Below are 57,671 nucleotides of genomic sequence, written 5' to 3' on the forward strand. Positions count from 1 at the left end.
GCCCGCCTCCAGATCATCGCCGTCGACGAGACCGCCCGCACCGAGGCCCAGCGCGAGCTGCGCCAGGTCGAGGCCAAGGTCTCCGAGCTCAGCGACCGACGGCTCGCCAGTGAGGACCGGCTCTCGCGCTCCGAAATCCGCGCCCCGATCGCCGGGCTCGTCAACGAGTTGACCGTCTTCACCGTCGGCGGTGTCATCACCCCGGCCGCGCGCCTCGCCACCATCGTGCCGGGCGAGGCCAAGCTCACCGTCGAGGTCAGGATCGCGCCGACGGATATCGACCAGGTCAGGCCGGGCCAGCCCGCCCGCCTGCGCTTCTCCGCCTTCGCCAAGAACGCGACCCCGGAGCTGCCGGGCACCGTCAGCCATCTCTCCCCGGCGACCACCCGCGACCCCACCACCGGCGCCAATTTCTACACCGGCGAGATCCAGATCGACGGCGATCTCGTCGCCGCCCTCGGCGACCGCAAGCTCCAGCCCGGAATGCCGGTCGAGGTCTTCATCACCACCGAGGAACGCACCGCGCTCTCGTTCCTGACGAAACCCTTCGCAGACCACGCCAACAGGATCTTCAAGGAACGCTGAAACAGAGCCCTACGGGGGGAGGGGCTGTGCCCGCCCCTCTTGGAGCACTCATTGCCGCAAGGCCGCCTCGATCCCGGCGGCAATGGCAAACAGGGTGCGATCGCCGCCGGTCTCGCCGGTCAGCATCAATCCGACCGGAGCCTCGCCAAGCTTATGGCAGGGCAGGCTGATCGCGCAGCGATCAAGGAAGTTGCCGAGGCTCGGGTTGCGCAACAGCAGCCCGTTCAGCCGGAAATACTCGGGATCCTCCGTCAGATCGTCCAGGCGCGGCGCCATGATCGGGCAGGTCGGCATCAGCAGCGCGTCGTAGCCTGCGGTAAGCGCATCCATTGCCGCGATGATCTCGCGCCGGGCCAGGACGAGATCGAGATAATCGGCGGCCAGCGCCTGTGCGCCGGTCGCGATCCGGCTGCTGACGCGGGGGTCGTAAAGCTCGCCCTTCGTTTCGAGCAGCGCGCGGTGCCAGGCGAAAGCCTCGGGCGCCGCGAAGCCGAACTTGCTGTTGGCCTTGCCAATTGCCCCGAGCGGCGCGAAATCAACATCGCTGATCAGCGCGCCAAGCGCGCTCAGGCGGCTGACTGCGCGGTCGAAAGCGGCGGACACGGTTGCGTCCATGCCATCCCTGACGATCTGGGTCGGGATGGCAAGGCGCAGACCCGCAATAGGGCGTGGCAGCGGCGGCGCAAGAGAGTCGGCCGCCAGGACGCCGTCAACAATGGCGCAACAGGCCACGCTGGCGCCGAGCGGCCCCAATGAATCAAGGCTGCTCGACAACGGGACGACGCCATCGAGCGGCACCCGTCGCGCTGTCGGCTTGTAGCCGACAATGCCGCAGAGCGCGGCCGGAATCCGGCATGAGCCGCCCGTGTCACTGCCGAGTGCAACCGGTGCCATGCCATCGGCAACCGCCACGCCGGAGCCCGACGAGCTGCCACCCGGAATGCGGCGTGAGGCGCGATCCCAGGGACTGAGCGGCGTTCCATAATGTGGATTGGCACCGATTCCCGAATAGGCGAATTCGGTCATGTTGGTCCGGCCGATCGGGATGAACCCGGCCGAAATCATGCGTGCGATCGTCGGCGCATGAGCCTTCGCCGGCGCGCAATCGGCCAGTGCACGTGAGCCAGCCATGCTCCGTTCGCCGGCAACGTCGAAGAGGTCCTTCACGGCGAAGGGAATGCCGGCGAATGGGCCGGCCGCACGGCCGACCCGCCGCAAGCCGTCATGGGCATCAGCCGACGCCCGGGCGCTGACTGCCGAGACCGAGATGAAGGCGCGTCGACCTTCGCCCGCCGGATCTGAAATCCGTTCGAGGCATTCCTCCACCAGCGCACGGGCGGTGATCGTTCCACCGGCCAGAGCTTCAGCACAATCCTGCAACGTGCGCATGGTCATCGATTCCCCGAAGCAGCCATCATGTCAGGCTGTATCCGGGCTGACGGTCGAAATCCATTCCTGGCGACCATGGCTCTGCCATGCATTTCGAGGCGCGCGGTCCCGCATCAATCAAGCCTGCTCCAAGACAATGAGCCAGTGTCCCGAACGGTTGGAATATCGGCAAGCGGAGAGGTCGCTAATCTACTTTGGCACGTTGCCATAAGAGGCTGTCGTGAATGACCTATTTGATTTATCGATCGACTGATTTCCTGATCGGCTGGCCATTCGGCAAGCAAGGCCGCGCCCGGATCAGGGGATCGAGGATCATATAGTTTGGTTCCATAATATGTCTTATGCGAATCAAGGCGGCGCTCTTTGGAGCACCGATCGAGCCCTCCTTCGGATCCGAGACTGACGGAGCTCATGCTGACGGCGACAAACGCTTGAGCCGTCACATCGCGGTGTACACTGCCCTGCTGCTGGCATGGACGGACGATTGGCCGCTGCAACCCCGATGCGCTGCCGAGAGATGTTCTCGTGGCCCGGCCGGTCCTGACAGCACCAGTGTGGTGCAGGAACGAGTGGTGGATCCGGCCACCATCCGCCTCATGCGCATGGATGCTCGGGAATCCGAAAGCCCGATCGGTCTCCCTGAACCATCATTGTGGGCTGCTTCAGCGAAGGCCGCGCCTCGGATGGTATTTCCAGGTTTGCAGCGCCTCGAGAAACGCCTGGAACTTCGACAGGCGGGCGAACTCATTGCGCGCGGGCTGCGCGTTCTAGTGGCTCGAAGGCAGGACCGCGATGCCGTGACTGCGCGAGATGCAGCCGCTCACAACTTGAAAGTCAGTGGTGAGATTATTCCCGTAAAGACCTAGTTTGGTTTGCTTTTTATCTTAGCGAAGCGCGCTCGGCTGTGTCGGGTGAGCTTGGGCGAGCGCTCTTTCGATTTCATACGAGTGACCGAAGGATTCTTGCAGCGAGGATCGCTCCTGCGGTCGCAAGGTTCAGCCTGCGCGCTATATTCCGTCACGCCGTGGCGCCCTGTTCTGCCGCGCCCTATCTGTTGCTCAGGACGCAAGCTCATGCCCAATCTGGCCATGATGCGTGGCTAGGCTCTAGAATGCTGGAAGCACCTTAAGTGGAGCTGCGGACATGAGGCGTGACGATCATCAGAGCTGGATGTGGTCGGAAGCGATCGCGATGCTGACGCGGGCCGAGCATCTGCACCGACAGTTCTTCCAGCCACGCCAGGCGGCCCAACAGGTGTCCTGGGTCCCACCGGTCGACGTACTCGAGCTCGAGACTGAGGTCCTGATCCTGGTCGCCTTGCCGGGAGTGTGCACCGACCAGGTCGAAATCGCCATCGAAGACGGCGAACTCGTCGTGGTGGGGCGCCGCACCCTGCCCTCGGAACTCCGCACCGCGACTATCCATCGGCTTGAGATTCCCCAGGGCCATTTCGAGCGCCGCGTCCGCCTGCCCCAAGGACGCTACGCGGCCGTGACGCGCAGCGACGCGAATGGCTGCCTGGTGCTCAGCCTGCAGAAATCGATTTGAGGTCGAGAGCCGTTCGCGAACAGGTGCCTGGGAGGGATTCATGCCGAGCGAGGATCGAGAGCAGGAAACCGAACAGCCGGCGGCATCGGTCGCTCATCCCGCGGCGCCTTCGACCGTGCCTTCCGATGCCCTGATCATCGTTCCGGTCCGCGACATGGTTCTCTTCCCCGGAACGGTATTCCCGATCACGATCGGACGAGAGCGTTCGGTCCTTGCGGCCCAGCAGGCGCTTCGCGAAGAGCGACCGGTCGGCATTCTGATGCAGCGCGACTCCGAGATCGAGAATCCGGCGCCTGCGGACCTGCACCGGGTGGGAACGGTCGCCAATGTCCTTCGCTATATCAACGCGCCGGACGGCAGCCATCACCTTGTCCTGCAAGGGGAGCAACGCTTCAGCCTGGTCGAGTTTGTGGTCGAGAACCCCTTCTTCGCGGCGCGTGTGTTGCGGATCGAGCAGCCCGATCTCCTCACACCGAAGATCGAGGCTCATACACTCCATCTGCGTCAACAGGCGCTCGAGGCGCTGCAACTCCTCCCGCAGGTGCCGCAGGAACTGCTTGCGGCCGTTCAATCGGCCGTTTCGCCCACGGCCCTGGCCGATCTCGTCGCCGCCTATCTGGATATCACGGTCGACGAGAAGCAGGAGCTCCTCGAGACCATCGACATCACCAAGCGCATGGACAGGATCTCGCATTTCCTGGCCCGGCGGATCGAAGTTTTGCGGCTGACCCAGGAAATCGGCCGCCAGACCAAGGAATCGCTCGATGCGCGCCAACGCGAAGCGATCCTGCGCGAGCAGATGGCAGCGATCCAGCGCCAACTGGGTGAGACGGACGGCAGAGGGCCGGAGGTCGCCGAGCTCACCGAAGCGATCGCGAGGGGCGGGATGACGCCGGAAGCGGAAGAGGTCGCGCGCAAGGAATTGCGCCGCTACGAGCGCATGCCGGAGGCCGCGGCCGAGGCGGGCATGGTTCGCACCTATCTCGACTGGCTGATCGAGCTGCCCTGGGCCCTCCCCGAGGAGAAACCGATCGACCTGGCTGCCGCCCGCCAGATTCTCGACGAGGATCATTTCGGGCTCGACAAGATCAAGCGCCGCATCATCGAATACCTCGCAGTGCGGAAGCTCGCGCCGGGAGGCAAGGCGCCGATCCTGTGTTTCGTCGGCCCGCCCGGTGTCGGCAAGACCTCGCTCGGTCAGTCGATCGCGCGAGCCATGGGGCGCCCCTTTTCGCGTGTGAGCCTGGGCGGCGTCCATGACGAGGCCGAAATCCGGGGCCATCGCCGAACCTATATCGGCGCCCTGCCCGGCAACATCATCCAGGCGATCCGCAAGGCCAAGGCGCGCAATTGCGTGATGATGCTCGACGAGATCGACAAGATGGGCCGGGGCATCCAGGGCGATCCCTCCGCCGCCATGCTGGAAGTGCTGGACCCGGAGCAGAACGCGACCTTCCGTGATAACTATCTCGGCGTCCCGTTCGATCTCTCCCGCGTCGTGTTCCTCACCACCGCCAACATGCTCGACACGATCCCCGGGCCGCTGCTCGATCGCATGGAGATCATCAGCCTCTCCGGATACACCGAAAGCGAAAAGCTTCAGATCGCGCGGCGTTATCTTCTGCGCCGACAGTTCGAGGCCAACGGTCTCGCGCCTGGGCAGGTCGAGATCGACGACGTATCGCTGCGGCGGATCATCCATGACTATACCCGCGAAGCCGGAGTGCGCGGCCTCGAACGCGAGATCGGCCGCGCACTGCGCCACGCGGCGGTACAGATCGCCGAAGGCAGCGCCACGCAGGTTCGCATCGGGGCCGATGATCTGGCGATGATCCTCGGTCCGCCCCGTTTCGAGAACGAGGTCGCCATGCGCACAAGCGTACCCGGCGTTGCCACCGGGCTGGCCTGGACGCCGGTTGGTGGCGACATCCTCTTCATCGAGGCGACCCGCATTCCCGGAAGGGGCAACCTGATCCTGACCGGCCAGCTTGGCGACGTGATGCGCGAAAGCGCCCAGGCCGCCCTCAGTGTGGTCAAGAACCGTGCTTCATCACTAGGCATCGACCCCGCCATGTTCGCCGAGAGCGATATCCATATTCACGTCCCCGCCGGCGCTACGCCCAAGGATGGGCCAAGCGCCGGGGTTGCCATGTTCACCGCGCTGGTTTCGCTCCTGACCCGCCGTACTGTGCGAAGCGACACTGCCATGACGGGAGAGATCAGCTTGCGCGGGCTGGTTCTGCCGGTTGGCGGCATCAAGGAGAAGGTCGTCGCGGCAGCAGCAGCCGGGCTCACCCGCGTCATGCTGCCAGCCCGCAACCGCCGCGATTTCGAGGACATCCCGGAGGATGCCCGCAAGAGGCTCGAATTCATCTGGCTGGAAAAGGTCGATGACGCGATGACGGCCGCGCTCGAGGACAAGCCGGCGGATCAGGCTGCTGCGGCTGAGTGAGGACGTCATCGGGCCACGCCACGGCCCTCCCCTCAATTTCGTGGCGCCATTTCCTGTTCTACCCTGGGTCGCTTAACCCAGCGTAAGGATCGCGGCAGGCAGTATCCTCCCGCCCGATTGGACGGCTGAGGCACGGACGATGTCATTCGGAAGGAAGCAGCAACAAGACCCCGCTGTGCAGGAGGCCGGCAGCGCGGTTGCGACGCGGGCTGGGCGCGTCGCCAATGCCTTGCTCATTCTTGTCCTGGTGCTGCCGATTGTGACCGCAGCGAGCATCTTCGTATCCGTGAATTTTCATCTCTGGCGCGCGACCCCGTCATTCGATCCCCTGCTGACAAAAATCGAATCGGCGCAACGCGCGAGCGGCGTCGTCTCCGGTGACGATGCCGAGGCGCTGAAACGGCTCTTCCAGCGCCTCGAGGGCATGACCGCGCAATCTGCCGAGGCCAGGAATACGGACATGGTGCATGTCGTCTTCCACGCCGTCAGTGCGGCCGAAACGACCGCAGTGACCTCTGAGGCGCAGGCCAAGCTCCCCGGCAAATCGGACCCGCAGGCCATTGCCCTGGACCTGTCCAACATTGGCGCGTCTGCCGTCGTCCTCATCGCCGACAGGCCGGCTCTATTGCAGATCAGCGGGGCACTCCCGAGCCAGCGGGCGAAGATTGGCGTCGAAGGACCGTTTGCGTTTGATCTCGCCGGAGCCAGGGATGGACTGCTCGCAGGGTTTCGCGTCGGTGCCTTTGGGGCCGGGGACGTGGCAAGCCCGGGAGACTATTCCCGTTTCCCAACGGATAGACCCCGGCAGCGACTGGTCTGCGCGGCGCTGGACAGATGGCAGCGCTATTTCGGCATCCCCAGAGAGAATTTGCGCGTCTGGTCGACCACGAACGCACGCCGGATCGAGATCGGCCAACGAAGCGTGAAGGCGGATACTCGCATTGATCCGGACGGGTACGGCGCAACCAGCGTCTGCCCACGATAGGACGCCGGCATCTGCCCGATAAGACAACACGAGTATAGCGGGATCGAGACCATGTCGTTCGGTAAGAGGAAGCCTCCGACCACCGATGCAAAAGGCGGTGGCGCTGAGGCAAGTTCTCGCGGTCCCCAGGGCGGGAGCGGCGGTCCTGGCATAGGCGTGGCCGACATTGCAATCGGCGTGGTCGCCATTCTCGTGAGCTTTTCTGGCGCCTATTTCTTGCTGGGGCGCAGCTCCAGCCCCCCACCCCCGACTGCTCCGGCCGTTGTTGCGGGCTTCGGTTCCGATCCCGTTGCGGTTGCGCGGTCCTACAACAAGCAAGGACCGGTGCCGTTCATCGTCGGCCAGTCCTGGATGATGACGTTTGAGATGCAGCAAACTGCCGATGGCTTCAGTGCGATCGACAGCGAACTGCACGAACGCTGCATGAAGCCCACGAGCAGAGATGCCGCAGCCTACGCGGAAAAACGCGGGCAGACATTCCTGGGACCAGAGAAAGGAGCGGAGTTCCTGGCGTGCACGATGCGCATCTACAAGAACCGATTTTGCGACGACCAATACCGCAACCGCTTGGTCGCACGGCTAAGCGAATTCGTTCGCGCGCGGCGGGAACACATTTCCATGGTAAAGAATGTCCGCGAAAGCGAGATGGGTCGAATGATCGTCGCTGTCGATAGTGCCGACAGAGGCCGCGGCAATGACGTTACCTCGGGCTATCAACCGTCTGCCTTCGTGCCGGAGCCGCTCGCCGAACAGATCCGCCTCTTGTCGCGAGCCGGGTTCGTCACTCAGAAGGATTTCACTGGCCTGTTCAACTCCACCCCGGCTGAATTGAAATCCTATCTCCAATCCGACGGTAAAGCGCCTTGCGGGTAGCCCGAACCCGCAGGCACGGCGCGACATCTCAGGGCGATGGCAACGCTCTTGCAGGCTGGTTGGAGCACCGCAGCGATGTCCCAGGCCCCAACGCCATGCTTCCACGCGGCAGATTTCTCCTCGACATGATTCGTTTTGCGGCAACCCGGTCCCTTACGTAGGACAGCCGACGATCCGTGTCGCAAATGGAGGCGCGGTTCCCGGACCGGCAGATTGACGCAGTCGCCCGACAACGCGACCGCGAGGCTATCCGAACATTTGTAGGAATCGGACGATAATCGAGCAATGCGACCAATATTTAGGCAGGACTTCGTTCTTAGTGCTCCAGGTTGTAGATATTATCAGTCGTTACTCGCTGTCATACGTAGCGTCATCAATCGATTTGTTAATATATCTGCATATGGTTGATATCATTCGATCGGGGTCGGTGCAAAATATCGGTCGATACTCCAAATATGCGATGGATATAATCTACAAGACGACGAAATGGTGCCGCGGCGGCATACGCGCCCGGCCGCCAGTTTCCGGAAAGTCATCTTGACGCCGTCGGTCCAGAGTTTCACTATTCCAAAGAGAACAAGGGCGAATATGTCGCCTTCTGGGAGGTCCGGATGCTTCAAGAGCTATCGCGCCGCCAGTTTTTGAGAGGCGCAGGAACGGGACTGGCTGGAACAGCCATAGCTGCGCTGGGGTTCGGGGAGTCGGAGCAGGCGCTGGCTCAGGCCGTGCGCCCCTTCAAGCTGGCGCAAACCACCGAGACGCGAAATACCTGTCCCTATTGCTCTGTCGCCTGCGGCGTCATCATGTACGGCCTGGGCGATAGATCGAAAAATGCCCATTCGGCGATCATCCATATCGAGGGCGATCCGGATCATCCGACGAACCGCGGTACCCTCTGTCCCAAGGGCTCGGCCCTGCTCGATTTCGTCCATGCCGAGACGCGCACGAAATTCCCGCAATATCGCGGCCCCGGCCAACGTGACTTCAAGCGCATCAGCTGGGCGGAGGCGCTCGACCGCATAGCGCGGCTGATGAAGGACGACCGCGACAAGAATTTCATCGCCACCAATCAGGATGGTGTGACGGTCAATCGCTGGCTGTCCACCGGGTTCCTGGCGGCCTCGGCGACGACCAACGAAACCGCCTTCATGACCTACAAGGTGGTGCGAAGCACCGGGATGCTGGCGTTCGACAACCAGGCGCGCGTTTGACACGGACCGACGGTGGCCAGTCTGGCCCCAACATTCGGTCGCGGTGCGATGACGAACTCCTGGACGGACATCAAGAATACCGATCTCGTCGTCATCATGGGCGGCAATGCCGCCGAGGCGCATCCTTGCGGCTTCAAATGGGTCACTGAAGCGAAAGCCCAGCGGGGTGCGAAGCTGATCGTCGTCGATCCACGTTTCACGCGCTCGGCATCCGTCGCTGATTTCTATGCGCCGATCCGGCAGGGCACGGATATCGCCTTCCTCCTGGGGGTGATGAAGTACTGCATCGATAACGACAAGATCCAGCACGACTATGTGCGCGCCTTCACCAACGCGCCGTACCTCGTGAAGGAAGGCTTTGGTTATCAGGAGGGTCTGTTCACCGGTTACGACGAAGCCAAGCGCGATTACGACCGCTCAAGCTGGGAATACGAGCTCGGTCCGGACGGCTACGTGCAGATCGACGAGACGCTGCAGCATCCGCGAAGCGTCTACCAGCTCCTGAAGACCCACATCGCGGCCTACACGCCGGAGATGGTTGAACGCATCTGCGGCACGCCGAAGGACAAGTTCCTGACGATCTGCAAGATGATCTCGGAGACGTCGGCGCGCGACAAGGTCATGACGTCGATGTATGCGCTCGGCTGGACCCAGCACTCCAAGGGCTCGCAGAACATCCGCTCGATGGCGATGCTGCAGCTGCTGCTCGGCAATATCGGCATGCGTGGCGGCGGCATGAATGCGCTGCGCGGCCATTCCAACATCCRGGGCCTGACCGATATCGGCCTGATGTCGAACCTGATCCCCGGCTATCTGACCCTGCCGACGGACAAGGAGGTCGATTTCACGACCTATATGAGCACGCGCGGCTTCAAGCCGCTGCGCCCCAACCAGATGAGCTACTGGCAGAACTACAAGAAGTTCATGGTGAGCTTCCTGAAGTCGATGTGGGGCAATGCGGCGACGCCGGAGAACGATTTCGCCTATCAATGGCTGCCGAAGCTCGACGTGCCGGGCTACGACGTGCTGCGCACCTTCGAACTGATGAACCAGGGGAAGGTGAACGGTTATTTCTGCCAGGGCTTCAATCCGCTGCTGTCCTTCCCTAATCGGGGCAAGGTCACGGCTTCGCTCTCCAAGCTGAAATTCCTCGTCGTGATGGACCCGTTGCAGACGGAGACATCGCGTTTCTGGAAGGACGAGGGCGTCTTCAACGACGTCAAGCCCGAGGCCATCCAGACCGAGGTGTTCGAGCTGCCGACGACCTGCTTCGCAGAAGATGAGGGCTCGCTCGTCAACTCCGGCCGCTGGCTGCAATGGCACTGGCCGGGAGCCGAACCTCCCGGCGAGGCCAAGAGCGACACCTGGATCATGGGGCAGCTCCATCTCCGCTTGCGGGCGCTCTACCAGAAGGAAGGCGGCGCCTTCCCTGATCCGATCCTCAACCTGCACTGGCCCTATCGGATACCGGACGATCCGATGCCGGACGAGCTGGCGAAGGAGATGAACGGCTACGTCGTCTCGACCGTCACCGACCCGGTCGATCCGAGCAAGATCGTGCTGGAGAAGGGCAAGTTGGTCGATACGTTCGGGCAGCTGCGCGATGACGGATCGACGGCCTGCGGCTGCTGGATCTATTCGGGCTCCTGGACCGAGCGGGGCAACATGATGGCCCGCCGGGATACGAGCGACCCCGGCAATACCGGCGCCTATGCCAACTGGGCGTTCGCCTGGCCGGCCAACAGGCGCATCCTCTACAACCGCGCCTCCGCCGATATCGACGGAAAGCCGTGGGATCCCAAGCGCAGGCTGATCGAGTGGAATGGCAGCACTTGGACCGGGTTCGACGTGCCGGACATCGCGCCGGCCGCCAAGCCGCGGGATGTCGGCCCCTTCATCATGAACCCTGAGGGCACCGCGCGGCTGTTCTCGCGGGGCATGATGAAAGACGGCCCCTTCCCGGCCCATTACGAGCCGTTCGAAAGCCCGGTCACCAATGTCATGGCGCCCAAGATCCGCGGCAACCCCGCCGCTCGCATCTTCAAGGACGATCTGGCGGCGCTCGGCACTTCGGACAAGTTCCCTTATGCGGCAACATCCTACCGCCTGACCGAGCACTTCCACTTCTGGACCAAGCATGTCTGGGTCAATGCGGTGCTGCAGCCGGAGTTCTTCGTCGAGATCAGCGAACAACTGGCCGCGGAGAAGAACATCCAGCCTGGCAGCTGGGTGAAGGTCTCGTCCAACCGTGGTTCCGTGCATGCGAAGGCCGTTGTGACCAAGCGCATCAAGCCGATGATTTGCGACGGCAAGACGGTCCATATCGTCGGCATCCCGCTCCATTGGGGCTTCACCGGTGCGGCAAGGAAGGGTTTCGGCCCCAACAGCCTCACTCCGTTCGTCGGCGACGCCAACATCGAGACGCCCGAGTTCAAGGCGTTCCTGGTGAATGTCGAGCCGAGCAACGGGCCGGTCACGAGCTGAGGAGGCGGCGATGGCAGGATTGCAGAGTCAGGACTTCTCCCGCATCTCGGCCACGACCTTCAGGCCGCCGGATGTTCGGCATGATTTCGAGGTCGCGAAGCTTATCGACGTCTCGAAATGCATCGGCTGCAAGGCATGCCAGGCGGCATGCCTTGAATGGAACAACCTGCGCGAGGAGGTCGGCTTCAACATCGGCGTCTATGACAACCCGCACGATCTGACGCCGAATACCTGGACGCTGATGCGTTTCACGGAATGGGAAAATGCGGAGAGCGGCAATCTGGAATGGCTGATCCGCAAGGATGGTTGCATGCATTGCGCCGATCCGGGCTGCCTCAAGGCCTGCCCCGCCCCCGGCGCCATCGTTCAGTACAATAACGGTATCGTCGACTTCGTCTCGGAGAACTGCATTGGCTGCGGCTATTGCGTGAAGGGTTGCCCCTTCAACATCCCGCGCATCAGCCAGACCGATCACAAGGCCTATAAGTGCACGCTCTGTTCCGACCGGGTCTCGGTTGGCCAGGCGCCGGCCTGCGCCAAGGCCTGCCCGACCGGCGCGATCGTCTTCGGCACCAAGGCCGCGATGCTGAACTATGCCGAGGGGCGGATCACCGACCTGAAGTCGCGCGGCTTCAAGAATGCCGGCATCTACGATCCGCCGGGCGTCGGCGGCACGCATGTGATGTACGTGCTGCACCATGCCGACAGGCCGCAGCTCTATGCCAACCTTCCGCAGAACCCCAGGATCAGCCAGGTCGTTGAGCTCTGGAAGGGACTGACCAAATATACCGGCATGGCTGTTGTGGGTTTCGCCGCCATGTTCGCCTTCGTCCATGCGACCGTCGCAAGACGCAACGATGTCAGCCGTGCGGAAGATCGCGAGGCCGAGCATCTGATCGACGAGGAGGCAGCCCGTGGCCGTGAGGCGTGAGGAGGAGCGCACGACCGTCGACCGCTACCCCGGCCGCGTGCGCGTCAATCACTGGGTGACGGCGATCTCCCTGATCCTGCTTGCGCTCAGCGGGGCCGCCCTGTTTCACCCGTCGCTGTTCTTCCTGTCGAGCTTCTTCGGTGGAGGCTCGAATACACGGATGCTGCATCCCTGGATCGGCGTGGTGCTGCTGCTGAGCTTTGCCATCCTGTTCGTCCAGATGGTCCGCTACAATTTCTGGACCCGTGTCGATACAGAATGGATGCGCCATATCGGCGATGTGATGGCCGGTCGCGAGGAGAATCTCCCCGAAATCGGCAAGTATAACGGAGCGCAAAAGCTCGTCTTCTGGCTGATGACGCTGATGATCCTCGTCCTGTTCGGGACAGGTCTGATGATCTGGTACGAGTATTTCGGAACCAGCTTCACCATCGAACAGCAGCGCTTCGCCCATATCGTGCATGCACTCGCGGCAATCGCGATGCTGCTGGTCGTCATCGTCCATATCTATGCCGGATTCTATGTGCGCGGCACGATCAACGCGATGACGGAGGGCAAGGTGACGGGTGGCTGGGCCTTCCGGCATCATCGGCTCTGGCTCCGGCGCGAGGCCCGCAAGGGCGTCATCGACGAGCGGCAGGTGCCCCCGCGCCGTCATGGCATAGGTCCGGCGGAATAGAATTTCGCGGGGCAGCTTCGGCTGCTCCGCCTCGACGTGGCCCGTGGGGTTCGTGAGGTTGATACTTGATGAGTGACAGCCAGGATTTTGCGACCTTTGAAGATGTCGGCATCGCCGAACGCGACAAGCCCCCCTTCGTCCGGCTTCCAGACCCACGCTTGATGTTCGGGCTGCGCGCCATGCGCTTCGCAGCCCTGGGACCGGGGCACCAACTCCAGCCCTATCTGACCTTCCTTGCGGCGCTCTCAACCGCCCAGGAGCAGTTGGCGGGCGTGATCGCTCCGCCCTCGATGCCCTCCCTCGCCGAACAACGGAGCCGAGCGGCCAACGCGATGCCTCTGCTGCCGCGTACGGAGTTGGCCTTGGACGAGGCGACGTCCACTTGTTTCGGAGGGCTTCTCGTTCTGCTCGAAGACGTCATCATGCCGGAGCTTGCTCGCGCCGCGTTGAACCGGGCGAAGGAAGCGGACAGCGCCGCCCGCGGTACCATGTTCGCAGCCGTGCTCGACGACGCCGTGCCTGCAGAGACTGCCGCCGAACACATCTTCGCGGCTGCGGCCCTGCAAGTCGTTGGGGCTCTACGCGCTGCGCTGCTCGACGCCACCCTGCCCCAGCCCGTCGCCGACGGCGTCTGCCCGTGCTGCGGCGGCCCGCCTGTCGCCAGCGCGGTCATGGCCACGGCGAACATCGAAGGTGTTCGCTATGTCCAGTGCTCGCTTTGCGCAACGCAGTGGAACCATGTCCGGGTGAAATGCGTCTCCTGCGGCTCGACCAAGGGCATCGCCTATCAGGCCATCGAAGGGATCGCTGACACGATCAAGGCAGAGACCTGCGACGAGTGCCGGACCTACCTGAAGATCCTGAACCAACGGAAGGATGCGGAGTTGGAGCCAGTGGCCGACGATGTCGCGAGCCTCGGCCTCGACCTTCTGGTCTCGGAAGCAGGATGGCGCCGTGCTGGCGTAAACCCTTTCCTGCTCGGCTACTGATCATGCGTCTCCCGGAGGGAGCCTGATGAACCGACCCGAACGCTTCCGCCCGCCATCGGTGGATGAGGTGCTACGCAGTCCGCATTGCGAGCTCGCCCTTGCACGCCACGGCCGACCGGCGACCACACAGGCTGTCCGTCAGGTTCTGGAGCGGATGCGGCAAACTGAACCGCCCCACCCTGCCCCCGTCAAGGCGATCGCCGAGCGCGCGTTGGCTTGCCTGGAGGATCAGGAGCGGCCGTCGCAACGACCGGTCATCAACCTCACCGGCACGGTGCTGCACACCAATCTCGGCCGCGCCCTGCTGGCGGAGGAGGCGATCGACGCCGTCATCACGGCGATGCGCTCCCCGACCAACCTCGAATACGACATCGAGGCCGGCAAGCGCGGCGAGCGCGACGCGCATGTCCGCGACCTCGTCCGCGAACTGACGGGGGCCGAGGACGCGCTGCTCGTCAACAACAACGCCTCGGCCGTGCTGCTCGTGCTCAACACCTTCGCCCGGGACCGCGAGGCCATCGTCTCGCGCGGCGAACTGATCGAGATCGGCGGCGCCTTCCGCATGCCCGACATCATGGCGCGTGCCGGCGCGATCCTGCGCGAGGTCGGCACGACCAACCGGACGCATCTGCGCGATTATGCCGAGGCAATCGGCTCCGCGACGGGGCTGATCATGAAGGTCCATACATCGAATTACATGGTGCAGGGTTTCACCGCTGCCGTTGAGCCCGCAGAGCTTGCGGCGCTGGCGCATCAGCATGACCTCCCCTTTTTCGATGATCTCGGCTCCGGCACCCTGATCGACCTCGCGCGCTGGGGGCTGCGCCATGAGAAGACGGTGCAGGATGCACTGAAGGGCGGCGCGGACCTCGTCACCTTCTCGGGCGACAAGCTGCTCGGCGGGCCGCAGGCCGGCTTCATCGCTGGTCGCAAGGAACTGGTGGCCCAGCTCGCGAAGAACCCGCTCAAGCGCGCCCTGCGCCTCGACAAGCTGCGCCTTGCTGCGCTTGAAGCCACGTTGAAGCTCTACCGCAACCCCGACCGGTTGGCCGACAGGCTGCCGACGCTGCGCTTGTTCACGCGCCCTGTAGCCGCACTGCGCATCCTGGCCGAGCGCGTGCAGCCGCACGTCGCCGACGTTCTTGGCTCCGGCTGGATCGTCGAAATCGCCGATTGCTCCAGCCAGATCGGCTCAGGCGCGCTGCCGCTCGAAACGCTGCCGAGCGCCGGGATCACGATGAAGCCATCCGGCAAGGCCTCCGGCGCGGCGCTGGACAAACTCGCCGCCGCCTTTCGCGCCCTGCCCCTGCCCGTGATCGGGCGCATCGCTCAAGGCGCGCTGGTCTTCGACCTGCGCTGCCTGGAGGACGAGGACGCCTTCATCGGCCAATTGCGCTTGTTGAATCCCGAGGCCGGCGATGCCCTTGCTTGACCGCCTCCTCCGTCGCGACCGGTCGCCGCCGGCCGACACCACTACGGCGATGGCTGCCGCCGCGGCGGCGGTCGAGCGTGGAGATTACGGTGCGGCGCTGGCCATCTGGGGTCCGCTCGCTCATGCCGGCCTGGCGCGCGCCCAGAACAATATCGGCGCCTGCTTCGCCGAGGGACTGGGCGTCGAGCCCGATCCGGCGCTCGCGCTGCGCTGGCTCTCGCTCTCGGCCGAAAGCGGCGATGCGGTCGGCCAGCGCAATCTCGCTGCTCTGCATTTCAAGGGCGACGGCGTCGCGCAAAGCGACGCCGAGGCGTCCCGGCTCTACCGGCTCGCGGCCGAACAGGGTGATGCGCCGGCGCAGGACATGCTCTCCTGGATGCTCCTTGAGAGCGGCAGTGCGGCCGACCTGCCCGACGCCCTGCGCTGGGCGGAAGCCGCGGCCGGGGCCGGGATCGCTGCCAGCATGACCCGGCTCGGGATGATGCATCACGAGGCGCTCGGCGTAGAGCGGAATCCGGTGCTGGCGGCGCAGTGGTGGCAGCGCGGCGCCGAAGCCGGCGACGCCGACGCGAAGGCCATGCTCGGCGCCGCGACACTGCTCGGCCAAGGCGTCACGAAAGATGCTGCCCGCGCTCTCTGCCTCCTGCTGGACGCCGAGCGCTGCGGCAGCCTGCTCGCCGCCCCCTTCATCAAGGCAGCGCGCGCGGCCGTCGCGCCCGAAGAGGCCGCGCCGTGATCATCGGCACGGCGGGCCATATCGATCATGGCAAGACCTCGCTGGTGAAACGCCTCACCGGCGTCGATACCGATCGTCTCAAGGAGGAGAAGGAGCGTGGCATCACCATCACGCTCGGCTTTGCCTTTTGGCCGCAGCGGGATGGCCGGATCGTCGGGTTCATCGATGTGCCTGGTCACGAGAAATTCGTGCACACGATGCTGGCCGGCGCCTCCGGCATCGATCTGCTGCTGCTCGTCGTGGCGGCCGATGACGGGGTGATGCCGCAGACGCGCGAGCATGTCGACATCGCCCGCTTGCTCGGCATTGGCCAAGCCGTCGTCGCGATCACCAAATCCGACCTCGTCGAAGCGGCGCGCCTCGCCGCGTTGCACAGCGAGATCGGTATGCTGCTTGCTGATACGCCATTCCCTGACGCACCGATCCTGCCGGTCTCGACCGTGACCGGGTCGGGTATCGCCGAGCTTGCCGCGCGGCTGAGCGAACGAGCCCAATCCTCGCATATGCGCCGTGGCGATGGCGCCTTCCGCCTGGCCGTGGATCGCTGCTTCACACTCTCCGGCGCCGGCACGGTCGTTACCGGTACGGTCCTCTCGGGAGCAGTCGCGGTCGGCGACAGCATCATTGTCTCCCCTTCAGGCATCCCGGCACGCGTGCGCTCGATCCACGCCCAGAACCTCCCCACTGAGCGAGGTACGGCCGGCGATCGCTGTGCTCTCAATCTCGCGGGGTCGGAGATATCAAAGGACGCGATCCATCGTGGCGATATGATTGTCGCTTCGCATCTGCATGCTCCGGCCACGCGGATCGACGCCGAACTCACAATCGTCGCATCCGAGAAGAGGCCGCTGGCGATGTGGCAACCGGTGCGGCTGCACCATGCGGCGACCGAGGTGGGCGCCCGCATCGTCCTGCTTGGCGGCGAGATCGCGCCCGGCGCGACGGCGCTGGTACAGCTCGTGCTCGACAGCCCGATTGCGGCCGCCACGCTTGATCGCTTCGTGCTGCGCGACACCAGCGCCTCACGGACGATCGGCGGTGGCCGCTTCCTCGACTTGCGCGCGCCGGAGCGTCGGCGCCGAAGCCCGGAGAGGCAGGCCCAGCTGTTCGCCCTAGCCGAGACCGACGATGCGGAGGCGCTGGCAAGGCTGCTCGACGAGCCACCCTATCATGCCGAGCTGGAGGCCTTCGCGCGTGACCGCGCGCTCGGGCCCGGGCAGTCCGAGGCACTGGCGGTCAGGCTCGGCCTTGTGCCAATCGGTGCTTCGGTCATGCTCCCGCAGAGCTGGAAGAACCTCTCCGGCTCGGTGATCGAGATATTGAAAGCCTATCACGCCGACCACCCCGACCAGCCGGGAATGGGGCTGGAAAGGCTGCGATTGGCCGTGACGCCGCGCTTGCCTGCCGCCGTCTTCCGCACGGCGCTGACCCGGCTGGCGCATGCCGGTGAACTCGTCGTCATCGGTTCCTGGATCAGGCGGCCCGAGCACGAAGTCAGGCTGACGCCGCAGGATGAGGCGCTCTGGGCACGCGTCGCGCCGTTGATTGGCAGCGGCGAGCGCTTCCGCCCGCCCCGCGTACGCGACGTCGCCCAGATCCTGGGTTGCCATGAGGAGGATATCCGCCGCCTGTTCCGCCTTGCCGGGCGTCGCGGCGACGTCCATGAGCTCGCACTTGACCACTTCTTCCTGCGCGATACGGTCTCCGAAATGGTCGGCGTCGCGGCAGACCTCGCGGCACGCGACCCGGCCGGGTTCAACGCCGCACAGTTTCGCGACAGGCTCGATAACGGCCGCAAGGTCGCGATCCAGATTCTTGAATTCTTCGATCGCCATGGCGTCACCATCCGCCGCGGCGATCTCAGGCGCATCAACCGTCAGCGGCTCGACCTGTTCGGTCCGCTGACGGTTGATGCGTCGAATGGAGGAGAAGCGTCCCCGGTGGGGCGTCCGGACTTCAAATCCGGGAGGGGCCGTCAGACGGTCTCTGGTGGGTTCGACTCCCATTCTCTTCCGCCAGCTCACTGAGGCGCCATGACCGAAGACACAGACGCGCCGGACCTCAACCTGATCGCGGTCTTCGAGGAAGCGGCTGAAGCTGCCCGGCGGGCCGAGGACGCGTATCGTCGCGAGGCGGCCACGCGGATCGAGGTGCTCGCCCGGGAACGCGCCAACGCCTTCCGCAGGCTCAACCTGATGCGCCGCTCGACCAAAGCCATCGCCGAGGCAGAGGATCCCGACAAGGCGACTGCGCGCGCCAGGTTCATCGTCGCCAGTGGGCTCGGCTGGGACGAGATCGGTCCGCGGCAGGCGCTCGTCCTCGACAGGCTGATGCCGGTCTTCGAGGCGATACAGGACGAGATGAGCGCAAGCGAGGGGCCGCCCGGTCGGGGTTCGCAGGCCGCCCTGCTCGCCTTCGAGGACTGGTACCGGGAGGAAACCGGAACTGAGTTCTATGCTCTGTTCGAGCGCTATATGCCGGAGACCCCGCGTGTCGACTTCTAAAGGGCTGAGTACCGATTTCGACGCCTGGCTCGCCAAAGCGTTCCGAAAGGGTCCGTTCACGGCGTTGATCGTGCTGGTCCGCATTGCCGAGCCGAAGGTCGAGCCTCTGCGCTCCACCTATGTCCATGTCATCGGCGACGAGATCGACTGGGGCGACATCATCCTGATGTTTCGCAGCGCCGGCGTGAGCTGGGATGCCGTCGCGTTTTTTCCGACCCGCGCAGAGAAGGGCGGCCCACTCGACGACGCGCTCGCCCGCACGCGTTTGCGCTCGCTGGAAGACGGATTGGAGCGCGACCGGCTGGTCCTGAACCACGGCGAGCTTTTCGACGTTTGGGGGCGCCGGATGCGGGTCGATGAAACCTAGGGAAACGGCCCGAATTGCGGTTTGCGGGAAGGCCGATGCAAACGCGGAAGGTCAGATCATCGGAGCGGATGCGAGATCCGGTCCGATGATCTAGCTGACGATCACCCGCGCAGGGCCGGCCTCGACTGTTCCGACGATGCGGGCGGAGGGATATCCAGCCGCCTTCACCATGGACAGAATCTCGTCTGCCCTCCCTGCTGCACAGGAGACCAGGAGGCCGCCCGAGGTCTGCGGATCGGTGAGCAAATGGCGCTGCCAGTCCGGCAGTCCGGCCGGTAGCGCGACGCCCTCGCCATAGCTCGCCCAGTTGCGGTGCGAAGCACCGGTCACGCGCCCGTCGCGTGCCAGTTGCTCGGCCTGCGAGAGGAAGGGCAATTCAGCCAAGCGGAGCCGCAAGGTCGCGCCCGAGCCGCGCGCCATCTCCAGCCCGTGCCCGAGAATGCCGAAGCCGGTGACGTCGGTGATCGCATGGACGTCGCCATCCCCTGCTAGTTCGGCGCCGACGCGGTTGAGCAGGGTGGTCGAGGCGATCATCTCGTCATAGGCGGCCTTTGGCAGCAACTCCTTCTTGAAGGCCGCCGAATAGATCCCCACGCCCAATGCCTTGGTCAGGATCAGCGCATCGCCCGGCCGCGCACCGCTGTTCCTGCGCAGGTTCGGCAGCTTCAACAGGCCGATCACTGCAAGTCCGTAGATCGGCTCGGGTGCATCGATGGAGTGCCCGCCCGCGACCGGAATGCCGGCCTGGGCGCAGATCGAGGCGCCGCCCTTCAGGATCTCGCGCGTCGTCTCGATCGGCAGCTTGTCGAGGGGCATGCCGAGGATTGCCAAGGCCATGATCGGCTTGCCGCCCATGGCATAGACATCCGAGATCGCATTGGTCGCCGCGATCCGGCCGAAATCATGCGGATCGTCGACCATCGGCATGAAGAAATCCGTCGTCGCGACGACGCAGGTCTCATCGTCGATCTGCCAGACCGCCGCATCGTCGCCAGTCTCCGTGCCGACGAGAAGCTGACGGTAAGGCCCTGCCGCAGGGTGGTCCGCAAGCAGTTGCTGCAGGACCGACGGCGCCAGCTTGCAGCCACAGCCGCCGCCATGTGCCAGGCTGGTCAGGCGGGGGGGAGCGGGAGTGTCAAGGTCGATCGTGTCGCTCATGGTCCAGTCTCCAGAAGAGCAGCGCCCCATCCGCCTCGCCGACTAAGCCGTGATCTCGGCCGACTTGATCGTGTACTTGAACGTGTCGGCATCGAGACAGTCGAGCAACGCGCCAGCGATTTCGGCCTGCGGATACATCAGGAATGCCACCTTGTGGCGCGAGCCCGGCAATTCCAGGTCATGAGCCATGTTGTAGCCGAGCCAGTTGCCCTCCCAGGCGCCGAACAGCGTCTTTCGCGCGGCCACCACCTTGGGCGTGTCGATTGCATTGTTCCCTGGCGGCTCCTCCAGGACGACCTTGCGCACATCGGCGGGATCGGTTGCGACCCAACCATAGCCATCGAGCCAGACCTCGGCTCGGCAATGCTGCGCCTTGGTGATGGTCGCGGAACCGGCACCGAGGCTGGCATAGCCGAGCTTCGAAGGCGCGACGCGAATACCGTAGATGTCGCGGGCCGGGATGCCCGCGGCACGTACCAGCGCGACATAGAGTGCGTTCAGATCGGCGCATTTGCCGCCAAGATTGCCGGTGCGCAGCATCGAGGCGACGTCGCCGGTACCGCAACCGCGTGTCCTGGCGTCACGGAACGTGTTCACGACAACCCATTCGTAGATCGCTCGCGCCTTGTCGAGGTCGCTCGCCTTACCGGCAATCGCCTTATCGGCAGTCTCCTTGACGATGCCGTCGGTGGGCATCAGCTCGGTCGCCTCGAGATAAAGCCTGCGCTCGGCCGCGCTCAGAATTGGCGCCTGGGATCTTGCGCCGAGATCTTCGGCCCGGTCGCGCAGCGAAAAACTGCTGCGAACCTCGATAGCGGGCGCTGCCTCACCGTCCTTGAAGACAACATGCAGCAACTGCGCGCCATATTTGGGATCACTGACGACCTCCGCCGAGGCAGCGTTACTCTGCCAGGCGTTTTTACCCAACCTGATCCATTCGCCCTCCTGCACTGATGGCAGCGGAATCCAGGCCTGTGCCCCGCCCTTCGCCGGCAATTCGAGCCGGGTCAGCACCTCGAAATTGCGCCAGGCACCGGGCGAAGGCGCAAAGACGGCGTCCTGGGCGAGGACGTGGTGCGGAGCCACAAACCCCGCAGCTGCGACCACGGCACCGGTTTTCAGCATGTCACGACGCGTAATCATCGGATCTCCTCCCTGCTCTGGCTTCCATCGATCGTCTGTTCCGCCGGCGTCCCGTTCTTGCGCTGCGACAGTCGCGTCAGCACGCGGATGACGGCCGGGCCCGTCCAATCGAGCGGCTCTTCGGCCTTGAAGGCCGGGCTCAGGTCGCGATCGAGCACGAAGCTCGTCGGCAATCCCTCAACATGCCAGGCCTTCATCGCGCTGCGGTCGCGGTCCAGCAGGATGGGGAATGAAACCGGGCGCTCGCGGAAGAAGGTCCTGACCCGGGCGTCGACCTCGCCGACATCGACGGCGAGGATCGTGAGCTGGACCGGCTGCTGAGCCGCGAGTGCGTTCAGCGAGGCCATCTCCTCGATGCAGGGGGCGCACCATGTCGCGAAGAAATGGACGATCACGGGACCGCCGGGCAGCTCCGCCAGATCGATACGAGCGCCGTCGAGGCGGTCGAGAACGAGTGTTGGGGTGGTTTCGGCAAACCAAGGCTTGAGCTCTTCGGCCAAGCTCGACGTGCTGGCGAGCACCAGCGACGAGGCGATCAACAGCACCCGCCAGGAGCGCCCTTGTCCGGCATTCAGTCGATGAGCGCCCCGAAACTCGGGAGCCGTGACCGTAACCACGCCTCATCTTGTCCCAGATGCTCCAGCAAGGTCAATTTCGACTTTCGCCGCGGCACATGATGAGTGCGCACCCAGGGTCTGTCCGGATTGGAAGGCGCCCGTGCCACGAGAGCTCCGGCTTCGCTGTCACATACAGACCAGCGCTCGCTGCGCTTCATTGGGGCGCCAAGCCCACCCGCGCTTCTCCGTCTTGTTCGGACGAAGCGCGCCATGCCTCCTCAGCGGCGCTCGCAACGACAGTGGGTCTGTGCCATTTTTCGCAGGCGACGGTCCGATCTCCGGTCGGCGCAGCAGGACGATCGATATGGAGAGCCACCTCCGGGTAGAATCGACGGTCTGGCGAAATGGCGGCCTTGCTCCGAGCAGCCGCGCCGTGCCGGAAGAATCTGCGATCGCGATCACCTATAACGGATCATCTTACGCCGTGATGATGGCGACACCCGATGATCTCGAGGATTTCGCGATCGGGTTCAGCCTGACCGAAGGTATCATCACCTCGCTGGATGAAATCCACTCGCTTGCGATCATCGAGCAGGAGATCGGCATCGAGTTGCAAATCTGGCTCGCTGATGCGCCTGCGGAGAAGCTCCAGCATCGCCGTCGCTATCTGGCAGGACCGACCGGCTGCGGCTTGTGCGGCATCGAGCAGCTCTCCGAGGCGATACGGCCTCTGGATTCGGTTCCGCTCGGCCTGAATTTCTCTCCTGAGGAGATCATGATGGCGGTTCAATCGATCTCGGGCCAGCAAACGCTGAATCGTCAGACGCACGCAGTGCATGCTGCCGCTCTCTGGGAGCGCCACCAAGGCCTTGCTGTCCTGCGCGAAGACGTGGGCAGGCACAATGCCCTCGACAAGCTGGTCGGGGCACTCGCCCGCCAGAAGTGCGAGGCCGAGACGGGCATCGGTGTCCTCACCAGCCGCATCTCGGTCGAGATGGTTCAGAAAGCTGCCATAACTCGACTACCAATTCTCGCTGCCGTCTCCGCTCCCTCGGCGCTGGCCATACGGACGGCAGCCGATGCCGGAATGACGCTGATCGGGATCGCACGCGGCGACGGCTTCGAGATATTCACCCATCCCGCTCGCATATCGCGGACCTAAAGCATTGGCCCGAAATGTAGATTGCGGCTTTCGGGAAAGGCGATGCAAACACAAGGTTAGATCATCGGACCAGACACGATGTCCGGTCCGATGATGTGGTGCGCTTGTTGCCGGGGACGTGACGCAAGCGGTTCGTCCTCGATCATGGAATTCGCGCCGGTGCTTCAGAGCGCGAGGCGTGACCTCGCCTGTTCGGCCTGTGCCTTCGCCATTGCAATCAGCGGTGACCGGCGCGCGAGGACATCTTGGACATTCGTCTTGTCCGCACGCTCAGGCGCGCCTGAATCGAAGGGCGGTTGCGGGTCGTATTCAAGGACGAGCTGGATGCGGCGTGCGGTTTCCTCACCCACGAGCGCAGCAGCGAGCGTCAATCCGAAATCCAGTCCGGCCGTCACACCTCCGCCAGTCATCCGGTTGCGATCGATCACGACGCGATCAGTCTGGAGCTTTGCGCCCATCAAAGGCAGTAGATCCCGGACATACCAGTGCGAGGTCGCTCGATAGCCCTTCAACAGTCCCGCGGCTCCGAGCAGCAGAGAGCCGGTGCAGACGCTTGTGACATAACGAGCTTGCGCGCCGCGTTCGGCGAGGAAACCCAGCACCTCGCTATCCCCCATCAGGGTGACACTGCCCTTCAACCCGCCGGGGACGAACAGGGCGTCGAGATCGCGGGGGCATTCGGAGAATGTCGTTGTTGGCGTGACCGGCAGTTTCACATCGCTGGTGACGGCTGCCCTGCCCTTCCAGACCAGATGAGTTTCAGCCTGCAGAAGCGAGAACACCGTCAGCGGACCGACGAGATCGAGCAGGACCATATCCGGGTGGACAAGCATCGCGACGCGCATCGGCGCGGAACCCGTTGCCGCAGGTTGTGCCTCGGCCGCGCGCACATGTCCGAACAAGCCCGAGAGCGCCCCTGTCGCGGCCAGTGCTGTCAGGTCCCGGCGCGTCATGTCAGTCGTCATGGCTTGATCTCCACGGTCTCACCGAGGCGGATCATCTCGAAATCGGAGACCAGGATTTCGAGTTCGATGGTCCACCGACCACCGATGGGAATGACGAGGCTGTCGACATGCCAGGCGCCGTCGCTCGACCGGACGGCCTGACGCTCGATCGGTTCGACCCCGGCCGACGGGTTCGACATCACGCAGCGAACTTCCTTGACCGTGAGCGGTCCAAACTCCCCGTCGAGCAGTGAAATCGAAATGGAGGCTGGCCCCGCACGTCCAGGCGAGATGCGGATGTCCGCCATCGCCTTGGCCGTGTGAATGTGGACCGATGCAGGCGGCGCGGCCGCATCGAGAAGTGCCCGCGGCGGCGGCGTGAAGCGCCAGGTCGCAACGGTGCCAAGGACAAGGAACACCAGCAAGGTTTCGGCCGCGATCATGCGCCGCATCGTCTTGGCGGCGATGCCCGTTCGAGACAGGACAAGGGGCGTGAGGCGGTAGCGGTTGATGGCGGCCAGGCCCAGCAGGATTGCAACCCAGGCGAGCTTGATCAGCAGAACCCAGCCATAGCCGGTCGAGATCAGTGCGCCTGGCTGTTCGAGCTGAACCACCGCCAGGATGCCACCGCTGAGCAGGGTCAAGCCAACAACGACAGGTATCCAACGCGAGAACTGGCGCAGCACGGTAATTGCGTCGGCCTCCCGCAGAGCGAAGAACAGCGGCACCAAGGCTCCTGCCCAGGCGGAGACGCTGACGGCGTGAACAAAGACTGCACTCCGCATCAACCACTGCGGGCTGGCCGCGCTGGCATGGCCGCTCGCGGCGAGCGCCACCCCTACAGTCAGGAGGGCTGCTCCAGCGAAGACCGGCCCCATGCGGCCGCGTACCGCCCGGGAGGCCATTCCGAGCAGAAATGCGACGGCTGCAGCCAGCGCCGTGCGGCCAAAGCTGCTGGCGGCCGCGGCGCTCCAGACGTCCGCTTCGCCCAGGCTGCCGAGGGAGCGATCCAGGATATCGAGCCCTTGCGCGGCGAGTGCCAGCGGCAAGGCGGCAGATCCGAGCAGGATGAACAATCCGAGCGGTCGCCGGGCATCGCGAGGCAAGGGACCAACCCAGGTCGCAAAGGCTGCCCCGCCGAGCCCCATGAGCAAGCCCAGATAGAGCCCTACCTTTCCCAGCCATAGGGTAGCCCGCACAGCAGGATCAGTCCGTGTCTCAGGAGTTGGCGACTGGCCGCTGGGCGCACCGACTGAGAAGACCACTGCCCCACCAACTGGGTGCCCATCCTCGGAAATGACGCGCCAGCTCAGAACATGCGTTCCGGCTGACAGTTCGGCGGGCGCTTCGATCATCAGCGTCCTGTCCTTCAGCACGAACCGATCGAGTGTGCGGGACGTGCTGTCTGGTCCGATTAGCTTCAGGATGAGCGGCGACACCGGTTCACTGAAGCTCAGTGTCAACACCGCAGGGGCGTTGGTCACGACCGCGCCGTCCGCCGGCGAGGCGGCGATCAGCGCGGCATGAGCGAAGGCGCGTCCGGTTATTGCCGTGGCGACAGCCAAGGCGCAGGTCAGGACGAAGGCGAGGCGAAGGGGCCAGCGCATGGCAACTCCCAGCAGCCGGGCGCGAAGCCCGGCCACTTGCTCGGTTTACTTTTTCGGGGTGAGCTTCAGACCGGGAGCCGGATACTTGTAGTCGTCCGCGCTCTTGTCCTCAGTCGGGATCTCGATCCAGCGTTCGACTGCGCCGCCCTCGCACTCCTGGACGACCGGTACGTAGAGGACGGTGTCGGCCTTGAGGTCGGAGGTCAGATAACCGCGCAGCACGAACTCGTCATAGTGCTCGTCAAGCAGCCTGCCGCCGCTCCAGACCACTTCCTTCACGCCTTCCGAAGTCGGTGTGCCGTAGTAGTCGAAAGCCTTGCCATAGGGGCCCTTCACCGTTTCCAGTGTCCAGCCGGGCTTGGGCATCGGCTTGACCGCGATCACGCCCTCGGGAATCCGGACGCGGACCTTCGTTGTTGACGCGCCCTTGCAACCATGGGGCACGCGCAACACGGCCTTGTAGGTCGAGCCGACCGGAGCCTGCTGCGTTTCGAGGGTGATATGAGCGAGCGCACCGGTTGTTCCCAGAGTGACGAACATCGCTGCAAGGAGATGGGTCTTCATGGCGTAATCCTTGGTCTGTGAGGGCAGTTCGGCGACGGGCTCGTGAGAGCCCATGACGCTCGATGCCGTTGAGTGTGGTCACCGGACGGTGAGTGCCGGCCGGTGATGGCGATCCCGACATGCGGCCCCGGTCGGATTGCGATCGGCAAAGGAACCGTTGGCATGGTGAGCCGAGGCATCACAGGCGCGAGCCCCCGCGCTTCATTTGCGTGCCGGGCAGACATCGCGCCGAATGCTAGGATCAGCGAATCTGGTGCGCATCTGCTGGGGATGGCGGGCAAATCGGCCTTGAAGCCGAGGTCGCGCAACAGAGCGGCCATCCATGCGCGAACGCATGGCGGCTTGCTCAGGGCTCAGACCGGCGGTGCGCGGGGATTGGCGGGCGATCGGCCGGCGACAAAGCCATGAGGCGCGTCGAGATGCCGGATCAAGGCGTTCAGGTCGACGATCCGATAGACAACTGGCAGAAAGCCGATTGCTGACGGCACATTCGCTTGGGCTGGATGAGAGCAACCGAGCGCGCAGCCGCTCATCAGATCATGCTGCGCCGTGCCGCGGTCGGTCGTGTCACTCGGTGAAGAAGCCCCCGGCGAGCAAAGCGTTATGGCCAGAGTGCGATCGAGAGCGATACTCGCAGCATTGGCACCCGACGCGAGCCCTGTCAGAACCACCTGGAGCACGAGCAGATAGGCCACGGCGACCGCGACCCAACGGCTCGATTCTGCTCTCTGGCGCCACGCGGACAAGGGCTGCCCTCCTGACGTTTGGATAGCACCGCTGTTGGCTGCGTCAATTGCCAAGGCGCAAACGAGCGTCGGGCACCTCACGCAAGACAGTACGGCATGGAGCTGCATGCGCAGTCCCCTCGGTCCCCCCGTGCAGAGATCCCCGACCCGCCAAGAAGCTTCGAGAGGCGATGCCGGCTTGACGGCGACGTCGCGGCGGTGTCCTGCGCCGCCGCGACGAGCCTCAGGCGCTCAGCGAGCGGCTGCCCGGACGTGCCGCGCGGCTTCGACCATATTGACGAGAGCAGGCCTGACCTCCTCCCATTTGCGGGTCTTCAGGCCGCAATCGGGGTTGATCCAGAGCTGTTCGTCTGCGAGCTGGAGGCGAGCGAGCTTCATCAGGCTCGTCATCTCGCCCACCTCGGGCACCCGCGGCGAGTGGATGTCATAGACGCCGGGACCGATCTCGTTGGGGTAGCGATAGGTCTTGAAGGCGTCGAGCAATTCCATCTTCGACCGCGAGGTCTCGATCGAGATCACATCGGCGTCCATCGCGGCGATCGCGTCGATGATGTCGTTGAACTCCGAGTAGCACATATGGGTGTGCACCTGGGTTGCGTCGGTGACGCCCGAGGCACAGAGCCTGAAGCTGCCCACCGCCCAGTCCAGATAGCCCTTCCACTCGCTCTTGCGCAGCGGCAGCCCCTCGCGCAGCGCCGCCTCGTCGATTTGGATCATCGCGGCACCGGCCTTCTCCAAATCGATGACCTCGTCGCGGATCGCCAGCGCGATCTGGCGGCAGGAGGCACTGCGCGGGATGTCGTCGCGGACGAAAGACCAGTTCAGGATCGTCACGGGCCCGGTCAGCATGCCCTTCATCGGCCTCACCGTCAGCGACTGCGAATAGGTCCACCAGCCGACCGTCATCGGCTGCGGCCGCGAGACGTCGCCGAACAGGATCGGCGGCCGCACACAGCGCGAGCCGTAGCTCTGGACCCAGCCATGTTTGGTGAAGGCGAAGCCGGCGAGCTGCTCGCCAAAATACTGCACCATGTCGTTGCGCTCGAACTCGCCATGGACGAGCACGTCGAGGCCAATCTCCTCCTGCCAGCGCACCGTGCGCTCCGTCTCCTCACGCAGGAATTGCTCATAGTCGGCATCGCTGATCAGGCCCTTGGCATGAGCCGAGCGGGCCTTGCGGACCTCGGCGGTCTGCGGAAAGGAGCCGATCGTTGTCGTCGGGAAGGCTGGCAGGTTGAAGCGTTCGCGCTGCAATTTCGCTCGGGCTGCGAAGGGGCTCTTGCGGTCCGTCATGCTGGGCGTCACCGCCGCGACACGCGCAGCCACTGCGGCATCGTGGACTTTCGGCGAAGCCTTTCGGGCCGCCGCTGCGGCCGCCGAAGCGTCCAGGGCATCCCTGACGCTGTCGCGGCCACCCGCGAGGGCTTTGCCCAGCACCGAGAGTTCGCCCATCTTCTGTACGGAGAAGGCGAGCCAGCTCTTCAGGTCGGAGTCGAGATCGGTTTCGAGATCGAGATCTATCGGCGTGTGCAGCAGCGAGCAGGAGGGTGCGATCTGGACATGGTCGGTGCCGCGCCTGGCGACCACCGGCTCGAGCCGGCCGAGCAGCGCCGGCAGGTTGGCCCGCCAGATGTTGCGGCCATCGATCATGCCGAGCGACAGCACGAGCCCGCGCGGTGCCTTGGCCAGCACCTCCTCGAGCTGCGCGGGAGCGCGCACGAGGTCGAGATGAAGGCCTGCGACAGGCAGCGTGACCGCCGTGTCGAGATTGTCGCCGAGACCACCGAAATAGGTCGTCAGCATGACCTTCAGCTGCGGCAAGGCATGGGCGATGGTGGCATAGGTCCGGCGCAGGGCGTCGCGGGCGGCCTCGTCGAGATCGAGCACCAGACAAGGCTCGTCGATCTGGACCCATTCGGCACCATTGGCGGAAAGGCGGCGCAGCACATCGATATAGACCGGCAGCAACTCGCCGAGCAGCGAGAGCGGATCGAGGCTGGCGTCCTTGCTCTTGCCGAGTTTCAGATAGGTGACCGGCCCAAGCAGAACGGGGCGGGTGTCGTAGCCGAGTGACTTGGCCTCACGATACTCGTCGACCGCCTTGAGCGAGGACAGTGCGAAGCGCTGTCCGGTCGCGAATTCGGGCACCATGTAGTGGTAGTTGGTGTCGAACCACTTGGTCATTTCCTGCGCCGGGGCGCCGTGGGAATGCTCGTGGTCGTGGTGGGCATGGCCGCAGGAGGTGTGCGGCTCGGTCTCGCTTTGCGCACCTCGCGCCATGGCGAAATAGGTCGCCAGCCCGACCGGACCACCCTTCCAGCCATAGATCTCGGGAATCGCGCCGACCATCACGCTGATGTCCAGCACCTGATCGTAGAACGAAAAGTCGTTCGACGGGATGACGGTGACGCCGCGTGCCTTCTGGCGGGCCCAGTTGGCGGCGCGCAATGCGGCGGCGGTGTCGAGCAGGTCCCTTTCGGTCGACTTGCCCGACCAATAGCTTTCGAGAGCGAGTTTGAGTTCGCGGCGCGGACCAATGCGCGGCGTCCCAAGGGTCGCGACAGGAAGTGAAGATGACATAGGCTTACCCCAGAAGTTGGGAGCAAAGGCCAAAGCGGACGCGTCCAGGATTCCGCCGGCGAAGAGCCTGCGCAATCGCAAAGCGCTCCACCGGGACACCCCGCCCGAGGACGTTCAGTTCGTCGAGGCAGGTCTCCTGGCTCACGGGTCATCGCTGCTGTCCGGCCTTCCCGAGACCTTGCCGGCCTCAGTGACACATCTTGGACAGCGGCTCACCGCTTACAGTTGCGGGGGCAGCGCCGGCCTTGCCCAGGTCAATAGCGACCTCGACGCACCGGCTTCCCTCTTAGCTCCGGGCAAACAGACCCAGAGAACCACGACACCCCAACCTAGGTCCAAATGCTCGCCGCAGTCAATGGGAATATAAAGACATCTTTATGTCTCCATGTCGCTATCTGCGCCGACTGACGCTGCCCCCGACGGCGGGGTGTACCCTGGTCGCGCGCAGGCGATGCGGCGCAAGCAGTTCCCCGCGCAATTGCTAAAGTAGAATAATTAGAATCTATATCTATTATAGATTGCATGTAATTCACTACAAAAGTACATCAGAAAACACTGTGTCAAATTTACAATTGCGAATCCTAGTACCAGCGGACTACATCCACCCGCAAATGGACTGGGATCTTCCAATGAAGAACAAATCAAAACCATATTTTTCAGCCACTTTCCTTTTTACAATCCTTCAAAGCACGATTTGTTACTCTCAAGCGATCGCAGATGGCGGCAGTGCGTCACCGGCGTTCACGCTCGACCAGATTACGGTCACGGCGACACGCGGTGAAAAGCAGGTTCTCGATGTTCCCGGCGTCGTGAACGTTATCTCACGGCAGGAACTCGACGAGCGCATGACGCGCGACATGCAGGACCTCGTCCGCTACCAGCCGGGCGTCAGCGTCAACCGCCTCACCAGCGGCACCGACCCGTTCGGCAACCTCGATGGCTTCACGATCCGGGGGGTCGGCGGCAACCGCGTCCAGATGCAGGTCGATGGATCGCGTGTGATCGAGCGCATCACTGATGGCAATCGCAACTTTGTCGAGATGCCCTTCCTGAAGAGCGTCGAGATCGTGCGTGGCCCGGGCTCCGTGCTCTGGGGCGCCGATGCTCTGGGCGGCATCGTCGCCTATCGTACGCTCGATCCCCAGGACCTGCTGAAAGGCAAGGACAAGCCGTATGCCGTACGTCTCGATGCCGGGTATGACAGTTTCGACCGCTCCTTCACCAAGACCGGCATTGCGGCCTTCAGGCTCACCCCTGCCCTCGAGGCCATTGTCGGCCTGAGCCAGAAGACGGCGGAGGAGGCCAAACTCAGCCGTGCCCGGGCCGATGGCGGCCGCTGGGGCTGCCCCGTGCCGAGCCTGCGCTATCTCGGCTGCGACACGCTGAACCCGCTCGACAGCACGGTTTGGAACGCCTTCGGCAAGATCGTCTTCTCGCCGACGACAGACCATACGTTCAAGCTGACCGGAGAGTATTTCGACAACAGCTCAAAGGTAAATCAGCTCTGGGACTACAATGTCTTGGCGTCTGGTCTCCGCAACGGACCCTATATCCGAGATGAAGTGAAGTCACGCCAGCGCATCGCCTTCGAGCATCAATGGGATGTCGGCACGAGCTTCCTCGACTCGATCCGCTGGCAGGCATCGTTCTCGCCACAGAAGCGTGAGGTCACCAATAATCGCTACCAGACGCAGACCAACAGCCAGCAGCGTTTCACCCGCGGCTTCCTCGACTATTCCGAACAATTCTCCCAGCTCGACATCCAGGCCAAGTCGAGCTTCGCGCTCGGCTCGAGCTTCCACAGGCTGACCTACGGGTTCCAGGGCGACGTCACCAAGACCGATTATGAGCGTCGCGACGACGTCCGGAACATGTCGACCGGCGTCACCACCACGACGATTGCAGGCGGCTTCAACTTCGCCAACGCGACGACGACGCGCTACGATTTCTATCTGCAGGACGAAATCGAATTGCTAAACGGTCGCTGGACGATCACGCCGGGCGTCCGTTACGCCAATTACAAGATCGACCCGAGCATTGGGCCAGGCTACGTCATCGTGCCGGGCAAGGCTCCGCGCGAGATCGACTCGCATAAGCTGATCCCGCAGGTCGGCACGATCTTCAAGCTCGACGAGACCTATTCACTCTATGCCCGCTACGCCCAGGGCTTCAAGATGCCGACCGCGCAGCAGCTCTATACGTCGCTGCCGATGGGCACCCAGAACCTGATCCCGAACCCGGATCTCAAGCCCGAGAGCGTCACGTCCTACGAAGCCGGCATCCGCGGCCGCTTCGACAATGGCTGGTTCTCGGTCGGCGTCTTCCATGCCGATTACAAGGACTTCATTCAGAACTTCGCGCCGATCCTCGGTTCGACCGATCTGACCTATCGCAACCTCTCGAGCGTCAAGATTTCCGGTATCGAGGCATCGGCCGAGTGGAAATTCCACGAGCGCTGGCTCGCCAATGTCGCGTTGAGCTACCAATACGGCACGCAAAAAGCGGATGCTGGCGCATTGACCACGCCGTATAACTCGATCACCCCGTTTACCGCTGTCGCCGGGCTGAAATACCTGATGCCCGAATATGGGCTGGAGGCCGAGGTCATCGGAACCTTGGGGGCGGGCGTCACCCGCGCCAGCGCGCCGACCATCTTCAAGCCGGCGGGCTACACCGTGTTCGATGCCTTCCTGAACTGGAAGCCGACCTCGTACATCACGGTCCGCGGCGGCGTGCAGAACATCTTCGACCGCCGCTATTTCTCGAACGTCTATAATTTCGACAAGGTTCCGGCTTCGGCCGCAGTCGCCGCGACCAACCCGCTCGAACTGCAGACCGCGGCGGGCCGTACCTTCAAGCTCGCAGCCTCGGTTGAGTTCTGAGACGCAGCGGACCTAGCGCCACCCGATTGACGGGCCGCCGCTGTGACAAGCGCGGTTGGTCACGCGACGCTCCGAGCGAGACCCCGGAGCGTCGCATCCTTTCCTTGGAGCCCCCTTATGACAAGCACCACACATCCCCGCGAACTGCTGAAGCAACCCTCGGCCGAAATCCTGGCAAGCCTGCCCGCCATGGGCCGCGTCATGCTGAGCGCACGCTCCGGCGGCGCGACGCATGAGCGCATGGGCGTGGTCGGCACCGTCTCGATCGACGGGACCAGGGCGCGCCTCGCAGGCGAGTTCCACGACAGCACGCTCGATCTTGCGGTCGTGACCCGGCTGGTCGCGGACCGCACCAGCAAGATGCGCGACCGGGTGCTGCCCAGGCTCGAGTGCCAGGACGCCGCCGGCGAGGTGTTGTTCAGCCTGATCGGGCTCGACGGGTTGGAGCTCTTCGACAAGGCGCTTGCCCCATTCGGCGCCGGTGAGGCCCTGGAGCCGGTCGAGCGCGAGAGCGCTGCCGGCGGCGGATCGCCTGATGTGCCCGAGGATGATCTCGGTGCCGCGACCTTCGCCGCGATCCTGCGCAATGGCGTGCCGATCTCGATCGATTTCACGAAACCGGGCCTGGCCCAGCATTGGGGAGGTGCGCTGCCAGAGCCGAAGCCGGCCATGGGCTTCGTCAACATCATGCAGGGCGACTTCCACCTTCACTTGCGCGCTGGTGCGGTCGCAAGCTGGCTGCGGCAGGTCGCCGGATCGGAGGTCGAGCTTGCAGCGCATGATTCCGACGGCCAGCCGTTCGGCCTCGTGCTGCGCGGCCCGGCCGCGGCCTTCGACGGCGTTCCGCTCGGCAATCCCCATGGCTGAACCCTCCCCCACCGCCGGATCCGTGACCCTGGCTCATCGGCGCGCGACCTGGCTCTTGCCCGAGACCGGCGAGGCCATTGCCCAGTACGACCTGATGCGGACGATGGCGCAGAAGCGCGTCGTGCTGCTCGGCGAGAGCCATGACATCGCCGAGATCCATCGCTGGCAGCTCCATGTCACGGCGTTCCTGCATACGCTGCGGCCGCAGATGGCGGTCGGTTTCGAGATGTTCCCACGTCGGCTCCAGCCGGTGCTCGACGCCTGGGTCGAGGGCGAGATGGACACCGCGACCTTCCTGGAGCGGTCGGAATGGGCACAGGTCTGGGGTTTCGATCCCGAGCTCTACCTGCCGCTCTTCCATTTCTGCCGACAGCAGCGCGTGCCGATGCTCGCACTCAACTGCCATCGGCCGCTGGTCACGCGTGTCGGCCAGGTCGGTTGGGATGCGATTCCCATCGAAGAGCGCGATGGCGTGACGCCGCCTGCCCCCGCGACGGAGGGGTACCGGCGCTATCTCGCCGGAATCATGAGCGGTTTCGCCGGGCCAGATCGCCCACGCGCCATGGAGCCGGACCGCTTCGATCGCTTCATTCGAGCCCAGCAGACCTGGGATCGCGCCTTCGCCTGCGGCATCGCCGATCATCTGGCAAAGGCACAAGACAACCCGCTCGTCATCGGTATCATCGGGCGCGGCCATCTCGAATACGGCCATGGCACGCCCTATCAGCTCCGCGATCTCGGCATCGATGATCTGGCTGTGCTGTTGCCGACCGACTGTGCCAGCCATGACCAGGAAAGCCTGAAAGGCATTGGCGACGCGATCTTCAGGCTCGACACGCCGGAACCGCCCTCGCCGCGACGCAGTTCGCCCAGGGCCTCTTCGTGACCAGGATCATCTCGCAGATCACGCTGTTGACCCGGCTCTGCATCAGCGGGCCGGGCGGGCGGGCCGGATTGGTCTATTTCGCGCTCGTGCTCGGGCTCGGCTTGGCCGGGGTTCAGGTTTCTGTCCGCCTGATCGCCTGGACGGCGGATTTCTACAACGCGCTGCAGAAGCTCGATGTCGATGCGACACTGCGCCAGATCGCGGTGTTCTTCGGGCTGATCGCCATCAGCGTGAGCCTGTTCCTGAGTGGCAGCTACCTGCGCAAGATGCTGCAGATCCGCTGGCGCCGCTCGCTGACCGAAGCCGCGCTCGACCGCTGGCTCTCCAACAAGGCCTATTGGCATCTGCGCGACCGCACGGATAACGGCCTCGACAACCCGGACCAGCGCATCGCCGAAGACTGCCGCATCTTTGTCGACAAGCTCACCGGAGAGGCGATCGAGCTCATCACCAACATCGTCGCGCTGGTCTCCTTCTTCGCGATCCTGTGGTCGCTCTCGACCTTTGCCCTCGCCTTCACGGTTGGAGGCATCGCGATCGAGATCCCGCGCTACATGGTCTGGGCTGCGCCGCTCTACGTCGCGATCTCGAGCGGCCTGACGCATTGGCTCGGCAAGCCGTTGAAATCCCTCGCCTTCGAGCAGCAGCGCCGCGAGGCCGATTTCCGCTTCGCATTGACGCGGCTGCGCGAGCATGTCGAGGCCGTCGCTCTGGCGAATGGCGAGGCGGCCGAACGGCGCCTGCTCTCGGAGCGCTTCGGCGCGATCATCCAGAACTGGCGCGGCCTCGCCAATCGCGAGTTGATCCTCGGCTGCTTCACCAGGCCCTATATGCAGACGGTCCTGCGCATCCCGCTCTTCCTGGCGTTGCCGGCCTTCCTGGCCGGGCGCGTCACCTTCGGCGGTTTGATGCAGATCGGCTCGGCCTTCCAGAACGTCGTGACCACGCTTTCCTGGTTCATCTTCTCCTATCGCGATCTTGCCGAGCTCGCGGCATCGGCCAGCCGCCTGAGTTATTTCCTCGGAGCAGCCGAGGACAACGTGGACGCGCCGCGGCCAGCGCTCGTCACGGGACAGGAGAACCGGATCCTGCTGCAGGATGTCGCCCTCCGCGTCCCCGACGGCCGCGCCCTCGAGCCCCTCCCCGAGATCAGGCTTGAAGCAGGCGGGACGTATTGGATTTCAGCGCCCTCCGGGCATGGCAAGAGCGCCCTGGTGAAGGCCCTTGCCGGGTTGTGGCGGCATGGCACGGGGCAAATCGAACGGCCGGATGCCAAAATGGTCTTCCTGCCGCAGCAGCCCTACCTGCCCCTCGGCGGGCTGCGGGGAGCATTGGCCTATCCCGCCTCCCCTGAGACCCATCGGGCCGAGGACTATGAGCGAGCCCTGGAGGCCGTCGGCATGGTCCAGTTGTGGGAAATCGACGAGCCGACCTGGAACGACGCGCGCCGCGGCCTGTCCGGCGGCGAGCGCCAGCGGCTGGCGCTTGCCCGTATCCATCTCCAGAAGCCGGACTGGATCGTGCTCGACGAGGCGACCAGTGCGCTCGACCCGGCAGCCGAACGCGATCTGCTCGCGACCTTGCGCCAGGACTTGCCGCTGGCGACGTTCATCCTGATCGCGCACCGGCCGCCCTTGGGCCTGGACGACCATCGCGCAATCCACCTGTCGAGACGCGACGGCTCTTGTGCCGGAGCCTCTGACGAGCGCCGCGGCGAGCTTGCAGAGGCTTAGAATGTCCCGAAGCTGCCATCCTTGCTGCTGCGGTCCGATCGTTGCGGCTCCATCAGAGTTCGTCAGATGACCGCCGCCTCGTTCTCCGCTGGGCCAGCGCTACGCCAGCGTTTCCGGACCTTGGCCCTGCTGCCCCGGCTGCTGCACTCGTTCTGGCAGACGAGTCCCGCGCTGTCGGCCACGATCATCGTCTTGCGCCTGCTGCGCGCCGCTCAGCCGCCGCTCGTGCTCTTCATCGGCAAGCTGATCGTCGACGAGATCATCCTCCAGACCGCCTCACCAGCTCCTGGACCGACGCTGGCGGACTGGGTGGACAGCGGGCGCCTGAGCGCGGTCGCCGGCTGGCTCTTGCTCGAGTTTCTGCTCGTCGCGGCGGCAAATGCGCTCGCGCGCATCGGAGCCTTCGTGGAAAGGGTCCTGACCGAGCGCCATGATAATGCGCTCGGTGTCGCGCTCATCAAGCAGGTGGCGAGCCTGGATCTGCGCGACATCGAGGCCAGCTCTGCGCAGGACAGGCTGCAGCGGGCCCGCACCCAGCGCTTCATGGGTAACCAGCTGCTGACCTCCCTGCTGAGCCAGGCTCAGGATTTCGTCTCGCTCATCCTGTTTGTCATCGGCCTGTTCTCCTATGCGCCCCTGCTGATCATTCTGCTGTTGCTCGCACTCCTGCCAACGCTCGCCGGTGAAGCGCATTTCAATGCAAAGGGTTATGGGCTGAACGTCTCGGTCACGTCCGAGCGCCGGCAAATGGATTACATCCAGATCGTCGGTTCAGCGGCCGAATCCGCCAAGGAGATGAAGCTGTTCGGGCTCGGCGCCTACCTGGCGGGCCGCTTTGCCGAACTCGCCGACAAGGTCCATCGTGGCAATCGCGATCTCGCGGCTCGGCGTACGCTCTGGGGCAGTCTGTTTGGGGCAATCGCCTCGTTGGCCTATTACGCTGCCTATGCCGTCATCGCCTGGCGCGCCCTGAAGGGTGAACTCGGCATCGGCGATCTCACCTTTCTCGCCGGCTCGTTGCTGCGGCTGAACGGCCTGTTCGAGCGGCTGATCCTCGGCCTGACCCAGATCACGTCGCTGACCCAGTATCTCGATGATTTCTTCTCGTTCATGGATCTCCGCTCGACGATGGTCGCCCCACCGAATCCAAGACCATTTCCGGTGCCGATGCGGCAGGGTATCGTCTTCGACAAGGTCGGATTCCGTTATCCCGGCAAGGATGCCTGGGCGCTGCGCGATCTCAGTTTCTCCATTACCGTCGGCGAGACACTTGCTCTCGTCGGTGAAAACGGGGCCGGTAAGACCACGATCGTCAAGCTGCTGACCAGGCTCTACGAGCCGGACGAGGGCCGCATCCTCGTCGACGGCATCGACATCCGCGATATCGGCATCGCCGACCTGCAGCACCAGATCGGCGCCATCTTCCAGGATTTCGTGCGCTATCACATGACCGCCGCAGAGAATATCGGCATTGGGCGGGTCGGCTGCCTCAGCGATCGTCCGCGGGTCATCGACGCCGCGCAGAAGAGCCTCGCCCATCCGCTGATCGAGACGCTGCCGGAGGGCTACGAGCAGATGCTGGGCCGCGTCTTTGCGCGGGGGCTCGATCTCTCGGGGGGCGAATGGCAGAAGATCGCGATTGCCAGAGCCTATTTCCGCGACGCAGCGATCCTGGTTCTCGACGAGCCGACCGCAGCGCTGGATGCCCGCGCTGAAGCGGAGATCTTCGAACGCTTCCGCAATCTGAGCGAGGCGAAGACCGCATTGCTGATCTCGCACCGCTTCGCGACCGTCCGGATGGCCGACCGCATCCTGGTGCTGGAGAATGGCGCCATCCTCGAAAGCGGCAGCCATGAGGAGCTCATCGCGCTGCACGGGCGCTACGCCGAGCTGTTCGCGTTGCAGGCCGCAGGCTTCCAGTAAGAGCCTCAGGCGCCTCGGGCCAGGGCCTCGACCGGGTCGAGACCCGCGGCATTGCGCGCCGGCAGGAATCCGAAGCCGACACCGATCAGCGTCGAGCAGGCAATCGCTGCCGCGAAGGCCTCGGCCGAGTAGATGAAGCGAACCGGCGAGCCGGAGAGCGCGAATCCCCAGCCGATGGAGAGCGCCAGAGCGATACCGAGCACGCCCCCGATGAAGCAGACCAGAGAGGCCTCGATCAGGAACTGCTGGAGGATGTCGCCGCGGCGCGCGCCCACGGCCATGCGCAGGCCGATCTCGCCGGTGCGCTCGATCACCGAGACCAGCATGATATTCATCACGCCGATACCGCCGACGAGCAGGGAGATCACGGCGATCGAGGCGATCAGCAGCGCGAAGGTCGCGTTGTTGCTGGTGATCGCCTGACGGATTGCGTCATTGTTCCGGATAAAGAAATCCTCGGCGCGGTGGCGATGCGTCAACAACTCGGTGACGGCGCTCTGCGCCGACTCCATCGGTGTGTCGTCATTGACGCGCAGGATGATGCTGCGCAGCGAGAGATCCCCGAGGAAACGGCCCTGGACGGTGGTGTAAGGCAGGTAGACCTGCGGGTTCAGGCTGGCGCCGAAGCCGCTCTGCTGGGGCCGCATCACTCCGATCACGCGGGCAGGGACCGAGCCGATCAGGATGACGCTGCCGATCGGGTCCTGGCCGGTCCGCGCGAACAGGGCACTGACAGTGTTCTGGTCGATGACCACATCCTGCGAGAGCCGCCGGACGTCGTCCGCGTCGAAGAGCCGGCCCTGGGCCAGGACGCCGCCCGTGACCGCGAAATACTGCTCGCCGACGCCCATGACCAATCCCGATGCCTCGGCGGAGCCGAAACGCAGCGTGGCATTCGTCGACACGGTCGGTGTGACGCCTTCGGCATAGGGCTGACTTGCGAGGATATGGGCATCGGCGACTGTCAGGGTCTTGATCTGGCCCGAGCGGCGGTCGCCGATCGTGGCTCCGGGGTAGATCTCGAGAGTGTTGGTGCCGAGCCCGGCGATATTGGCGAGAACCTGCTGGCGCGAGCCCTCCCCCAGCGCCACCACGCTGACGACAGAGGCGATGCCGATGACGATGCCGAGCATGGTCAGCGCGGAGCGCAGCTTATGGGCGCGCATCGACAGGAGGGCCATGCCGAAGGCCTCGCGCAGCCGGCCGAACGCGGCCCGCCACGAGCCACCCCGCGGCACGTCCAGCACCGGGTTCGCCTTGGAAACGAGCGTCGGGCGGGTCCTCCGATCGGAGATGATCCGGCCGTCGCTAAGCTCGATAATGCGGTCGGCTCGGGCCGCGACGTTCATGTCATGAGTGACAAGAATGATCGTGTGGCCCTCGCGGCCGAGTTCCTCGAGCAGGGTCAGCATCTCCTCGCCGCTCTTGCGGTCGAGTGCGCCGGTCGGCTCGTCTGCAAGGATGACCCGGGCCCCGTTCATCAGGGCCCGCGCGATCGAAACCCGCTGCTGCTGGCCGCCCGACATCTCGGCCGGGCGATGCGTCTTCCGGGCCCCGAGGCCGAGCCGGTCGAGCAAGGCGGCTGCCCGATTGCGCCGCGGCTCGGCGGCAACCCCTGCGTAGATCGCCGGCACCTCGACATTGGCGAGCGCGGTCAGTTCCGACAGCAGATGATAGCGCTGAAAGACGAAGCCGAAATATTCACGCCGCAGCCGTGCCAGCTCGTCCGGCCCGAGATCGCGCGTCGGGCGGCCGTCAATCGCGTAGACACCGCCGGTCGGCCGGTCGAGGCAGCCGATGATATTCATCAGGGTGGATTTGCCCGAGCCCGACGGTCCGACGATCGCAACCATCTCGCCGGCCTCGATGGTCAACTCGGCCCCGTCAAGCGCCGCAATCGCCGCTTCGCCTGCGCCAAAATCGCGCCGGACCCCACTCAGCCTGATCAGCGGCACGCCCATGCGGTCAGAACCCGAGCGGGCCACGCATGCGGCGGGCCGCTGCGGGGGAGCCCGTGTGCGCGATGACGACACGCTCGCCCGCCTTCAGCCCGGAAGAGATTTCCGCGACGATCTTGTTGTCTAGCCCAACCGTGACCTTGCGCGGCGCGGGCTTGCCATCGTCCCCGACGACATCGAGCCAGGGCTCTCCGCCCCGGCGCCTGATCGCCGTGGACGGCACGGTGACGACGCCCCGCATCCGCCCGACGACCACCGTTACCTGGACCGTCATCGAGGTCAGCAGCCTTCCGTCGGAGTTGGGCACCTCGAACAGCGCGTTGTAGTAGATCGCCGAGGAAGTCGAGGAGGCGTTCGTGCTCGAAGAGGCCGAGGCGCTGCTCGTATTCTGCGTCTTCAGCGTATCAGGCGCCGGTTCGACAAAGGCGATCCTGCCAGGGAAGCGCCGATCGGGCGCGCCGAGAACGCTGAACAGGGCCTCTTGGCCGGCCTTGACCCTGAGCACGTCTGCTTCCGAGATCTTGGCCTTGACCGTCATGGTCGAAACGTCGCCAAGCACGATGATGGTCGGCGCGGATTGCGCCGCGTTCACCGTCTGGCCTTCCTGCGTCACGATGGCCAGTGCGGTGCCCGCCGCCGGAGCTGTGATGCGGGTATAGCCGAGCTTGGCGCGGGCAGTCTCGACCTTGACGCCGCCGGAAATGATCTGGGCGTCGAGCGCCGCGATCTGGGCGCGGGTCGTGCGCACCGTCATCTCGGCCGATTCGTAATTGTCGCGGGAGACCGCGTTCTGGCCGAGCATCTGCTTCTGACGGGCAAGCACGGATTCGGCATAGGCGAGGCTGGCCAGGCGCTCCTCGCGCTGCGCCTGCAGCACGGCGAGCTCGGCCTCGGCCGAGCGCAGTTCATTCTGCTGGGTGACGCCATCGATCTCGGCGATCAGGTCGCCCTCGCTCACGTTCTGGCCCAGGGCCAGCTTAAGCGAGATCARCCGGCCGGAGACCTGCGCGCCGACGCTCACCTGCCGGATCGGCTCCAGCGCGCCGCTGGCCAGCACGACCTCTTCGACATCGCCCATCGTGGCGGCGACCGTCGGCAGTTGAATCGCGGCCGGCTGCGGCGCCTGCTGCGAGCGCAGGGCATAGCCACCCGCCCCCAGCATGCCCAGGACAAGCAGCAGCATGAAGGCACGGCGCGACGTCATGGGCTCGGGACCTCCAGGGAGACAGCACGCAGGCGGGGCCCCTGCGGCGGATCCTCGACGCGCGGGCGGGAGACCTCGACCGGCCGGAGCCAGCCACCGCCAAGCGCCTTGTTGAGGGCGATGAACCGGGTCGCCAGCGCGATCTGGCTCTGAATCCGCGAATCCTCGGAGCTATACTGCGAGCGCTGCGCATCAAGCACGTCGAGGAAGCTGGCGCCGCCCGACTGGTAGAGCGCCTGGGACAGCTGCGCCGCCTGACCGGAAGCCGCAGCCGCCGTCGACAGGCTGGCCAGCCGCAGTCGCTCCTGCCGCAATCCAACCAGTGCGTCCTCGACATCCTGCAGGGCGCTCAGCACAGCGAGCCGAAGCGCCGCATCCGACTGGTCGCGCCGGGCGCGCGCCACATCGACCGCGGCCGCGAGTTCGCCCCCATTGAAGATCGGCACGCTCAGCGATGGGCCGATCGACCAGCCGATCGCGCTGTTCTTCGCGAGGTCGCCGAGCTTCAGCGCCGAGGTCGAGATATTGCCGGTCAGGCTCACGGAAGGGTAGCGAACCGCCTCGGCCTGGCCGATCCGTGCCGTTGCCTGGGCGAGACTGCGCTCGGCCCGCCGGACATCCGGCCGGTTGCGCAGCACGTCCGCCGGGACGCCGGCTTGCGGTGGCGCGGGCGTCGCCGGCACCTTCGCAGCGCCGGTCAAGCGCGAGCCCATAGCGGATGGCGGGCGGCCAACCAGCACCGCGATACGGTGCTGGGTCTGCGACAGCGCGGTTTCAAGGGCCGGAATCTGCGCCTCGGTGCTCGCGACCTGCGCCACCGCCCTCGCCGTATCGACCGCCGAGACATCGCCGGCCTGGAAGCGGACCCGCGTCAGTGCCTCGGTCACCCGCTGGGTTTCGACCGTCCGCTTGGCAAGCACAATGCGCGCCTGGTAGCCGCGCGCCTCGATGACAGCCGAAGCGACATCCCCAATGAGCGTCAGCAGTACTCCGTCGAGATCATCGTCGGCGGCATCGACGCCATAGGTCGCGGCTTCGACGGCGCGGTCGCGCCCGCCGAAGATGTCGAGCTCCCAGGAGGTGTCGAAGCCCGCGCGCAAGCTGTTGCTCATGCCGCTGCCGCCCCCTGAATCGGAGCTTGTGGCGTAACGCGAACGCGTTGCCGATGCTGAACCATTGACCTGAGGAAACAGCGGCGCGATCGCCTGGACCCGGCTCGCTCGCGCTTCGCGAATCCGCGCCTTCGCCTGGGCGACATCGAGATTGCCTGCAACCGCTTCGGTCACGAGCCCATCCAGCACAGGATCCTTGAATTGCCGCCACCACTCCGACCGAGCGGGAGGCCGCGCAGCCGAAGCGGCGCCATTCCATTGGGTGGGCAGATCCTGCGTCGGCGCGACGTAGTCGGGGCCGACCGAGCAGGCGCCAAGGCAGAGCAGAACAGGCAGCGCGAGCAGCCTCGTCCAATCCGATATCAGCCTGTCGCGAGAGTGCATCCCGTCCATGTCCGCCGCATTGGCGACCTTTCCATTCCAGGCGGAAAGAGCGCAGATCGGCGGTCATAGGCGCCGTATTTCAGAATGATTCCAAAGACGAAGATCCCGCGGAGTGCCGATCTCTGGCTATCTTGAACGCCTACAAAGCGGCCTCGCGAATTGCAAGGCGCCAGCCCCGCGAAAGCGGTTCATCGACGTCTGAGCCAGGACCAACTCGGGCTGATCCGGCAGCCAGCGCGACCGCGATACCATCCGCCGCGCTCTCGACGGCTGAGATCGGCCATCGGGTGGTCCGGCGCAATGGCTCTCCTTCTTCGCTCCGGGCAAACAACCCGGCGAACCGCGACAGTGACACGATGGAGCAATCCACCCGACGGGGCCAATCGAAGACATAAGGACCCTTTTGTCGTCATGCGCGGATTGCGCCGTTCAGTCCTCGTCGCGTCTCCGAAGCAGATAGGTATCCATGATCCAGCCCTTTTCCTCTCGCGCTTCGCGCCGGATGCGCTCGATATCGCCCATCACCTCCGAGAGCTTTCCGGCGATCAGAATCTCGTCCTTGGTGCCGAGATAGGCGCCCCAATAGATATCGAGATCTTCACCCGCGACACTCTTGAAGGCCTGGTCCCCGTCGAGCATGACGACCACACTATCGAGGTTATTGGGAAAGCCTTCCGCCAGTTTGCGTCCCGTGGTGATCAGCACGGGCTCGCCAATCCGGTTGAGGGCGACCCGGTGTCGCGCCGCAAGGGCCTGCACGCTGCTGATGCCCGGGATCACATCGTATTCGAGAGCGAAGCCCCTGGCGCGAATATGCTCGACGATCCGCAGCGTGCTGTCATAGAGCGTCGGATCACCCCAGACGAGGAAGGCTCCGCATTCACCGTCCCCGAGTTCTTCCGTGAACAGGCCCTCGTAGTCATGGGCAATACGCGCATGCCACTCGTCGACGCTGCCACGGTAATTCGTTCCGGCGGGGGCACGCTCCGGGATCGGCACCGGAACCAGGCGATAATCCGATCGTTCGATGAAGCGCTCGCAGATGTCCTTCCGCAGCCGTCCGAGCGCGGCCTTTTCTGTCCCCTTGTCGGGAATGAAGAAGACGTCGGCCTGGTTGAGGGCGTTGATCGCCTGGACCGTGACATAGTCGGGATTGCCGGCACCAATTCCGATGATCAGGATCTTGCGCATTCGGCCTCCAAGTCGGGGCTCAGATGGCCCACCGTTCGGCAGCCATAGCACGTGGGGCGACAGCGCGAGCAGCTGCGCCATGACGCCCTCGAGGCCGATCGCCGCATAGTTCGACCACTCCCCGCTCTTCACAGGCCAACGAATAGGCCGTGGCAAGCTGTTGACAGAATTGTCGCGATAGCCACTAGATATGGTGGTCACGGTCTCTCGAGTCGCAAGATCGAGAGCTAAGAGGGAAGCCGGTGCGAAACCGGCGCTGCCCCCGCAACTGTCAGCGGCGAGTACTTGTCCAGACTATCAGTCACTGAGGCCGCCAGGCCTTGGGAAGACGGGACAAGAGCGATGACCCGCGAGCCAGGAGACCTGCCGCGACAGCAGAATCGTCCTCGGGCGGGGTGTCCCGGTGGATCGCTTGGTCATGTCTGCGGGCGCTCGTCGCTGCGACATTCTCCGTTGCGACTCCGCCTGGCCTTTGCCCCCTACAGATTGGGGTTTGAAAGCCGATGTCCCTCGCGACCGATACCATCCGCCCTGAGACGTTCAGCCCGATCGCGTCGCAAGGCAGCGATGCGCGATCGACCGCGGAACCGGGCTACCAGGTGATCCGCCGCAACGGCAGCGTCACCCCGTTCGACGCCTCCAAGATCAGCGTCGCTCTGACCAAGGCCTTTCTGGCGGTCGAGGGCAGCAGCGCCGCTGCCTCGCGCCGAATCCACGACATCGTCGCGGAGTTGACCCAGCAGATCGTCGCCGGGCTGACGCGGCGCGCCGATGCCGGCCGTACCTTCCATATCGAGGATGTGCAGGATCAGGTCGAACTCGCGCTGATGCGCAGCGAACACCACAAGGTCGCCCGCGCCTATGTGCTCTACCGCGAGGAACGAGCCCAGGAACGGGCCCGCGCCAAGGCGGAAGCGAAGCCTGTGGTCGCCTCCGCGCCGGTGCTGCGCATGAAGGCAGCCGACGGCGCGCTCGTGCCGCTCGATGGGGCTCGCCTCGCCACGGTCATTCGCGAAGCCTGCGCCGGGCTCGACGGCGTCTCGGCTGAAGCCGTGCTGAGCGAAGCGCAGCGCAACCTCTATGACGGCATCAGTCAGGATGAGCTGGCGCAGGCGCCGATCCTGGCTGCGCGCACCCTGGTCGAGACCGAACCGAACTATTCCAAGGTCTCGGCTCGCCTCCTGCTCGACAAGCTCCGCCGCGAGGCGCTGAGCTTCGTCTCCGGTCGTCCGGAACAGGCGACTCAGGCAGAAATGTCAGTACGTTACGGCGACTATCTCCACGTCTATGTGAAGACCGGCATCGCCAACGAGCTGCTCGATCCCGAGCTTGGACGCTTCGATCTCGCCCGCCTTGCGGCTGCGCTCAAGCCGGAGCGCGACCTCCAGTTCGATTATCTCGGCTTCCAGACGCTCTATGACCGCTATTTCCTGCATGTCCGAGGCAATCGCTTCGAGCTGCCGCAGGCCTTCTTCATGCGTGTCGCGATGGGTTTGGCGATCCGCGAGATCGACCGCGAGGCCCGGGCGATCGCCTTCTACGACCTGCTCTCCTCCTTCGACTTCATGGCCTCGACGCCGACCCTGTTCAACGCAGGAACCCTCAGGCCGCAGCTCTCCTCCTGCTTCCTGACCACGGTGCCGGACGATCTCGACGGCATCTTCAAAGCGGTGAAGGACAACGCCCTGCTGGCCAAATATTCCGGCGGGCTGGGCAATGACTGGACGCCTGTGCGTGGCCTTGGCGCTCATATCAAGGGCACCAATGGCGAGAGCCAGGGCATCGTGCCGTTCCTCAAGGTCGCCAACGACACCGCGATCGCCGTCAACCAGGGTGGCAAGCGCAAGGGCGCGGTCTGCGCCTATCTCGAAACCTGGCATGTCGACATCGAGGAGTTCCTCGATCTGCGTAAGAACACCGGCGACGACCGCCGCCGTACCCATGACATGAACACGGCGAACTGGATCCCCGACCTGTTCATGCAGCGCGTCGCCGCCGGAGGCCAGTGGACGCTGTTCTCGCCCGACGAGACGCCCGACCTTCACGATCTCTACGGCAAGCCGTTCAAGGCGGCCTATGAGGCCTATGAAGCCAAGGCCGAGCGCGGTGAGATCAAGGTGTTCAAGCGCCTCAACGCGCTCGATCTCTGGCGCAAGATGCTGACCATGCTGTTCGAAACCGGCCATCCCTGGATGACCTTCAAGGATGCCTGCAACCTGCGCTCGCCGCAGCAGCATGCCGGCGTGGTGCATTCCTCGAACCTGTGCACCGAGATCACGCTGAACACCTCGGCCGACGAGGTCGCCGTCTGCAATCTGGGCTCGATCAACCTCGCAGCCCATGTGACGGCGGGCGGGCTCGACCGGGCCAGGCTCGGCAAGACGGTCGCGACCGCGATGCGGATGCTCGACAACGTCATCGACATCAATTTCTACACGATCCCCGAGGCACGCCGCTCGAACCTGCGCCACCGCCCGGTCGGCCTCGGCATCATGGGCTTCCAGGATGCGCTGCAGACCTTGCGCCTGCCCGCGGCGTCCGAGGGTGCCGTAGCCTTCGCCGACACCTCGATGGAGGCGATCAGCTGGTTTGCGATCTCGGCCTCGGTCGATCTTGCCGCCGAGCGCGGTCGCTACCCGAGCTTCGAAGGCTCGCTCTGGTCGAAGGGCATCCTGCCGATCGACTCGCTCGACATCCTCTCGGAGGCCCGCGACGGCGATGTCGAGCTCGATCGTTCGACGACGCTGGACTGGGACAGCCTGCGCGAGCGGGTGAAGACCACCGGCATGCGCAACTCGAACTGCATGGCGATCGCCCCTACCGCAACGATCTCCAACATCGTCGGTGTCTCGCAGTCGATCGAGCCGTCCTATAGCCAGCTCTACGTCAAGGCGAACATGTCGGGCGACTTCACGGTCGTGAATGCCGACCTCGTCCGCGATCTCAAGGCGCGCGATCTCTGGGACGAGGTCATGGTCTCGGACCTGAAATACTACGACGGAAAGGTCAGTCAGATCGACCGCGTCCCCGACGATCTCAAGGCGCTCTACGCAACCTCCTTCGAGATCGAGACAAGCTGGCTGATCCGCGCCGCCGCACGCCGTCAGAAATGGATCGACCAGGGCCAGTCGCTCAATCTCTACATGGCGCAGCCTTCCGGCAGGAAGCTCGACGAGGCCTATCGCCTCGCCTGGCGGCTCGGCCTGAAGACGACCTATTACCTGCGCGCGCTCTCGGCGACCCATGTCGAGAAGTCGACGCTGAAGGGCACTGACGGCAAGCTCAACGCGGTGTCGGCAACGGTCCCCGTCGCGTCCAAGCCGATCCTCGTCGACATCCCGCTCGACAATGGCATGGCCGTGCCGAACGCCTGCTCGATCGACGATCCGACCTGCGAAGCCTGCCAGTGAGGCAGCGGCGGCATCCACGCTCGCCTTCGCGGCGCGCATGGATGCCCGGCCCTGCCCGATAGCGAACGATACGGACGGCCGGGGCAGACCCGGCCATGACATTCAGACCCGATTGGATATTCATCATGCTCGACTGGTCAGACAGCAAGCCTGCCACCGCCCTCGATCTCAATCCGGCCGCGCCCGGCGGAACCTCTGCCGATGCCACCGGCCTCGGCGAGATCGATCGCTCCGGCGGCCGCGTCAGCGTCGACGAGAAGCGGATGATCAACTGCCGCGCCGATGTGAACCAGCTCCTGCCGCTCAAGTACAAATGGGCCTGGGAGAAATACCTCGCCGGCTGCAACAATCACTGGATGCCGACAGAGGTCTCGATGCAGGCCGATATCGCTCTGTGGAAGTCGAAGGACGGGCTGACCGAGGACGAGCGCCGCACGATCAAGCGCAATCTCGGCTTCTTCGCGGCCTCGGAAAGCCTCGTCGCCAACAACATCGTGCTCGCGATCTACCGTCATCTCACCAATCCGGAATGCCGGCAGTACCTGCTGCGCCAGGCTTTCGAGGAGGCGGTGCACACCCACACCTTCCAGTACATCGTCGAGAGTCTCGGCCTCGACGAGGGCGAACTCTTCAACATGTATCGCGAGGTGCCTTCGATCACCGACAAAGCGGCCTGGGCCCTGAAGCACACCCAGCATCTCGACGATCCCGATTTCGAGACCGGCACGCCCGAGGCCGATCAGGCCTTCCTGCGCGACCTCGTCGCCTTCTACGTGATCTTCGAGGGCATGTGGTTCTATACCGGCTTCGCCCAGATCCTGTCGCTCGGCCGACGCAACAAGATGGTCGGCATCGCCGAGCAGTACCAGTACATCCTGCGCGACGAGAGCATTCACCTGAATTTTGGCATCGACGTGATCAACCAGATCAAGATCGAAAACCCGCATCTCTGGACCAAGGCCTTCCAGGACGAGCTGCGCGGCATGATCCGCGACGCTGCCGAACTCGAGGCCGCCTATGGCCGGGACACCATGCCGCGCGGCTTCCTCGGCCTGAATGCTGCGCTCTGCGAGCAGTACATGCATTTCATCGCCAACCGCCGTTGCGCGCAGCTCGGCCTCGCGCCGGTCTTCGCGGAAACGGAAAACCCGTTCCCCTGGATGAGCGAGGCGATGGACCTGAAGAAGGAGAAGAACTTCTTCGAGACCCGCGTCATCGAATACCAGAACGGCGGCGCTCTGAGCTGGGAGTGAGCTGAGAAGGATGGAGCCGTCTCGCTGCAGGGCTCCATCAGCAGGCGGTGTGGTCGGTGCCTGCGGCTTGACGCCGCCTTGGGCCCCTCTATGGTCGGCCGCGATCAAGGTTCCTCGGGTCCAGGCCCGAAGCTAAGAGGGAATTCGGTGAGGCGCCCTGCGCCGAATCCGAGGCTGCCCCCGCAACTGTAAGCGGCGAGCTCTTCTCCCAACGTCCACTGGCGCTCTCACGCCGGGAAGGCCGGGCGAAGCCAGCGCTGACCCGCGAGCCAGGAGACCTGCCCTGATCGCAGAAGCGTCTTTCGGGCGGGGTGTCCGGGGGGATTTGCGTCGGCGGCAGGTCGTAGACCCGCACCCCCGAACCGATCCGCTCAAGCTCCCGGCTCGTCATCTCGGGGAGCGATGAATTCCATGTCCATGATGCCGAACCACGCGGTCGCAGCCGCGGCAGAGCGCTTGACGCAGACTCGTCGAGCAGTCTATCGAAATTGTAATATTGTTGCATTACAGGATCGGCCGTGCGAGGCCCTCGAGCCTCGCGACGCATGCCGTCGCTCGACGCTATCGGAGACTTCAATGCGCAGCGCCGCACGCCATTCTTGCCTTTCGTTCGTCGCAGCCATCGGCATGTCGATGTCCGGAGCGGCCTTGGCCGCGCCGACGCAGTATCCGCTGACGCTGGAGAATTGCCGGGAGACGATAACGTTCAACCAGGCGCCAAAGCGCGTCGTGGCGGTCGGACAGACGCAGACCGAGATCCTCTACGCGCTCGGGCTCGGCGACAAGGTCGTGGGCACAGCCGTGTGGTTCAGCCCTGTCGCGAAGCCCTATGAGGCGGTCAACGCCAAGGTGAAGCGGCTTGCCGACAACGATCCGAGTTTCGAGGCCGTCGTCGCCCAGGAACCCGACCTCGTGACTGCGATGTTCGAATGGCATATCGGCCCCAACGGCATCGTCGGCAAGCGCGACCAGTTTGCGAGGCTGAAGGTGCCGACCTATGTCTCGCCCACCGACTGCGTCGGAAAGGACAATTCCGGGCCGGGCGACGGCGTCCGCACGCAGATGTTCACGATGGATCTCGTCTACCGCAATATTCGCGAGTTCGGGCAGATCTTCGACGTCTCCGATCGCGCCGAGGCGCTGGTCGCCGAATTGAAGGCCCGCGAGGACAAGGCGGTCGCTTCTGTGGCCGGTATCAAGCCGCAGGATGTCCCCGTCGTGGTCTGGTTCTCCAGCAAGGACATCAAGGGCGACGCCTTCCTGGCCGGCAAGAATGGCGTGCCTGCCTATATCCTGTCGAAGCTCGGCGCCCGGAACGTCATCACCACCAACGAGGAATGGCCGCTGGTCGGTTGGGAGACCGTCGCTTCCGCCAACCCTGCCGTCATCGTCGTGGTCAAGATGGATCGCCGGCGTTTCCCAGCAGATGACATCAATCTCAAGCTCGACTTCCTCAAGACCGACGCGGTTGCGAGCAAGCTCGACGCCAGTCGGCAGCAGCGGATCGTGATCATGGATGTCGGCGCGACCAGGGCCGGGCTTGATACGATCGACGGCATCGAGGCGCTGGCCAACGGCATCAAGAGCTTCGGCCTCACCAAGTGAGCCATGGAGTGGTTCGGCCCAACTGGTTGGCGAGGGGCGCAGTAGCGATCCTCGCCTTCGTCCTGCTGATACTCGCGATCGCGCTCGCCGTGACGATCGGCGAAATGTCGATCCCGCTTGCCACGGTCTTCAGGGCCCTGGGCAACGGGTTGTTCGATCTCGACTACCCCGTGAGCGCGATCCAGCAGGGCGTCATCTTCGACTACCGGTTGAGCCGGGCTGTGGTGGCGGCCCTCTGCGGAGGAGCGCTCGCGCTTTCGGGGGCAATCCTGCAGGCGCTGCTGCGCAATCCGCTCGCAGAGCCCTATATCCTCGGTATCTCGGCCGGAGCCTCGACGGGTGCGGTCGCGGTGATGATCCTGGGCTTCGGCGGTGCTGCGCTCAGCATATCTGGCGGTGCCTTCCTCGGCGCCATTGCTGCGCTCGTCATCGTTGCCTTGCTCGCCGCAGGGGCCGGTGGCGCGACCGACCGCGTGATCCTCGCAGGCGTCGCCGGATCGCAGCTGTTCAATGCGGCGACCGCGACGATCGTCACCACGCTGGCCAGTGCCGAACAGGCCCGCGGCGTGATGTTCTGGCTTCTCGGTAATTTCGGGGGGGTGCGCTGGCCCGATGTCTGGCTCGCTACGCCAGTGGCCTTCGCGGGCTTCGCTGTCTGCATCTTTCATACGAAGGCGCTCGATGCGTTCGCCTTCGGCGCGGATGCCGCGGCCGCGTTGGGCGTGGCGGTGACCCGCGTGCGCATCGTGCTGTTCGTGACGACGGCCGTCATGACAGCGACCATGGTCAGTATCGTCGGCACGATCGGGTTCGTCGGTCTCGTCATACCCCACGCCGCGCGCTTCCTGACGGGCCCAGCCCATGCCCGGCTGCTCCCGGCATGCCTGATCATCGGTGCAATCTTCATGATTCTTGCCGACATCCTGTCGCGGACGCTGGTGCCGCAGCAGATTCTGCCGATCGGCGTCGTGACGGCGCTGTTCGGCGCCCCGGCCTTCGCCTTCATACTCTATCGCGCGAGGCGACCGGCATGACGCTGGCCGCGCGCGACGTCCGTTGGAGCGCCGGAGGGCGCGTGATCGTGGACGGCGTGACGCTGCACGCCGAACCGGGAAAGATCCTCGGTCTCATCGGCCCCAACGGTTCGGGAAAGTCGAGCCTGTTGAGGCTGCTGTGCCGCCTGCGCAAGGTCGCAAGCGGCGTGGTGACGCTGGACGACCGCGAGATCGGCACCTTGTCGCGGCACGACCTCGCCCGGCGCCTGGCCTTTGTCGAGCAGCAGGCGACGACTGAAATCCAGCTCTCTGTGTGCGACGTCGTCAGACTCGGACGGACCCCGCATCGCGGCGCACTCGCGTCCTGGACAGCGGCCGACGAAGACGCGGTCGAGGCCGCGCTGGCACGCGTCGATATGGCCGATCGACATGACCAGTTCTGGCATACGCTATCGGGCGGAGAGCGCCAGCGCGTCCACATCGCGCGCGCACTCGCGCAAATGCCGAGTGAACTTATCCTCGACGAGCCGACCAACCATCTCGATATCCAGCACCAGCTCTCGATCCTGACCCTGATCAGGCGCCTGGGTATCACCTGCATCATGGCCTTGCATGATCTCAACCTGGCATCGCTTTTCTGCGACGAGATCGCCGTGCTGCATGAGGGCAAGCTGGTCGATGCCGGGACGCCGGAAACCGTGATGACCGAAGCGCTGATCCAGCATGTCTTCGGTGTCGCGGTCTCCATCCGCCGCGCCGCATCGGGCCGAAGGCATATCGAGTATCTGATCGAACCCTTTTGAGGCGGGAAAGTCATGACGATGCAGCGAAGCGTTGGGGCCGGCGTCACCGACTACTGGAACGCCCGTGCCCCCAAATTTGATGGTGCTGCCTCCCATGTCGCCCAGAGCGAGCTCTGGCGGGCCGTGCTTGAGGCCGCCTTCCAGGCGGATGGCCCCAAGGACGTTGTCGATCTCGGGACCGGGACGGGCGCTTGCGCCCTCCTCGCCGCGTCGCTGGGGCATCGCGTCCGCGCCTGCGACGGGTCTGCGAACATGCTGGCGGTCGCCCGTGCGGCGGCTCGGCAAGCCGGCCTCGGCATTGCGTTTCAGGACGCCACGATCGAAGCGGCCGAGATTACCGATGCGTCGGCCGATATCGTCACGCTCCGCAATGTCCTCTGGACGCTCGAGCGCCCCATTGAAGGGTTGCTGCAGGCCCACCGCATTCTGCGGCCGGGCGGTCTCGTGCTCGTGTCCGACGGGTTGTGGTCGGTGGCTCCTGAATATCGTTCCACCTATCCAGAGGAGCTTGCCGCACGCCTACCCCTGCATGATGGCTTGACGGAAGCCGCAGCACAGGACCTGCTCGCGCAAGCTGGGTTCTCCGGGGTCAGATGCTGGCAGCACCTGTTCCCCGCTTCTCCCTACCCGGGAAATGTCCCCGTATTCGTCCTGACTGCCCGCTCACTCGCTGGCTAGCCGCGCAGGCTTCAGCTCATCAATCGAGCGGGCCTCAAGCCGCGCAGGCTATTGCCCAGGAACCAGTGCCCGGCCCGAGCGAGATCTCCCGGGCGCAGTTGCCGCTCAACGGCCCGTCCGCTCTCGATCAGGGTCTGGCGCAGCACGCCCGGCAAGACACCATCGGACAGGGGCGGTGTGAGCAGGATTCCGTCCCGCTCGACGAAGATGTTGCTGCGCGTTGCTTCGGTAACAAAGCCTGCGCGGTTCTGGAAGACGGCTTCATCGGCCCCGCAATCGACGGCTGCCGCAAATGCGGTCTCGTAGATACGACGGCGCGTTGTTTTGTACCGCAGGAATGGGTCGCCTGCGTCGGCCCTTGCGGCGGCGAGGACGACCTCGAGAGGCCGGTCCGGCTCGGCAGCGAGCACTGGTGCGGCGATACCGAGCACGCCGTTGCGACGGAGTTCGAGGCGGATACGGCGCAGCCCTTGCGGCGCAAAGGTCTCGACCAGCGCAGCAAGACGCGTTTCCGCCTCGTCGCGGTCGAAGCGGAAGCCGAGCGCCCTTGCCGAACGGTCGAGGCGGTCGAGATGCAGGGGCAGCCGTGCAAAACCGGTTTCTTGCGACCAGCCCAGCGTTTCGATCAGTCCGTATTCCTCGGCCAGGTCGGTCAGGACACGGGCCTTGAGCAGGCATTCGGAATACTCGTCCGCAGCACGCGAATCCGTGACGATGCCGCCGCCAACGCCATAGCGGCCGGCACCGCCCGGAAAGATCGTTGCCGTGCGGATTGCGACATTGAAGCGAAGATCGCCATCGGGCGAGATTTGCCCGATCGAACCGGTATAGAGATCGCGCGCGCCGTCCTCGAGTTCGCGGATGATCTCCATCGCACGCAGCTTCGGCGCACCGGTGATCGAGCCGCAGGGGAAGACAGCCCGCAGCAGGTCTTCGAGCGAGAGGCCGGGACGCAACCTGGATGTCACCGTCGACGTCAGCGTGTGAAATGTCGGATAGGTCTCGACCTGGAAGAGGCTTGGCACTTCGACCGACCCCATGGCGCTGATCCGTCCGAGATCGTTGCGCAGCAGGTCGACGATCATCAGGTTCTCGGCGCGTTGCTTGGGGTCGGCCTGCAACTCTTCCATAGCGGCGAGCTCCGCTGCCGGTCCGTCGCGTCGCGGTGCTGTTCCCTTCATCGGGCGCGTCGTCGCACGCCCCGATTCGACCTCAAGAAAGAGCTCCGGCGAAACCGACAGGATGCTCGCATCGTCGATGGTAACGATACCGCCATGCGCCACGGGCTGGCTCGACCGCAAGGCGGCATAGAGCGCGAGGGGATCGCCGTCGTAGCGAAAGGCGATCGGAAAGGTCAGGTTGATCTGGTAGGCGTCGCCGGCGTGAAGATAGTCCAGGACACGCTGGATCTTGGCCGCGTGCGCTGGTGCATCGAGCTGCGGACGAACAGTGCCGAGCGGCGGCGGAGGTCCCAGTGCTCCAAAGGCTTGGTCCAGCTGCGCGGCAGGGAGCTGCACCGGCGCCCGAAACAGCCCGAACCACAGCAGGGGAAGCGCCCTCGCCTGCGGCATCGACGCGACGAGGCGTGGCTCGAAGGCGTATCCCAGCTCGTAGCTCAGGAAGCCGGCGGCATGCAGCCCCCGGGACAGGCCGTCTTCGATTCTACCGAGCGCAGACGAGATCTCCTCGGTATGGTCGCATCGAACGACCTCGACCGGCTCACAGTAGAGCTGGGCCGACGCGGCTGCCGCGAGCCGGTCCTCCAGCAGTACGAACGGGCGCCGCGTCGTGAGCATGGTGTCGATGGTAGGCGGCATCGGCGGCGTGGTTTCTGATTGGAGTATAGAGGCTGCGCTCGAAGCGGCTTCGTGGATCGTGGCGATGCCTCGCTCCGATGGCAGCCTGGAATTGTAGGCCCGATCGCGCCCCGCCGTGAGCCCGACGAGAGCCGAGCCGAATGCTCGGCGAGCGATGGCCAGGGAGCTCCGCTGCCAGCTCAGCTCCGCAGGCCGGGAGCCTCCTGGCCCGTGCTCGCGACGTATTCCGTATAGCCGCCACCATAGGTGTGAACGCCCTCGGGGGTCAGTTCGAGAACGCGGTTGGACAGTGCGGCGAGGAAATGGCGGTCGTGCGAGACGAACAGCATGGTCCCCTCGTATTGCGCCAAGGCCGTGATGAGCATCTCCTTCGTCGCGATATCCAGGTGGTTGGTGGGCTCGTCCAGCACCAGGAAGTTCGGCGGATCGTAGAGCATCTTCGCCATCACCAGCCGGGCCTTCTCGCCACCGGACAACACCCTGCACCGCTTCTCGACATCGTCGCCGGAAAAGCCGAAACAGCCGGCCAGTGCTCGCAGCGAGCCCTGCCCCGCCTGGGGAAACGAGTCTTCGAGCGACTGGAACACGGTGGCGTCACCGTTCAGCACCTCCATGGCGTGCTGGGCGAAGTAACCCAGCTTGATGGTGCCGCCCAGCGCGACCGTGCCGTCGTCCGGCTCGGTGGCCCCTGTCACCAGCTTCAACAGCGTCGATTTGCCGGCGCCGTTGATGCCCATCACGCACCAGCGCTCCTTGCGGCGCACCTGGAAATCGAGCCCGTCATAGATGCTGCGGCTGCCGTAGCGCTTGTGCACGTTCTTCAGGGTGACCACGTCCTCGCCGGAGCGCGGTGCTGGCAGGAATTCGAACTGGACTGTCTGGCGGCGCTTGGGGGGCTCGACCCTGTCGATCTTCTCCAGTTTCTTCACGCGGCTTTGCACCTGCGCGGCATGCGAGGCGCGTGCCTTGAAGCGCTCGATGAAGTTGATCTCCTTGGCGAGCATCGCCTGCTGGCGCTCGAACTGGGCCTGCTGCTGCTTCTCGCTGAGCGCGCGCTGCTGCTGGTAGAACTCGTAATCGCCCGAATAGGTCGTCAGCGCCCCGCCATCGATCTCGACGATCTTGTCGACGATCCGGTTCATGAACTCGCGGTCATGCGAAGTCATGAGCAGTGCGCCATCATAGCCCTTCAGGAAGGCCTCGAGCCAGATCAGGCTCTCGAGGTCGAGATGGTTGCTCGGCTCGTCGAGCAGCATGGCGTCAGGGCGCATGAGCAGGATCCTGGCCAGCGCGACGCGCATCTTCCAGCCTCCGGAGAGAGCACCGACATCGCCGTCCATCATCTCCTGGCTGAATCCGAGGCCGGCGAGCACCTCGCGCGCCCGCCCATCCATGGCGTAGCCGTCGAGCTCCTCGAACCGCCCCTGGACCTCGCCATAGCGCGTGATGATCTCGTCCATCTCGTCCGCGCGGGCGGGATCGGCCATGGCGGTCTCGAGCTCCTTCAGCTCGGTCGCAACGGCGCTGACCGGGCCCGCCCCGTCCATGACCTCGGAGACGGCGCTGCGGCCGGACATGTCGCCGACGTCCTGGCTGAAATAGCCGATGGTCACGCCGCGATCGACGGCCACGAGACCCTCGTCGGGCGCCTCCTGCCCCGTGATCATGCGGAAGAGCGTTGTCTTGCCGGCGCCGTTGGGGCCGACAAGGCCGACCTTCTCGCCCTTCTGGAGCGCTGCGGATGCCTCGATGAAGACAATCTGCTTGCCGTTCTGCTTGCCGATGTTCTCGAGACGAATCATGCTTCTACGGGACCAAATTTCAGGGAGGTCCCGCGCCTTTAAGCCATGGGCCGCGCCCACGGAAGGGTTTGCCTGCAATTCATTCAGCTCTTGCCGAGGATCTTCAGCGTGCCGCCAGCCAGACCTTGGCGGCGGCCGCATCGGCCTCCGATAGCTCATGTCCCGCTGCGATCACTTGCGCCTCGACCTGGGCGCCGGCTTGCCTCAGCCGCGCTTCCAGCTCCGCTGCATGCACACCAAAGGGATCGGAAGCCCCGGCCAGGATCAGGATATCCGCCCCCGCAAGATCGGTCTCCTGCGGCAGTTCGAGCACATTCATCGCGCGCAGCAGGATGGCCCGGCGGATCAGGCCGGGATGGATCTGCATCATCGCGGCAAGGAAGTTCGCGCCGTTGGAATAGCCGAGATAAGTCGTGCGTGCCGGATCCAGCCCGTAACCCTTTGTCGCACTCTCGACGAAGGCCGCGAAGGCGGCGGCCTCGGCACGAATATCGGCCTGGTCGAATTCGGTCGGCGACGATCGGCGAAACCAGCGTGCTGTGCCCTCCTCAGTGCTGCGTCCACGCACGCCGAGCAAGGTCGCTTCCGGCGCGATCCGGTGCGCCAGCGGCATCAGATCCGCCTCGTTGCCGCCGGTGCCATGGAGCAGCACGAGAGTGCTGCCGTCCGTCGTTGCGGGCACATGGAAACGGTGCACGAAGGGCAGATCGCGATAGGTCATGCGCGGTTCTCCCGGCAGGGAGAATTGCGGCAGCACGACACGGATCTCGGAAGCCCGGCTGCCATCGGATGGAGGAACCATCAGGCTGGTTCCAAGCCTGTCCTCGGGCTCGTCGACCGTAAATCCCGGGCCGTCGCTCGCCAGTTCTATCAGGGTGCCGCCGGGTTCGCGGACATAGAGAGAGGTGAAGTATTTTCTGTCGTGAAGCGTGGTGACCGAGGAATTGAGGCGTGCCAGAGAACTTTCGATGGCCTTCACTGCGGCCTCGTCCCTCGCCCGGAAGGCGACATGGTCCGCGATGCCCGTGCCTGGAGCTCCGGGCCAGAACCCGCCGGCATCGCGGATATCGAGGACATCGCCACTATCGGACACCATGCGCTGAACAGCGGTCGTGGCCGCGGCTGGCCGGTAGCCGAAGCGTGCGACGAAGGCGGCCGTTTCCTCCCGCGTTTCAGACAGGATGGTTGCGCCGCGAACCCGGCGGATCGCATCCTCGGGTGCGATCCCGGGCGCCTGCCATGGCGCCGCGGCCGCCATATCCGTACCCACGAGCTTCACGATCACCCCGTCGGGGTCGCGCAAACGCAAGACGGGCTCGCCGAATTCCTGCTTCGGTCCCTCAGTGGGCACACGCTGCGTCAGTGCCCGCGTCAGCCAGAAGCCGATGCTCGCCGGTGGCACGGCCAGCGCGATCTCGCTCACCTGCCCATGTCCGACCCGACCTGGCGAGCCGTCCTGCCAGACGAGAAAGGTGACCAGCGAGCCAGGCGAACCCAGGCGGTCGCCGTAGAACAGGTGGAGTTGCTCCGCATCCTCGTAGC

General features: G+C 64.7%; 42 protein-coding genes, 1 tRNA gene, 1 pseudogene and 3 riboswitches (1 of these 47 running past the window's edge). Of the genes and pseudogenes, 28 read left to right on the top strand and 16 right to left on the bottom strand.

What is annotated here, in order from left to right:
• Positions 1-585, top strand: a 585-nt coding sequence (locus tag AC1DW9_RS02130; protein ID WP_476855014.1) for a beta-barrel domain-containing protein, incomplete at its 5' end; no start/stop codon positions are given.
• A gap of 48 nt (positions 586-633) precedes the next feature.
• Here AC1DW9_RS02130 and AC1DW9_RS02135 read toward each other — a convergent pair.
• Positions 634-1,980 carry an amidase gene (locus AC1DW9_RS02135; protein ID WP_441507781.1) on the bottom strand — a complete coding sequence of 449 codons (1,347 nt, stop codon included), beginning with the start codon at positions 1,978-1,980 and terminating at the stop codon, positions 634-636.
• Positions 1,981-2,405: 425 nt separating this feature from the next.
• On the opposite strand from AC1DW9_RS02135, the gene AC1DW9_RS02140 reads away from it, so the two are divergent.
• The 15 genes and pseudogenes from AC1DW9_RS02140 (at position 2,406) to AC1DW9_RS02210 (ending at position 19,165) form a co-directional block, all read left to right on the top strand.
• The gene (locus AC1DW9_RS02140) at positions 2,406-2,840 is read left to right on the top strand and encodes a hypothetical protein (RefSeq protein ID WP_441507782.1); all 435 of its coding nucleotides are present in this window, start codon (positions 2,406-2,408) and stop codon (positions 2,838-2,840) included.
• Positions 2,841-3,117: 277 nt separating this feature from the next.
• Positions 3,118-3,522, top strand: coding sequence for an Hsp20/alpha crystallin family protein (locus tag AC1DW9_RS02145; RefSeq protein ID WP_441507783.1), 405 nt, complete (start codon positions 3,118-3,120; stop codon positions 3,520-3,522).
• A gap of 40 nt (positions 3,523-3,562) precedes the next feature.
• Positions 3,563-5,974, top strand: coding sequence for an endopeptidase La (lon, locus tag AC1DW9_RS02150; RefSeq protein WP_476776513.1), 2,412 nt, complete (start codon positions 3,563-3,565; stop codon positions 5,972-5,974).
• A 139-nt stretch (positions 5,975-6,113) separates the two neighbouring features.
• Complete coding sequence (locus AC1DW9_RS02155) at positions 6,114-6,959, top strand: hypothetical protein (protein WP_476776514.1); 846 nt, start codon at positions 6,114-6,116, stop codon at positions 6,957-6,959.
• Positions 6,960-7,010: 51 nt separating this feature from the next.
• A complete protein-coding gene (locus AC1DW9_RS02160; RefSeq protein WP_476776515.1) occupies positions 7,011-7,832 on the top strand; it encodes a hypothetical protein in 822 nt (273 codons plus the stop codon).
• Positions 7,833-8,443: 611 nt separating this feature from the next.
• Positions 8,444-11,527 (top strand): formate dehydrogenase-N subunit alpha, encoded by a 3,084-nt coding sequence (gene fdnG / locus AC1DW9_RS02165; protein WP_476855015.1) that lies wholly within the window; start codon positions 8,444-8,446, stop codon positions 11,525-11,527.
• Between the two features lie 10 nt (positions 11,528-11,537).
• On the top strand, positions 11,538-12,458 hold the full coding sequence (gene fdxH / locus AC1DW9_RS02170; RefSeq protein ID WP_476776516.1) for a formate dehydrogenase subunit beta: 921 nt from the start codon (positions 11,538-11,540) through the stop codon (positions 12,456-12,458).
• Positions 12,442-13,137, top strand: a complete 696-nt coding sequence (locus tag AC1DW9_RS02175; RefSeq protein ID WP_441491595.1) for a formate dehydrogenase subunit gamma — start codon at positions 12,442-12,444, stop codon at positions 13,135-13,137. The genes fdxH and AC1DW9_RS02175 overlap by 17 nt, the downstream gene beginning before the upstream one ends.
• A gap of 68 nt (positions 13,138-13,205) precedes the next feature.
• Positions 13,206-14,126, top strand: coding sequence for a formate dehydrogenase accessory protein FdhE (gene fdhE, locus AC1DW9_RS02180; RefSeq protein ID WP_476776517.1), 921 nt, complete (start codon positions 13,206-13,208; stop codon positions 14,124-14,126).
• A gap of 25 nt (positions 14,127-14,151) precedes the next feature.
• Positions 14,152-15,558, top strand: coding sequence for an L-seryl-tRNA(Sec) selenium transferase (gene selA / locus AC1DW9_RS02185; RefSeq protein WP_476776518.1), 1,407 nt, complete (start codon positions 14,152-14,154; stop codon positions 15,556-15,558).
• Entirely contained in the window at positions 15,545-16,294 is a 750-nt protein-coding gene (locus tag AC1DW9_RS02190; RefSeq protein ID WP_441507790.1) for a tetratricopeptide repeat protein, read from the top strand. Before selA ends, AC1DW9_RS02190 begins: the two co-directional genes overlap by 14 nt.
• Positions 16,291-18,105, top strand: a pseudogene (gene selB / locus AC1DW9_RS02195) (selenocysteine-specific translation elongation factor); the annotation flags it as partial. The gene AC1DW9_RS02190 and the pseudogene selB, both read left to right, overlap by 4 nt.
• Positions 18,106-18,216: 111 nt before the next feature.
• A tRNA-Sec gene (locus tag AC1DW9_RS02200) sits at positions 18,217-18,312 on the top strand.
• Positions 18,313-18,327: 15 nt separating this feature from the next.
• Positions 18,328-18,798 (top strand): hypothetical protein, encoded by a 471-nt coding sequence (locus AC1DW9_RS02205; RefSeq protein ID WP_476776519.1) that lies wholly within the window; start codon positions 18,328-18,330, stop codon positions 18,796-18,798.
• Entirely contained in the window at positions 18,785-19,165 is a 381-nt protein-coding gene (locus AC1DW9_RS02210; protein ID WP_476776520.1) for a hypothetical protein, read from the top strand. Before AC1DW9_RS02205 ends, AC1DW9_RS02210 begins: the two co-directional genes overlap by 14 nt.
• Positions 19,166-19,255: 90 nt before the next feature.
• Here the strand turns inward: AC1DW9_RS02210 and selD are convergent, their stop codons facing one another.
• Genes selD through AC1DW9_RS02225 form a run of 3 tightly spaced genes read right to left on the bottom strand, consistent with a single transcriptional unit; the run spans position 19,256 to position 22,083 of the window.
• A complete protein-coding gene (gene selD / locus AC1DW9_RS02215) occupies positions 19,256-20,323 on the bottom strand; it encodes a selenide, water dikinase SelD (RefSeq protein WP_441491601.1) in 1,068 nt (355 codons plus the stop codon).
• A 42-nt stretch (positions 20,324-20,365) separates the two neighbouring features.
• The gene (locus AC1DW9_RS02220; protein WP_476776521.1) at positions 20,366-21,466 is read right to left on the bottom strand and encodes a transglutaminase-like domain-containing protein; all 1,101 of its coding nucleotides are present in this window, start codon (positions 21,464-21,466) and stop codon (positions 20,366-20,368) included.
• The gene (locus AC1DW9_RS02225) at positions 21,463-22,083 is read right to left on the bottom strand and encodes a TlpA family protein disulfide reductase (RefSeq protein ID WP_476776522.1); all 621 of its coding nucleotides are present in this window, start codon (positions 22,081-22,083) and stop codon (positions 21,463-21,465) included. Before AC1DW9_RS02225 ends, AC1DW9_RS02220 begins: the two co-directional genes overlap by 4 nt.
• Before the next feature lie 304 nt (positions 22,084-22,387).
• Here AC1DW9_RS02225 and fdhD point away from each other — a divergent pair, with 304 nt between their 5' ends.
• Complete coding sequence (gene fdhD / locus AC1DW9_RS02230) at positions 22,388-23,185, top strand: formate dehydrogenase accessory sulfurtransferase FdhD (RefSeq protein WP_476776523.1); 798 nt, start codon at positions 22,388-22,390, stop codon at positions 23,183-23,185.
• 164 nt (positions 23,186-23,349) lie between these two features.
• Here fdhD and AC1DW9_RS02235 read toward each other — a convergent pair whose 3' ends face one another.
• The 5 genes from AC1DW9_RS02235 to metE form a co-directional block, all read right to left on the bottom strand.
• Positions 23,350-24,150: a DJ-1/PfpI family protein gene (locus tag AC1DW9_RS02235; RefSeq protein ID WP_476776524.1), complete on the bottom strand. Its 801-nt coding sequence runs from the start codon at positions 24,148-24,150 to the stop codon at positions 23,350-23,352.
• Positions 24,147-25,736 carry a copper resistance CopC/CopD family protein gene (locus AC1DW9_RS02240; RefSeq protein WP_476776525.1) on the bottom strand — a complete coding sequence of 530 codons (1,590 nt, stop codon included), beginning with the start codon at positions 25,734-25,736 and terminating at the stop codon, positions 24,147-24,149. Before AC1DW9_RS02240 ends, AC1DW9_RS02235 begins: the two co-directional genes overlap by 4 nt.
• 45 nt (positions 25,737-25,781) lie before the next feature.
• A complete protein-coding gene (locus AC1DW9_RS02245; RefSeq protein ID WP_476776526.1) occupies positions 25,782-26,300 on the bottom strand; it encodes a YcnI family copper-binding membrane protein in 519 nt (172 codons plus the stop codon).
• Positions 26,301-26,653: 353 nt separating this feature from the next.
• Positions 26,654-27,046 (bottom strand): hypothetical protein, encoded by a 393-nt coding sequence (locus tag AC1DW9_RS02250; protein ID WP_476776527.1) that lies wholly within the window; start codon positions 27,044-27,046, stop codon positions 26,654-26,656.
• A gap of 231 nt (positions 27,047-27,277) precedes the next feature.
• Positions 27,278-29,626 (bottom strand): 5-methyltetrahydropteroyltriglutamate--homocysteine S-methyltransferase, encoded by a 2,349-nt coding sequence (gene metE / locus AC1DW9_RS02255; protein WP_476776528.1) that lies wholly within the window; start codon positions 29,624-29,626, stop codon positions 27,278-27,280.
• Positions 29,627-29,735: 109 nt separating this feature from the next.
• A riboswitch (cobalamin riboswitch) is annotated at positions 29,736-29,960 on the bottom strand.
• A 295-nt stretch (positions 29,961-30,255) separates the two neighbouring features.
• On the opposite strand from metE, the gene AC1DW9_RS02260 reads away from it, so the two are divergent.
• The 5 genes from AC1DW9_RS02260 (at position 30,256) to AC1DW9_RS02280 (ending at position 37,917) form a co-directional block, all read left to right on the top strand.
• The gene (locus AC1DW9_RS02260) at positions 30,256-32,508 is read left to right on the top strand and encodes a TonB-dependent hemoglobin/transferrin/lactoferrin family receptor (RefSeq protein WP_476776529.1); all 2,253 of its coding nucleotides are present in this window, start codon (positions 30,256-30,258) and stop codon (positions 32,506-32,508) included.
• Between the two features lie 117 nt (positions 32,509-32,625).
• Positions 32,626-33,375, top strand: coding sequence for a hypothetical protein (locus AC1DW9_RS02265; protein ID WP_441507802.1), 750 nt, complete (start codon positions 32,626-32,628; stop codon positions 33,373-33,375).
• Entirely contained in the window at positions 33,368-34,261 is an 894-nt protein-coding gene (locus AC1DW9_RS02270) for a ChaN family lipoprotein (RefSeq protein ID WP_476776530.1), read from the top strand. The genes AC1DW9_RS02265 and AC1DW9_RS02270 overlap by 8 nt, the downstream gene beginning before the upstream one ends.
• A complete protein-coding gene (locus AC1DW9_RS02275) occupies positions 34,258-35,994 on the top strand; it encodes an ABC transporter ATP-binding protein/permease (RefSeq protein ID WP_476776531.1) in 1,737 nt (578 codons plus the stop codon). Before AC1DW9_RS02270 ends, AC1DW9_RS02275 begins: the two co-directional genes overlap by 4 nt.
• Positions 35,995-36,060: 66 nt before the next feature.
• A complete protein-coding gene (locus AC1DW9_RS02280) occupies positions 36,061-37,917 on the top strand; it encodes an ABC transporter ATP-binding protein (RefSeq protein WP_476776532.1) in 1,857 nt (618 codons plus the stop codon).
• A 5-nt stretch (positions 37,918-37,922) separates the two neighbouring features.
• Here AC1DW9_RS02280 and AC1DW9_RS02285 read toward each other — a convergent pair whose 3' ends face one another.
• The 4 genes from AC1DW9_RS02285 to cobF form a co-directional block, all read right to left on the bottom strand.
• On the bottom strand, positions 37,923-39,878 hold the full coding sequence (locus AC1DW9_RS02285) for a MacB family efflux pump subunit (RefSeq protein WP_476776533.1): 1,956 nt from the start codon (positions 39,876-39,878) through the stop codon (positions 37,923-37,925).
• Positions 39,879-39,882: 4 nt separating this feature from the next.
• Positions 39,883-41,079 (bottom strand): efflux RND transporter periplasmic adaptor subunit, encoded by a 1,197-nt coding sequence (locus AC1DW9_RS02290; RefSeq protein ID WP_476776534.1) that lies wholly within the window; start codon positions 41,077-41,079, stop codon positions 39,883-39,885.
• On the bottom strand, positions 41,076-42,575 hold the full coding sequence (locus AC1DW9_RS02295; protein WP_476776535.1) for an efflux transporter outer membrane subunit: 1,500 nt from the start codon (positions 42,573-42,575) through the stop codon (positions 41,076-41,078). Before AC1DW9_RS02295 ends, AC1DW9_RS02290 begins: the two co-directional genes overlap by 4 nt.
• 429 nt (positions 42,576-43,004) lie before the next feature.
• Positions 43,005-43,766: a precorrin-6A synthase (deacetylating) gene (gene cobF, locus AC1DW9_RS02300; protein ID WP_476776536.1), complete on the bottom strand. Its 762-nt coding sequence runs from the start codon at positions 43,764-43,766 to the stop codon at positions 43,005-43,007.
• 183 nt (positions 43,767-43,949) lie between these two features.
• Positions 43,950-44,151: riboswitch (cobalamin riboswitch) on the top strand.
• Between the two features lie 118 nt (positions 44,152-44,269).
• Here cobF and AC1DW9_RS02305 point away from each other — a divergent pair.
• From AC1DW9_RS02305 to AC1DW9_RS02330, 6 genes are all read left to right on the top strand, one after another.
• Positions 44,270-47,176 (top strand): ribonucleoside-diphosphate reductase subunit alpha, encoded by a 2,907-nt coding sequence (locus AC1DW9_RS02305; RefSeq protein ID WP_476776537.1) that lies wholly within the window; start codon positions 44,270-44,272, stop codon positions 47,174-47,176.
• A 125-nt stretch (positions 47,177-47,301) separates the two neighbouring features.
• Positions 47,302-48,429, top strand: coding sequence for a ribonucleotide-diphosphate reductase subunit beta (locus tag AC1DW9_RS02310; protein ID WP_441491619.1), 1,128 nt, complete (start codon positions 47,302-47,304; stop codon positions 48,427-48,429).
• A gap of 90 nt (positions 48,430-48,519) precedes the next feature.
• A riboswitch (cobalamin riboswitch) is annotated at positions 48,520-48,729 on the top strand.
• Positions 48,730-49,005: 276 nt separating this feature from the next.
• Entirely contained in the window at positions 49,006-50,034 is a 1,029-nt protein-coding gene (locus tag AC1DW9_RS02315) for an ABC transporter substrate-binding protein (protein WP_476776538.1), read from the top strand.
• A gap of 8 nt (positions 50,035-50,042) precedes the next feature.
• Entirely contained in the window at positions 50,043-51,068 is a 1,026-nt protein-coding gene (locus tag AC1DW9_RS02320; protein WP_441507812.1) for a FecCD family ABC transporter permease, read from the top strand.
• A complete protein-coding gene (locus AC1DW9_RS02325) occupies positions 51,065-51,832 on the top strand; it encodes an ABC transporter ATP-binding protein (RefSeq protein ID WP_441491620.1) in 768 nt (255 codons plus the stop codon). Before AC1DW9_RS02320 ends, AC1DW9_RS02325 begins: the two co-directional genes overlap by 4 nt.
• A 12-nt stretch (positions 51,833-51,844) precedes the next feature.
• Positions 51,845-52,510, top strand: a complete 666-nt coding sequence (locus AC1DW9_RS02330) for a class I SAM-dependent methyltransferase (protein ID WP_441507813.1) — start codon at positions 51,845-51,847, stop codon at positions 52,508-52,510.
• A gap of 11 nt (positions 52,511-52,521) precedes the next feature.
• Here the strand turns inward: AC1DW9_RS02330 and AC1DW9_RS02335 are convergent, their stop codons facing one another.
• From AC1DW9_RS02335 to AC1DW9_RS02345, 3 genes are all read right to left on the bottom strand, one after another.
• Positions 52,522-54,327, bottom strand: coding sequence for an aminodeoxychorismate synthase component I (locus tag AC1DW9_RS02335; protein WP_476776539.1), 1,806 nt, complete (start codon positions 54,325-54,327; stop codon positions 52,522-52,524).
• Between the two features lie 179 nt (positions 54,328-54,506).
• The gene (locus AC1DW9_RS02340) at positions 54,507-56,129 is read right to left on the bottom strand and encodes an ABC-F family ATP-binding cassette domain-containing protein (protein WP_441507815.1); all 1,623 of its coding nucleotides are present in this window, start codon (positions 56,127-56,129) and stop codon (positions 54,507-54,509) included.
• Positions 56,130-56,232: 103 nt separating this feature from the next.
• Positions 56,233-57,671, bottom strand: the 3' portion of a protein-coding gene (locus AC1DW9_RS02345; protein WP_476776540.1) for a VOC family protein. It continues 106 nt past the right edge of the window; only the last 1,439 of its 1,545 coding nucleotides appear in the window; its start codon lies beyond the right edge, outside the window; the stop codon is at positions 56,233-56,235.

Source organism: Allobosea sp. P4_E12 (assembly GCF_056401655.1).

Excerpts from the sequence above, each read along its gene's own strand:
- AC1DW9_RS02135 (WP_441507781.1), bottom strand. The coding sequence starts at position 1,980 with ATGACCATGCGCACGTTGCAGGATTGTGCTGAAGCTCTGGCCGGTGGA.
- AC1DW9_RS02145 (WP_441507783.1), top strand. The coding sequence starts at position 3,118 with ATGAGGCGTGACGATCATCAGAGCTGGATGTGGTCGGAAGCGATCGCG.
- lon (WP_476776513.1), top strand. The coding sequence starts at position 3,563 with ATGCCGAGCGAGGATCGAGAGCAGGAAACCGAACAGCCGGCGGCATCG.
- AC1DW9_RS02155 (WP_476776514.1), top strand. The coding sequence starts at position 6,114 with ATGTCATTCGGAAGGAAGCAGCAACAAGACCCCGCTGTGCAGGAGGCC.
- AC1DW9_RS02160 (WP_476776515.1), top strand. The coding sequence starts at position 7,011 with ATGTCGTTCGGTAAGAGGAAGCCTCCGACCACCGATGCAAAAGGCGGT.
- fdxH (WP_476776516.1), top strand. The coding sequence starts at position 11,538 with ATGGCAGGATTGCAGAGTCAGGACTTCTCCCGCATCTCGGCCACGACC.
- fdhE (WP_476776517.1), top strand. The coding sequence starts at position 13,206 with ATGAGTGACAGCCAGGATTTTGCGACCTTTGAAGATGTCGGCATCGCC.
- selA (WP_476776518.1), top strand. The coding sequence starts at position 14,152 with ATGAACCGACCCGAACGCTTCCGCCCGCCATCGGTGGATGAGGTGCTA.
- AC1DW9_RS02190 (WP_441507790.1), top strand. The coding sequence starts at position 15,545 with ATGCCCTTGCTTGACCGCCTCCTCCGTCGCGACCGGTCGCCGCCGGCC.
- AC1DW9_RS02205 (WP_476776519.1), top strand. The coding sequence starts at position 18,328 with ATGACCGAAGACACAGACGCGCCGGACCTCAACCTGATCGCGGTCTTC.
- selD (WP_441491601.1), bottom strand. The coding sequence starts at position 20,323 with ATGAGCGACACGATCGACCTTGACACTCCCGCTCCCCCCCGCCTGACC.
- AC1DW9_RS02220 (WP_476776521.1), bottom strand. The coding sequence starts at position 21,466 with ATGATTACGCGTCGTGACATGCTGAAAACCGGTGCCGTGGTCGCAGCT.
- fdhD (WP_476776523.1), top strand. The coding sequence starts at position 22,388 with ATGGAGAGCCACCTCCGGGTAGAATCGACGGTCTGGCGAAATGGCGGC.
- AC1DW9_RS02235 (WP_476776524.1), bottom strand. The coding sequence starts at position 24,150 with ATGACGACTGACATGACGCGCCGGGACCTGACAGCACTGGCCGCGACA.
- AC1DW9_RS02240 (WP_476776525.1), bottom strand. The coding sequence starts at position 25,736 with ATGCGCTGGCCCCTTCGCCTCGCCTTCGTCCTGACCTGCGCCTTGGCT.
- AC1DW9_RS02245 (WP_476776526.1), bottom strand. The coding sequence starts at position 26,300 with ATGAAGACCCATCTCCTTGCAGCGATGTTCGTCACTCTGGGAACAACC.
- metE (WP_476776528.1), bottom strand. The coding sequence starts at position 29,626 with ATGTCATCTTCACTTCCTGTCGCGACCCTTGGGACGCCGCGCATTGGT.
- AC1DW9_RS02260 (WP_476776529.1), top strand. The coding sequence starts at position 30,256 with ATGAAGAACAAATCAAAACCATATTTTTCAGCCACTTTCCTTTTTACA.
- AC1DW9_RS02265 (WP_441507802.1), top strand. The coding sequence starts at position 32,626 with ATGACAAGCACCACACATCCCCGCGAACTGCTGAAGCAACCCTCGGCC.
- AC1DW9_RS02270 (WP_476776530.1), top strand. The coding sequence starts at position 33,368 with ATGGCTGAACCCTCCCCCACCGCCGGATCCGTGACCCTGGCTCATCGG.
- AC1DW9_RS02280 (WP_476776532.1), top strand. The coding sequence starts at position 36,061 with ATGACCGCCGCCTCGTTCTCCGCTGGGCCAGCGCTACGCCAGCGTTTC.
- AC1DW9_RS02285 (WP_476776533.1), bottom strand. The coding sequence starts at position 39,878 with ATGGGCGTGCCGCTGATCAGGCTGAGTGGGGTCCGGCGCGATTTTGGC.
- AC1DW9_RS02295 (WP_476776535.1), bottom strand. The coding sequence starts at position 42,575 with ATGCACTCTCGCGACAGGCTGATATCGGATTGGACGAGGCTGCTCGCG.
- cobF (WP_476776536.1), bottom strand. The coding sequence starts at position 43,766 with ATGCGCAAGATCCTGATCATCGGAATTGGTGCCGGCAATCCCGACTAT.
- AC1DW9_RS02305 (WP_476776537.1), top strand. The coding sequence starts at position 44,270 with ATGTCCCTCGCGACCGATACCATCCGCCCTGAGACGTTCAGCCCGATC.
- AC1DW9_RS02310 (WP_441491619.1), top strand. The coding sequence starts at position 47,302 with ATGCTCGACTGGTCAGACAGCAAGCCTGCCACCGCCCTCGATCTCAAT.
- AC1DW9_RS02315 (WP_476776538.1), top strand. The coding sequence starts at position 49,006 with ATGCGCAGCGCCGCACGCCATTCTTGCCTTTCGTTCGTCGCAGCCATC.
- AC1DW9_RS02325 (WP_441491620.1), top strand. The coding sequence starts at position 51,065 with ATGACGCTGGCCGCGCGCGACGTCCGTTGGAGCGCCGGAGGGCGCGTG.
- AC1DW9_RS02330 (WP_441507813.1), top strand. The coding sequence starts at position 51,845 with ATGACGATGCAGCGAAGCGTTGGGGCCGGCGTCACCGACTACTGGAAC.
- AC1DW9_RS02335 (WP_476776539.1), bottom strand. The coding sequence starts at position 54,327 with ATGCCGCCTACCATCGACACCATGCTCACGACGCGGCGCCCGTTCGTA.
- AC1DW9_RS02340 (WP_441507815.1), bottom strand. The coding sequence starts at position 56,129 with ATGATTCGTCTCGAGAACATCGGCAAGCAGAACGGCAAGCAGATTGTC.